Consider the following 50829-nt stretch of genomic DNA (forward strand, 5'->3'; position numbering starts at 1 on the left):
TTGCATTCTTATTCTTACCGGTATCTATATGTATTTTGGCATGGATATACGAACGGTGGGTGATATGGGTACATTACCCACCAGCTTGCCTACGTTTTTACTCCCGAATGTTCCTTTTAACCTTGATACCTTATTGATTATTCTGCCTTACTCTCTTTCATTAGCCATTGTCGGCTTATTAGAATCAATGATGACTGCAACCATTGTAGATGATATTACCGATACGCCGAGTGATAAAAATCGAGAGTGCAAGGGACAAGGTATTGCTAATATCGTGACAGGTTTTTTTGGCGGTATGGCGGGGTGTGCAATGATTGGGCAATCAATTATCAATATGAAGTCAGGCGGACGAACGCGTCTATCCTCATTTATCGCTGGGACGGTACTTTTATTATTAGTTGTTTTTTTACAAGACTGGGTAAGCCAAATTCCAATGGCTGCGTTAGTAGCAGTGATGATCATGGTTTCCATTGGTACCTTTAGCTGGGATTCGATTAAAAACCTGAAATCATACCCACTTTCAACCAATATTGTGATGCTCGCAACTGTAGTTGTCGTTGTATTTACCCATAATCTTGCTTATGGCGTATTTATTGGGGTATTACTGGCATCACTATTTTATGCCAATAAAGTTGCTCATTACCTACAAATTAAAACTGAGCAACCTAGCAAGGAACAACGTATTTATACCGTATATGGACAAGTATTTTTTGCTTCCTCTGCAAAATTTATTAGTTCATTTGATTTAAAAGAGGTTATACAAAAGGTAACAATCGATCTTACCCATGCACATTTTTGGGATATAACCGCTGTAGCGGCTTTAGATAAAGTGGTGATTAAATTCCGTAAAGAAGGTGCACAAGTGGAAGTGTTAGGGCTAAATAAAGCCAGTAGTACAATTGTAGACCATTTTGGGGTTTATGATAAACGAGATGCAAAACAAAAGCTAAATAATCACTAAGCCAATAGGGTAATGAAAAAATAATGCGCTACATTGATAGTTTTAAATCATGATTTATTGTTTGTGATTATATGGAATAGGGCAATAAAAACGCAGCTTTTAAAACGAAAATTCACTGCCAATAGGCAGTGAATAGAAATTACGCATAAATGGACTTCAATTGCCAACTTTCCAATTTTTTAACTTTCGCTTTTCCATTTTCAGCAAATAGGTTGATGACTCGCTCGGCCGGTAATTGTGGATAAATACGACTAGTGAGACTATACAAATCATCATTAACAAAAACCTCGACAGATGAGGCATCAATAAAAATATGCAAAGTTAGCTTATCTGTTTTTGGTAGCGGTACGCTACGATAACCGCTTAATTCAAGACCGGATAAACTGCGATCAAGTATAATTCGATCGGATTGTAAATCAACATATAGTAACGTTGCTTGTTTACCATCTCCAGTGGCTGCAAGTTGCAAACCAAAACGTTCAGCATCGCTTTTATTTAAATCAAATTCAACATTAACTTCACAACTAATGGATTGAATATTGGTGTGTTTAAGTTCATTACTCAGCATTATTTCACCAAATAATTCCGGTTTTTCTCGCAATGTTTCAAGTTCTTTAATCGGGCGGTTTCGGACTTTATTATCTTGATCTAAAATGAGTTCACGCGGCAGTGTAAATGCACCAGCCCATTTATCTTTTTTGCTTGGCATCGCTGACTCCCACATATCCATCCAAGCAAACCCAATACGACGCCCATCAGCAGCAAGAAATGATTGCGGTGCATAAAAATCATGCCCAAAATCCATCTCTTGAAAAGGTTTAACCATTGAAAATTGTTGCCCTGGTTGCCAATCACCCACAATATAACCTGATTGAAATCGATTGCGGTACTGATAGCCTGTTGCTTTCATACCCTGTGGCGAGAACATCAAAACCCATTTATCACCCAGCGGAAAAAAGTCAGGACATTCAAGCATATAAACATCAGGATCGATACCACTTACCACGACATGATCAAATATCCAATTTTTTAAGTCATCTGAACTATAAAGTAAAACTTGCCCCACATCATTTGGCGTTCGTTGACCGACCACCATCCACCATTTGCCATCTTGTGGCCACACTTTAGGATCGCGAAAGTGCATAATACCATTTTTTGGCGTAAGTACTGTGCCTTGCTTTTCAAAATGAATGCCATCTTTGCTACTCGCCAGACATTGGACTTGCCGAATCTGCTCATCATTACCTTGACCTGCTAACCAAAGATGACCTGTATAAATTAAGCATAATTCACCATGGTTATCGACCGCTGAGCCAGAAAAACAACCGCTTTTATCAAATTCTTGATCAGGAGCAATCGCGATTGGCAATCTACGCCATGTAACCAAATCATCACTAACAGCATGTCCCCAATGCATTGGACCCCAATTTTCATCGTAAGGATGATGCTGATAAAAAGCATGATATTGACCGTTAAAGTAAATCAAACCATTAGGATCATTCATCCAACCTGCTGAGGGTGCTAAATGAAAATGTGGGTAGTATTGTTTATTCATCACTTTTTCTAACGCTTTAACAGCTTGATTGGCTTTATCAATAGCAATAGACATAAAAACCCCTTTTTTATCCAATATTAGATACCTTTATCTAATGGTATCTTAATTTGATTGTTAACGTTAACTGTTAATGAAATTAGAGATAAAATATGTGATGATAGTCACACATTTTTAACGTTAACAATGAATTTTTTGCCAAATGATTTAGTCTATGACAAACTTTTAAAATATAACTATCATTAATTCAATAATAAATTAAACATCAAAGACTTTATTAAAAAGCAAGAAGATGGCGTATTTCACAAAATTAAAATAATCTGCCTCTACGCTAGATTAGATTACCTTAGTCACTAACTATAATCGAGTTAAAAAATGAATAATACTAAAGTTTGGTCCCTTGGGGATGCCGTTATTGATTTGTTACCATTTGGTGATATGAATTATCAAGCCTGTGCGGGTGGCGCACCAGCTAATGTCGCAATTGGTATTGCTAAATTGGGGCTACCTTCTGCTTTTATTGGCCGTGTTGGTAATGATCCTTTTGGTCATTTTATGGAAAAAACGTTCCGTGACTATCATGTTGATTGCCAAAGCCTTGAAAAAGATGATCACTATAAAACGAGTACTGTTGTTGTTGATTTAGGTCAAAATGGGGAACGGAGTTTTACTTTTTTGGTTTCACCTTCAGCTGATCAATTTTTGTCTGAGCAAGCGATTCCTGATTTTAACCAAGATATTTTACATTTTTGCTCTTTGGCGCTAGTCGGCCACACTTGTCGACAAACGCTTAAAACTGCCATTGAAAACCTTACCGCTAAAAATGGCTTAATTAGCTTCGATGTTAACTTGCGTGAGCAAATGTGGGCAAATAAAGATGAAATGCACACAACTATTACTCAATTTTGTCATGATGCCGATATCCTTAAGCTATCAGATGAAGAACTATTTTGGCTCACGCAATGCAATGACTGGCATGAAGCATTAAGTAAACTACAACAACACTATGAGGCACCATTAAAGTTAATTACTAAAGGTAAAGATGGCAGTATTGCCTTATGGCAAGGCAAAACATTTTCGTTTGATTCGTACCATGTAAATAGTATTGATACTACCGGTGCGGGCGATGCCTTTGTGGCAGGACTACTTAGCAGTATTGCCTCATCAGGAATGCCTGAAGATAAACTCATGTTAGAAAGCATGATGACGATAGCTAGTGCGTGCGGTGCCTTAGCGACCACCCAAAAAGGTGCGTTAACTGCGCTACCCGATAGCGCATTTTTACAATCATTTATTAGCGATAATCCAACATTAACCGCTAAACAAATCGCTTAGTCAAGAAAAGCATGAATAGGGCAGCAACATTGAACATAATACTGTCAAAATGTCATTGCGATTGACTGCCCTTACGACCTATTTAATCCATTGATTATAAAAATTAAATAGCATTTAACACAGACCACATTGTGATCTTGCCCATTGATCTATCATAAAAACATCGTCAATAGTCGATGGTTCAGGGAAAGCCAATTGATCTAATACTTTTGCTACATTTTTGGCAATATCCATAAAACCTATTTTATGTTGCAAAAAGGCTTCTACCGCAATTTCATTCGCTGCGTTAAGTGCCGTTGTGGCAGCTTGTCCTTGATTAGACGCTTCTATTGCCAATTTTAAACAAGGATAACGATTAAAATCAGGCTGTGTAAACGTTAAAGTCGAAATTTGACAAAAATCCAAAGGCGGTACACTTGATGGAACCCGATCGGGGTAAGACATGGCATAAGCAATCGGCGTGCACATATCAGGCACACCCAGTTCTGCCACCACACTACCATCTTGATAACGTACCATGGAGTGAATAATCGATTGCGGATGAATAATAATTTCCATTTCGTCAGTATTTGCATTAAATAACCAACGTGCTTCGATATACTCAAGTCCTTTATTCATCATGGTTGCCGAATCCACAGAAATCTTTTTACCCATCGACCAGTTAGGATGTGCAACCGCTTGTGCTGGCGTAACCGATGCAAGCTTATCGAATTCCCAATCGCGAAACGGCCCACCAGAACCTGTTAAAACTATTTTAGTAATACCCTGTTCAGCCAAATTCGCAAAACCTAAATTATGCTGTACTGCCATTGGCAAACTCTGAAAAATAGCGTTATGTTCACTATCCACCGGCAACAGTTCAGCGCCATACTCTTTAACCGCTTGCATAAACAGATGCCCACAGGTCACGAGTGATTCTTTATTAGCAAGCAAAATACGTTTACCTTTTTTAATTGCCGCAAGGGTTGGTTTTAGCCCAGCAGCACCCACAATAGCGGCCATCACTTGATCGACTTCGGGCAACTGCGATAAATCACAAATGGCTTGTTCACCGCTTAACACTTCAATATCCAATTTTAGATTGGCAAGATTTGCTCTTAGCTCCTTAGCCGCTTGCGCTGTTGCCATGGCAACGTATTTAGGCTTAAAGATCAAACATTGCTCAGTCATTTTGGCAACATTATTACCACCCACTAAGGCATACGCCTTAAACAGATGTGGATTTTGAGCAATAACGGTTAGCGTACTGCAACCAATTGAACCTGTCGACCCTAAAATTGTGATATTTTTCATATTAATACATCAGTTTTATATTATGGTTATTAAAAAAAGAGATAAATTCCTTAGTCGGGGCTTTATCGGTAATAATTTGATTAAAAAGCGTTAATTCACTAATCAAAGCCGGCTTGACTTGACTAAATTTAGTATGATCGGCAATCAAAATACGCTGATCAGATTGTTTCATGGCTTGCAACTTCATATCAAGTTCATCAAAATGATAACAAGTAACCCCTCGTGATATATCAACCCCAGCAGCAGAAATAAACGCTTTATTTGGGCAAATCGAATTTAATTGGCAATGCTGTCCAATAGCGGTAAAAATAGCATTATTAACCCGATAATAACCACCACATAAAATTGTCTTACAATTAGGTTTATTTTGTAATGCTAAAAATGCGTTTAATGAATAGCAGATAGCGGTAAAAGTTATTTCATCATCAATAGCATCAATGATAAAAGGGATTGTGGTACCGCAATCAAAAAAGACGGTATCGTTTGCAAAAACAAATTTGCTGGCTAATTTAGCAATATGTAGTTTTTCGTTAACTTGTTTATCTTGCTGATCGGAAACAAAATATTGCGTTGCTTGATGACGAAATTCACTAACAATATAACCGCCTAAAACAGTTAACGATGTAGGAATGTTATTTAAATCTCGGCGAATGGTCATTTCGGAAACCGCTAACAACTTAGCGGCTTCTTTTAAATGAATCTTATCTGTTTTTTTTAAAAGTTGAATAAGATCATTCACTCTTTTTTGTGATTGTGTTTCCATGCTGATCCCATAAATCAACAGTAACAAGCTACATAAGTAGCTTATTAATTGATATCATTGATTAATAATCACTGGTCAAAATTGCATCACCAGAAACAATCGCAATACCAGCACTAGCCCCTAAACGCGAAGCCCCCGCTTGAACCATTTTTTCAGCCGTTTGACGATCACGAATACCACCCGATGCCTTAACACCCATCTCATTGCCAACGGTATCACGCATCAACTTAACATCCTCAACCGTTGCGCCAGATACACTAAACCCTGTTGAGGTTTTAACAAAAGCAACGCCGATTTGCTTACAGATTTCACAGACTTTAACAATTTCGTCTTTAGATAATAAGCAAGTTTCTAAAATCACTTTTAATGGCACAGCGCCACAAGCATTAAAGACCGCCTCTATATCTTGTTTAACCGCATCGAAATCATTGCTTTTTAACCAACCTACATTGATAACCATATCGATTTCTTGCGCGCCAGCTTTAACCGCCATTTCAGTTTCAAAGGCTTTAGCGCTAGTCAGCATGGCACCAAGTGGAAAGCCAACCACCGCACACACTTTTACATCACTGCCGTTAAGTAAACTTGCCGCTAAAGGCACATAGCCTGAATTTACACAAACCGAATAAAAATGATATTGTTTAGCTTCTTCACAAAGCTTACGAATTTGATCTTCCGTCGCATTCATTGCGAGTAAAGTATGATCAATATACTTTGCATAACTCATAACGAGATCCTTAAAATGTCTTTGTAATAATGTTTAATTAAATATTGTTAGTATGTAAATAAATAGGGATGTTATAAAAATAACAATTATAGCCAAGTACTGTTATTTTTATAACATTATGGCGTAATTGATTGAAATAGTACAGATAAAAATAGTGTTTAAAAAGTCGCATGTGATTTTGAGGCTTGTGGAAGAGATCATTGGAAAACGGTTGAATTTTAGATGTTTTAGACTTTTTGTGAAAGAAATGACATTCATGTCAACGCCTCGTCAAACATTCCTGTTTGGCATGCTGACCTCACTTAGTTATCGGCGCACTCTGATGCAGGAATAAGACAAACAAAATAACCTTGGAACGTTCATTCTTATTGGCTAAAGGAATAAACAGCTTCAACCAGGCTTTCTTTAGCACTTTATAAATGGTCGGATGACTGACCATAAATATTTAGCTAAATCAATAACGGTTATCTGCTCTTTATGATATAAGCGCCATATCGCTTGTCTGTGATACGATGTTAGAATACGAAAACGAACATTACCACATTGAGCCATCCACAGCCGTGGAAGCAATTAAATTTAGAATGAAACAACAAGACCGGTAAAAGACCTTTCCCAAGCAATTGGACGACCAAATCGAGTTTATGAAATATTAAACGACAAACGTAAATTAACGCGACCAATGATTAAAAGATTTAATCATCTGCTTAATATTTCACTTGATAGCTTAATCCATTAACCAAAATCCCTCGCTTGAGGAATTTTTAAAAGAGCCCTGTGCTTATTTTTGTGAACGTTGTTGTTAATATAGGGCATTATATTGCTTTTAGCCGCAACAAGCGCAAGCCAATGGGAAGCCCAAACTGAGCAGGGCTTATTTCTTTGTTATATTACCCTCTATTTGTTCCATAAGCCCCCCCCCCACGTCCTAACTAAGGAGTAGTGCAAACACCAACACTTGTGACAGAGCCGCGGTATCTGTAGACATAACCACTATTCGAGTTGACATCAAAATAAGTATCATATACCGAATCACTCGTCCAGTAGCCAGAGAAATAGCGGAAGCCCGCATCGGCGTACTGGCCTATGGTACCCCACTCCGAGAAAAACCCTGCACCTATATGACGCCGGTAATCAGGAGTACCTGACGACGGCGTGGCACCATCTATCCCTTCTACACATGGGAATCCATTATTATCCTGTACACCACATTTCGCATTGGTTAAATCCCTTATCCTAGGTAGACGATAGCCCAAACTACTACACCATTTTGCTAGACCTGAAGGCGTATCCTTTTTATCAGCCCGATTGACAAACCACTGCCTCAACTCAAATCCATACTTGACAACCACATTATCACGACTATCCTTACCCTCTAACTCAAAGATCTGCGGTAAACTAGGTATACTAAGTGGACTAGGATTAGCTGACTGTATCCGAGCGCTATCCGCCCTAGGACCTCTTAACGTTACCCGTGTTACATACTGGGATTTATCAGAAATCCAATAATCATTATCGTTTGGTTTTCCCCATGTGACAGTAGCAGTTATCCCACCATGAGAAACCGAAGACCACGTCAACTGACTTGCATCAACCCCAGCTATATCTAAATCAAAAAATAATCCATCAGCACCCGTAGTAGGGAAATTAAGTCCATAAGATGGCAAACTTGTTGACTGAACTAAAAAACCCTTATAACCATTCCACATGTTAGCTGAACCATCCATCTGAAAACGATTCGGCCTTGCGTAACAAACTTTAGGCGGTGAATTTGGATTGATATAATACGTCACTGTTTGATTACTAAAATAGTTTGTATTAGGTACCCCGTACAGTGTTTCCAAACGCGCCCCCCCATAACTTCTTAATATCACTTTATAAGGCGCCTTACATAGATCTAATGAATCACGACGACTTACTGTATCGCCTTTATTATCAGTAAAACTTACCGATATACTCCCTATTGCCGTAACACCATTAGTACCCTGACCATCACCATCATCATCCCCCCAATTACCTTGAGTAATTAAGTCGCTTAAACTCACTGTATTTACCCCCAGTGGTAGCGCCATGTGTATATCATCAAAAGTACTTCCATTTGTTATCAGTATCGGATTGGTTGCACTTGAAGTATTGGATGAAGGGGTGATCTTTGTACCATCCGGCAACTTGATAGCTAATAAATCATCATTTGAAGTCACCTTAGTTCGACCTCCATCAAACGTTAAATAAGGCGCACTGCCCTCAATTGCCCTTGTGGTTTTTGCCGATAGCGCCTGTGTATAAAACGAACACGGCAATAACAACAACGGCGTAAAGATCAATGAATACCTTGATAAGAACAATAAAAACTTACACCTAGACCTCGACGACAGCCCTACCGATAAACACGGCAAGTTCGCTACGCGAAATGACTTCGGTAATAAAGATAAGAATTGAGTCAGTTTCTGACTATGGTGAAATTGAAAAAGATTTAGGGAGGAGGTTTGGCAGGTAAGATGCCATGCATGGTGACGCATTTTGATTGTCCTGTTAATTAATTATTTGTTTTTTTTGTAATTAACCACTCAACTAATGAGCTTTCCTTGCTTTAAAAGGATTCAAATTATAACAAGTTGATTAATAATTCGCTAGTTTTTTTGTTAAATTTTTGTAAATCTTTGTTAATTGAGTAAAGTTGAGCTTTTGGTGGCGTATTTTGGATAATGGTTTTGGTGGTATTTTTTGAATAAAAAAACCAATAAAAAATTTAATAAAATCAATATTTTTCTTGGCCACTTTTTGGATGTGATTTCATTGCTTTTTAACACAAAAACAACTCACAAAAAAACACCAAAGGCTATGCTGTTTGTCTTGTTCCGGCGTCAGAATGTGCCGACAACAGAGCGAGTTTGTGCTGCGTCGGACAAATTTGTCTGGAACAAATTTGAACATCAGAGCATAGCGAAGATGACCTCGTAGAGGCGAGTATCAGGATGATACGAATCTCACAAACGGTGCGTTAAGACCGAGCAACGGCGGCGAGTAGCCGTAGGCAACATTCTGCAGCCAAAGCGTGGGATTGCAAAGGGAATTCGCTCTAATTCCCTTTGCTCGGACGTGGTCACTGTAGCTATTTTATTCACCAAAGGTCAAAACGTCCGAAACCTTTCCGTACTATATATACCAATTAACTCGGCAATACTGAGTGGTAACAAAGAGTAACCTATCCAACTTAGGTGATTTGTGATAAAACATCTGATGATATTTAAAAGATTATGTTAATAATGAAAAGTAAACACACGTCATTTTCTGACATACATATTTTAAACATAAAAATCAAATAATTGTTAAACAAGAATGATGGGAAAAGGAAATGATAGATATAAAAATTTTACGTTATTTTCTTGCTCTTGCTAAAGAAGAAAGTATTACCGCTGCTGCTAACCATTTGCATCTAACTCAACCTACCTTATCTCGTCAGTTGATGCAGCTTGAACAAACACTTGGCACCCCCCTATTTATTCGTGGCAGTAGGCGAATTACCTTGACCGATGAAGGAATACGATTACGTAAACGAGCCGAGGAGATACTGGAACTTGTGCATAAAACAGAAGAAGAGTTTCAAGCACCAAACGAAAGTATTTGTGGTGATATTTATATTGGTTGTGGTGAAACTGATGCAATGAAGTGGGTGGTGAATGTGATTAAATCAATGCAAGAGGTTTACCCACACATCCGCATCCATATTTATAGTGGTAATGCAAATGATGTCACCGAACGTATTGATAAGGGATTACTTGATTTTGGTGTGTTAATTGAACCGACTCATCTAACAAAATATGAATCATTGAGCCTTCCTCAACAAGATACATGGGGAGTATTAATGAGAAAAGATTGTGCGTTGGCAAACCTTGAGGTCATTTCTCCATCTGATTTATGGTCATTACCACTGATTGTTTCCCAACAAAAATATGTTAGTGATAGCATTGAACAATGGTTTAAACGAAACTATGAAAAATTAAATATTATTGCAACATATAACTTAATATTTAATGCAGCTTTAATGGTTGAACAACATATCGGATATGCCTTGTGTTTAGATAAACTCATTAATACAGCGGGCGATAACCCGCTTTGTTTTAGACCTTTATATCCAAAATTAAAAGTAGATGTGAATATTGTCTGGAAAAAATATCATATATTTTCTAAAGCTGCTGAACTGTTTTTAAAACAGCTAAAAGAACATTTTTGATATTCTTCTGCCATTTTATAATGATGAGTAAAAAAGGGAGCACCGTAATTCTGACTCCCTTTGCTGTGGAACAACATTGCATTAAAAATTAATCGCTATTTTAAATGCGTTTTAAAAAAGGTTGTTAATTTATCAAAAGGGATTAAATCGATGCGATCATAAAGATCAACATGCCCAGCTCCTTTTACATAATAGAGTTCTTTTGGTTCTATTGCACGGTTATAAGCATCTTCACTGAACTCTTTAGAATGAGCCTGATCACCTGTGATAAATAACATTGGTCGTGGTGAAATGGTTTCAATATCGTTAAATGGATAAAAGTTCATAAATTTTACATTACTGGTTAATGTTGGGTGAGTCGTTAGTTCTGGCGTTGAACTGGCTGGGGTATATTCACCACGAGGCGTACGATAAAAATCGTAAAATTCATGAGCAATTGGACCATCTTCGGGTTTGAGTTGCCCTTTATTGACCGTACCACTTGTATATAATGTCTGCCCCCCAGTAAATTCAACATAACGTTGTTCTGCCGCTTGTTTAATGATCTGTTTACGCTGTTCAAGTGTTAACGAATGGTGAAGAGCATTGCGATTGGCCGAACCCATATCGTACATACTTACCGTCGCAATGGCTTTTAAACGTGGATCAATTTTAGCGGCACTAATAACAAAACTGCCGCTACCACAAACACCAATTACGCCAATATTATGACTATCCACAAAAGTTTGAGTACCTAAATAATCAACTGCTGCACTGAAATCTTCTGCATACATATCGGGCAATACAACATTACGTGGCTGTCCCTCACTTTCGCCCCAAAAGGATAAGTCAATAGCTAATGTAATAAAGCCTTGTTCAGCCATTTTTGTCGCATATAAATTGGCACTTTGTTCTTTAACCGCACCCATTGGATGTCCAACAATAATGGCTGGATATTTGTTTTTGGCATCAAGCGTTTTAGGCATAAATAGGTTTCCAACCACACTCATTTTATATTGATTGAGAAAACTAACTTTTTGCATAGTGACATTATCGCTTTGATAAAAATTATTCGCATTGTTAGACATATCGGCTCCCATTACTGATGGTGATAAAAATAACCCAAAAAGACTTAAAAAGACAATTAAAGCAGTACTATCTTTGAAATAAAATAACCCCTTTTTCATTAATGTGATCCTTTTAATAAGTGAATATTAATTTAATATTTTCAATCAATTGTAAAAAAATTACTATGCAATAGGACGTCCTGTTACACGAATAAATAACCAAAAGCTGAGTTTAATTAATATCAAGGCACATAAAAAAATTAGTGCAGAACTAAAAAATATACCTTGCATCCCCTTATGATCAAAAATGAAGCCTCCCATTGCCGCTGCCAATCCGATAGAAAACTGAATCGCCGCAACAGATAATCCGCCCATCATTTCGGCTTTATCAGCAAGTGTACGTACAATCCAAGTAGACCAACCTACCGGAATAAAACCAAACATCAATCCCCAAGCAACAATAAGTAACATATTGAATGTTATATTGTTATTTATGAACATTAAAATAATAGCAAGCATTAATAAAATAAAATGAACGACTATCATCGTTTTTTTAAATTGTTTGCCCATCACAAAACCGGCAATAAGGGTACCAATACAGTTAGCAATACCAAATAGAAGCAAAAGCGTAGAGAGGGTATTTGTTTGTAAGGCAAGATTATGTTCTAAAAATGGTCTTAAATATGTAAAAAATATGTGATATCCCCCATAACTAAATATTGTGGCTACTATTCCTATCGTTATCCAGCTTTGTTTTAAGAGAAAAAACATATTTTTAAAACTATTACCTTGCTGTGCAGGTAAAGTAGGTAATGCAATAAATTGCCAAATAAAGGCAATAGCGCCCAGTAATGCCGATAGCAAAAAAATATTTCGCCAACCAATCAGATTGCCTAAATAGCTTGCTAATGGTAGTGAAATAATTGTTGCCACTGAGACACCGGCATAGATAATACTTAATGCACGAGATAGATCTTTTGTCGGTACAAGTTGTAGCGTTACCGCTGAGGCCATAGACCAAAAGCCACCAACACATATCCCCAATATGCTGCGCCCCATCAATAGCATGATATAATTAGGTGTAAATGCGACTAATATATTGGCGCTCACCAATAAAATAGAAAGCGTTAATAACACTAATCGTCTATTTATTTTGTTTGTTAGTGGCGCCAGTGTCAAACTTGCAATAACAGCAAAAATACCCACAGCGGTAACCGTTTGACCTGCCATTCCTTCAGTAATATGTAATGTTTGAGCAATAGGCGTTAACAAACTGATAGGAATAAACTCAGCCGAAATAAGACTGGTTACCCCCATAAATAATGAAAAAACAGCAGACCAATGGGATGCTTTTTCTGGTTCTGCCTGACACGATAATAGTGTTTTCATGACATAAAGTACCTTTTATTCAACTAGCTCCATAGCGGCATTAACGTTGGATTCTTGGCTAGTAAGTGCCTTTAAACCAAAGCGCCAACTTATCTATATAGATAAGATAAGAGCGGATAACACAAGCAGAAATAGTTTAAATAGCTAACTTCAAAAAAGTATAGGCACTTTATCAATCCATGTAAAATACTTATATTTTATAGTTACATATGCCTTAAAAGCATGGAGTATATGCTAGTTTTGTTGAGGATAATTAGATTGTTTTTTTGTTGAATAATAGTAAAAAAGTAAATATCACATCTGTCTATCTTACATTTTTAAATGCTTTTTTACCGTTATCATTGGGGGAGGACTTTCTAGATTTTTTAAATGGGCTATTTTTAAAGGTAGTAATAGTTAAGAGTTTGGCGCTGAATCATTTGATAAAGGTATAAATTCTTCTATATCTTGTATAAATTTTCTAGCTTTAGCTATACTAAGTTCGGCTTCTTTTTTGTCTAATGTTTCTTGTAAATGGTAATCACATTTAATTCTAAGTGCTTTTTGCTCTAACAATCTTGCCCTTAAAGAAATTAATTTCATTCTTGGAATGGCTTCATCTTTACCCGGAGCTGCTAAATAATCGGTCACACTTTTATGAGATGGTTCATCTTTAGGTAATCTAAAATTGATTGAAGATAAGATAGCATGGTAACAACTATAATACGCTCTAGCAATTGCATTACGATAACCGATTTCATCATTTCGTTTTAATGAATCTTCAGCAAAAGAGAGAAAGTCTTTGCAGTTTACTGACACTTACTTTCGCCTCCTAAGTAATAACTTGATATTCAGATTTTAGATAACGAATAGAGACGCCGAAAGCCTTATCATAAAGGTGTTCATTTTCAGCAATTTTATCAGCCAACTCACCATCTATTTTAGCCAAACGTACAAAATCAGTGTCGTTGGTTGTTAGTATCATAATATTAATATCATCGTCTGGATAATACTCACAACAAATTTGAGAATGTGATAACCGATAAGTATCTGCTATATCAAGAAAAGTTTTAAGTAAAAATTGCATATTTTCATCACTCAATTTTAAATTACTTTGAAATTGACGCAATGAATTAAGGCGTTGAGATAACCCAGAAATAACATCTTTTTTATTTAATTTATCAATTTCTTGATATACTTTATTAATTCCCTCAAAATTACCATTCCATAAATATGCATCAAACAAATGTATTAAAAAATTAGAGTTATTTGAAATTTGATTATTTGCCCTAATGATTTCTGCAATATGTTTTTTAATGAATCCTATATCAAATAAATAGGTTATATAATTCATCATAAAATAAGGTTCATTATAAGAAAAAGATTTTTCAAATAGCGATAATGCTGCTGAAACATCTCCCTTACAAGCATAAAAAAATGCCCACAATTGATCCCCAATTAAGTCTCCTTGAGGAAAAGGCTTCAAATCTTTACGGAACTCAAATTCTTCACAACCTTCGAAATTTCGTTCAGAAAAAAGAATCTGTATTAGCTTATCTAATATCATTGTGCCTTTTGTTGCAGGTACATTAGATTTTGCCATCGTTGATAATCCTTATACAGAATTGAATTGAATTGAATAATACATAAAATCACTAAGCGATAGTAATATCGGACGTCCAGTAATTAATCATTATAAATTATTGCTTATGATTAACAAGAAAAAGATTTTTCCTATCAACCAATAAAAATTTAGATTACTTATATTGGTATTTTCCATCCTAAAATAGGTTTCAGTATAAAAATTAGTTTTTCAAGGAAAAAACGCTCTGCTTTATAAAACAGAGCATTTAGAAGAAAAGGAAAAAAGTAAAAGGATTAGAATTCCATTAACTCTTTTTCTTTATCGGCAAGCACAGCATCTAATTTTTTAATTGCCGCATCTGTCGCTTTTTGGATTAAATCTTGAGCTTTACGCTCATCATCTTCTGAAATTTCTTTATCTTTTAGTAACGCTTTGATTTGATCGTTGGCATCACGGCGGATATTACGGATAGATACACGACCTTGTTCCGCTTCGTTACGAACAATTTTAGTTAAATCACGACGGCGTTCTTCTGTTAGAGGTGGCAATGGTACACGAATAACGGTACCTGCTGATGCTGGGTTTAACCCTAAATCAGACGTTAAAATTGCTTTTTCAATAGCGGGGGTTAATGATTTATCAAATACGGTGATAGCTAGCGTTCTTGCATCTTCAGCAACGATGTTAGCTAGTTGACGCAGTGGCGTTGGACTACCGTAATATTCAACCATAATGCCATCTAATAAACTTGGTGATGCACGACCGGTTCTCACTTTAGAAATATGATTTTGAAACGCATCAATGCTTTTTTCCATGCGCGTTTGCGCTTCTTTTTGAATCTCGTTTAACATAATAAAAGCCTTATTTAAAATAAAGATAATTAACTGGTTACTGTTGCTTTGTTATTAATTAATGTCCCTTCTTGTTCACCTAAAATAACGCGACGCAAAGCACCAGGTTTATTCATATTAAAGACACAAATGGGTAGATTATGATCTCTTGCTAATGTGAATGCAGCTAAATCCATCACTTTAAGTTCATCATCAAGGACTTTTTCATAACTTAAAGTTTTATAAAGTGTTGCTGTTGGATCTTTAACAGGATCGGCTGAATAAACACCATCAACTTTGGTGGCTTTTAAAACAACATCAGCTTCAATTTCAATACCACGTAAACATGCTGCTGAATCGGTGGTAAAAAATGGATTGCCTGTTCCAGCAGACAAAATAACCACTCTACCATGACGAAGCAAGCTAATTGCTTCGGTCCAGCGATAATCATCACATACACCATTTAATGGAATGGCTGACATTAAACGGGCATTAACTTCAATTCGGTGTAACGCATCTCGCATCGCAAGACCATTCATTACAGTTGCTAGCATTCCCATATGATCGCCAACAACGCGGTTCATTCCCGCTTTAGCAAGCCCTGCCCCCCGAAATAGATTACCGCCCCCAATAACAACAGCGACTTGAACATTCATTTCAATTAGCTCTTTAATTTCTTGCGCCATGCGATCTAGAACGGTTGCATCAATACCAAAACCTTCGTCGCCTTGTAGTGCTTCGCCACTGAGTTTAAGAAGAATACGTTTATAGAAAGGGGTCACCATACTGAAGTCTCACTATTTCGTTGTTTTATTACTCAATAAGCTAAAAAATTAGCTTGTCGTAATTTTAAAATATTTTGTAGATAAACAAAACCGCCTTAACGGCGGTTTTTTTGAAACGATTAAGATTGTTTCGATATTGCAGCAACTTCTGCAGCAAAGTCAACTTCAACTTTTTCAATACCTTCACCCACTTCAAAACGGATGAATGAAGCAACTGCAGCTTTTTTCTCTTTTAATAAATCGCCAACTGTTTTTGAAGGATCCATAACAAATGGTTGTCCAGTTAGTGATACTTCACCAGTGAACTTACGCATACGGCCTTCAACCATTTTTTCAGCGATTTCACGTGGTTTACCTGATTGCATTGCGATATCGATTTGAATGTTACGTTCATGTTCAACAACATCAGCTGGAACATTGCTTGGATCAACATATTCTGGTTTGCTTGCAGCAATGTGCATTGCAATATGTTTCACTAATTCATCATCAGCACCATTAGCAGCGACTAATACACCAATACGCGCACCGTGTTGGTAACTACCCACAACATCACCAGTGATTTGTGCAACACGACGAATACCGATGTTTTCACCAATTTTAGCAACTAAAGCTGTGCGTTCTTCTTCAAATTTAGCTTGCAGTGCAGCAATATCGCTAGTGCGTTCAGTTAATGCTGCTTCAGCAACTTTATCACTAAATGCTAAAAATCCAGCATCTTTCGCAACAAAGTCTGTTTCACAGTTAACTTCTAAGATAATACCAAATTTTTTGTCCGCAGAGATTTTAGAAATAATAACACCTTCAGCCGCAACACGACCTGCTTTTTTAGCGGCTTTTGCTTGACCTGATTTACGCATGTTGTCAATTGCAAGCTCGATATCACCATTAGCTTCAACTAATGCTTTTTTACATTCCATCATACCTGCGCCAGTTCTTTCGCGCAGTTCTTTTACCATAGAAGCGGTAACTTCAGCCATTTTTTAATCCTCTATTTAACCATTGTGATAACTTTCATTAGAATAGGTCGATAGCATTAAGTATCGACCTTGAAAATATTCGAGTTTATTACTCTGCTGCTGGCGCTTCTTCTACGAAGCTTTCTTCAGATACTGGAGATTGGTTTTGCTCGCGACCAGAACGTACTGCTTCAGCAACTGCATTAGCATATAATTGAATTGCACGGATTGCATCATCATTACCTGGTACGATGTAATCAATTCCATCAGGATCTGAGTTAGTATCAACAATAGCAATGACTGGAATACCTAAATTGTTAGCTTCTTTAATAGCGATATGTTCGTGGTCTGCACCAATCACAAAGATCACATCAGGTAAGCCACCCATATTTTTAATTCCGCCCAAGCTATTTTCTAATTTAGCCATTTCACGAGCACGCATAAGTGCTTCTTTTTTGGTTAATTTATCAAATGTGCCATCACTAGCTTGTGTTTCTAAATCTTTTAAACGTTTGATTGATTGACGTACTGTTTTCCAGTTAGTCAACATACCACCTAACCAACGGTGATTAACATAGTATTGTCCACAACTTTCAGCTGCTTGTTTAATTGCTTCGCTAGCTGCACGCTTTGTACCAACAAATAAAATTTTACCTTTACGAGCGGCAACCTTGTTTAATTCAGCTAATGCTTCGTTGAATAATGGTACTGTTTTTTCAAGATTGATAATATGAACTTTGTTGCGTGCACCAAAAATAAATGGTTTCATTTTTGGGTTCCAATAACGAGTTTGGTGTCCAAAGTGTACACCCGCTTGTAACATATCGCGCATTGATACTGTAGTCATGATTTCCTCATTTTGACGTTGGGGTTATGCCTCCACATATCCGCTTTAACCGACCTAATTACACAAGATAAAAGGCACCCCGGAAAAGTGTAATGATATGTGTGTGTTATAACGTTAATTAATCATTAAATTTAATGCTTTTATTCATCATTACTTTTACAAAAAAATAATATGAAATGTAGCGCGCGTTTTATACCATAAATAGTATAAGATTACCAGCTTTATTTCTATTTATTAGCTGTTAGCGAAGCTAATTATCGTTATTTAGATGTAGGTGAGTTTTATTAAGCTTGCATTATTTATTTAATAAGCAAATATTAAAATAAAAAGTAATGATAAAAAATTAAATAAAATCAATATTTATCTGACAGTTTTTGAGCAGTTATTTTTTATATTAGACTATATTATTTTTGAGGGGATAGGTTGTTCTGTAAGCAGAAGCTTACAGAACAATGATAATAAAAACTAGCTGAATAACTTATGGCATTGTAGGCAGATCCAATCCCATATACCACCAAAAAATCCTGTTTCTTCGACGTTTTGTAAAGCAACCAGAGGTTGTTCGCTAATCACTTTGCCATCTAATAGAAACTGCATTTTACCCACTGTAGTGCCTTTAGTGATCGGGGCATAAATATAATCATCAATTTTATATTTAACTTGCACATCTGCAGAGCGGCCTTTTGGTACAGTGATATAAGATCCATTAATCGCACCTAATTGAACTTTATTTTCATCACCATACCAAATCGTTTCGGTCGCTAATGGCGTACCTGCTTTTATAGGGTTTGCGGTTTCAAAAAAGCGGAATCCCCAGACTAATAACTTTTTACTTTCTTCTTCACGGCCTTTAAAGGTACGACCACCCAGTACCGCTGAAATTAAACGAGTATTACCATCAACCGCTGAAGCAACTAAATTGTAGCCTGCGGCATTGGTGTGACCCGTTTTGATGCCATCTACATTTAATGTAGTATCCCAAAGTAACCCATTTCGATTAAGTTGCGGTTTTGATAGATTATAGGTAAATTCTTTTTGTTTATAAATGGAATATTCTTCAGGTAAATCTCGAATTAATGCTTGTCCTAAAAAGACCATATCTTTAGCTGTTGTGTATTGCCCCGGTGCATCAAGTCCATGTACAGTTTCAAAATGGGTATGATTTAGTCCAATTTTTTTAGCGTAATCATTCATTAAATTAACAAAAGCACCTTGGCTGCCAGCAACATGCTCAGCCATGGCAATACACGCATCGTTACCAGATTGGATAATGATGCCTTTGTTAAGATCAGAAACTGATACCGTTTTACCGACCTCTAAAAACATTAATGATGACCCTTTTAACATAGGGTTACCCGTCGCCCATGCGTCTTTGCTGACCACAACCATATCATCATTTTTTATGCGTCCTGTCTTTAACGCTTGCCCCACCACATAGCTGGTCATCATTTTTGTTAGACTTGCCGGATCGCGCTGCTGTTCAGCATTATATTGCGCTAAAATTTCACCTGATTTTGCATCGATTAAAATATAAGATTCAGCATCTAACTGTGGAATAGCTGGAATAGGAAAAGCCATTTCGGCCGATGCTGATGAACAAACTGTAAGCACGAAAAAAGCAAAAGATAATTTAAATTTCTTTGTCATTTATTTAAATTCCGTTAAATATTTTTAGATAACATATATCGATGTGTGTGAATAGACATCATAATGCCAAAACTTGCCATTAATACGACTAAAGAAGAGCCACCATAACTTATTAGCGGTAATGGTACACCAACTACTGGTAAGATTCCACTGACCATACCTATATTAATAAACACATAAACAAAAAACACTAAAATTAGCCCACCCGATAAGATTCGCCCAAATGTGGTTTGGGCTTGCGTAGCAATAATAAGCCCACGAATAATTAAGCATAAAAATAGAATCAATAAAACAATGGATCCAACAAAACCAAACTCTTCAGCAATAACTGAAAAGATAAAATCGGTATGTCTCTCTGGTAAAAATTCAAGTTGCGATTGTGTGCCTTCAAGCCAACCTTTACCCCATATACCGCCCGATCCAATTGCTATTTTCGATTGAATAATATGATAGCCAGCCCCACTTGGATCAAGCTCGGGGTTGATCAGCATTAATACGCGTTTTTGCTGATAATCATGCATTAAAAAGAACCACATAATCGGTAAAAATATTGCTATAAAAATGAGTGCAACAAGAATATAGCGCCAGTTCATGCCTGCTAAAAAGATAATAAAAATGCCTGACATGACAATCAAAATTGCGGTACCTAAATCGGGCTGCATCGCAACAAGTAACGTCGGTACACCAATAATAGCGAGTGTTTGTAAGGTGGTGTTTAATGGTGGCGGACATCCATCACGATGAATGAATTTAGCAACCATTAATGGCACCGCTATTTTGGCGATTTCAGAAGGTTGAAACCGCAAAATACCTAAATCTAACCAACGCTGTGCGCCTTTACTGGTATAACCAAAAATATCCACTAACAATAGAATCAAAATACAAATAACATATAGATATGGAGCCCACTTTTCATAGGTTCTGGGTGAAAACTGAGCCAGTACAATCATTACAATAAATCCAAGCAATATTTGTATTACTCGTTTTTGTATCATATCAATACTTTGCCCAGTTGCACTCCAAAGAATATAAAGGCTATAAGCAAGCAATAATGTAATAAATAAAAAGAATAGGGGATCAATATGTATTTTTTGCCAAAAACTCTTTTTGATATTATTCATCATTAGTCCTCTGTTCCTGTATTGGGTGATAGTTCATCTAGCTCTGTTGAATTATTACCAACAAGGTAAAAATCTAAGATTTTACGCGCTACCGCACCACCGTTTGAGCTTCCACCCCCACCATTTTCTAAAACAATGGCTAATGCAATTTTTGGCTTATCGTAAGGAGCATAAGCAATAAATAATGCGTGATCACGTAAATGCTCAGGGATCTTATGGGCATTATAAATTTCATCTTGTTTCAAACCGTAAACTTGCGCGGTACCTGATTTACCTGCTGCCTGATATTTTGCATCAGCATAAATCTTACGTGCCGTTCCTCGTGCCCCAAACATAACACGGTGCATACCTTCTTTAGCAAGTGACCAATAAGTTGGGTTGACATCAACTAGGCTATTTGTTTCGATATAATTTTCAGGATTAACTATTGGTTGATGTTCATTTAAATTTAAAATATCACTCTTTTTATATAATAAAAAATGTGGTGTGTAAGTTTTACCATTATTGATCAAGGTCGTTAATGCTTTTGCCATTTGGATTGGGGTTGCCGTCCAATAACCTTGACCGATACCAACTGGAATGGTATCGCCTTGTAACCAAGACTTTTTATGGCGCTTCATTTTCCATTCACGACTCGGCATAACCGCACGAGTTTCTTCGTTTGGTGATATATCAATACCAGTTCGCTCACCATAACCAAATTTAGTCATCCATAAATTTAAGCGATCAATCCCCATATCATAGGCAACTTGATAGAAGTAGGTATCAACTGATTCTTCAATCGCTCTTAATACATCAACGCGACCATGCCCCCATTTAAGCCAGTCTCGGTAACGTCGTTCAGTGCCAGGTAATTGCCACCAACCGGGATCGTTAACCACGCTTTTTGGTGAAATAACACCTTCACTTAAAGCCGCAATAGAAATAAAAGGTTTCACTGTCGAAGCGGGCGGATAAGCACCCAGTAAAGCCCGATTAAAAAGAGGCTTATTTGGATCTTTAAGCAATTCGCTATATTTACTACTTGATATCCCGCCTACAAATGGATTGGAATCATAGCTTGGGCTAGAAACCAAAGCTAAAATCTCACCATTATTCGGATCAATAGCAACTACAGCTGCTTTACGTCCAGCGAGTAATTGCTCAATATAAAGCTGCAATTTAAGGTTAATAGATAAATAGATATCCTCGCCTGCTTTCGGTGGGTGCTGATTAAGTTGTCGGACAATACGCCCTCGGCTGTTGACTTCAACCTTTTCATAACCCGGTGTTCCGTGTAATACGTCTTCGTAATACCTTTCTATCCCCATTTTACCAATATTAAAAGTTGCCACGTAATCGCTGGTTTTATTTTCATCATCTAAACGCTGTTTATCTTGACTGTTAATTTTAGAAATATAGCCAAGAATATGAGTAAGAGATGCACCATAAGGGTAGTAACGATGCTGTATATCGGCAATTGAAACATATGGAAACCGATGCTGATCAACAACAAAACGAGCAATTTGTTGTTTGGTTAAATTATCTTTTAATGGAACGGGCCTGTGCGCTTTATAATTACGACGTTCTTTTTGGAAATTTTCAATATCTTCATCAGTTAAATCGACAATACTTTTTAACTGTTCAAATTGTTCATTGAGATTTTTTATCTTATCGGGAATGATATTTAATTGATATGTAATATTATTAATGGCTAATGGGGTACCATTACGGTCATAAATCATGCCGCGATTAGGTGGAATAGGAATAATTTCAATGCGATTATCATTGGATTTTGTGCTGTAATAACTGTAATTCAAAATCTGTAACCCCGAAAGGTTAACCAGCAAAATAATAATTAAAATAATAATAACAACAAATGAAAATAACGCTCTGCGAAAAAACAACGTTGCTTCTGCTGAATGATCTCGAATGTTCGTTCGCTTTTTTTTGCTTGATATAGAGATAATAGAACTCCTCTAAATACTTTTTTCTGTTTGTGGCTTATGTTGCTGTTCTTCCCATTTTTCATAAGCGTTAACAATTCTAGCAACCACTGGATGACGCACCACATCTTCACTATTGAAAAAATTAAAGCTAATTTCTTCAACTTGGCTGAGTACTTCAATAGCATGACGTAAACCCGATTTTTGATGATGAGGTAAATCAATTTGGGTGATATCGCCAGTGATGACCGCTTTTGAATTAAAGCCAATACGGGTTAAAAACATTTTCATCTGTTCAATAGTCGTATTTTGGCTTTCATCAAGAATAATAAACGCATCATTTAGCGTTCGTCCACGCATATAGGCGAGTGGTGCCACTTCAATCACGCTTTTTTCAATTAATTTTTCGACTTTTTCAAAACCGAGCATTTCAAATAAAGCATCATAAAGTGGACGTAGATAAGGATCGACTTTTTGGCTTAAATCACCGGGTAAAAAGCCCAATTTTTCACCAGCTTCAACAGCAGGTCGAGTTAACACAATGCGACGAATTTGTTGCTTTTCAAGCGCATCAACCGCAGCAGCTACTGCTAAATAGGTTTTACCTGTTCCAGCAGGCCCTATCCCAAACGAAATATCATAATCTAAAACATGCGCAATATATTGTGCTTGATTCGCGGTTCGGGGTTTTATCAAACCTCGTTTAGTTTTAATCGCCACTAATTTTCCGCCTTGATGATCAATATAAGCAGGTAAGTGTTCACTGACCTTTTCAAGCACACCGGTTTCTTTTATTGCTAAATGAATTTGTTCGGGTTCAATGTCAACAGTTTTACCTTTTATTTTGGTTTGTTTATAAAGAGACTGCAAAATATCGACAGTCGCTTGCACACAAATTCTATCGCCAGTTATTGCAAATAAATTCCCACGGTGATTAATTTCAATACCTAATCGACGCTCAAGTTGTTTAATATTGTCATTGTAAGGACCACAAAGACTATTGAGCCGCTGATTATCAGCTGGTTCAAGCATAATTTCATGTGTCGTAATATTCAAAGATAAAACCTCTAATAAATTAGTTTTAATTACTAAAACGCTGTTCACATAGAGAACAATTTTCAACGTCTTTAAAAAAATCCATTTTACATTGATGACAAGAAACAATGTTTCCATTAACAACATTATCTACTGCATTTGTTGATTGTTTTTCATCGTTAGTAATATTTTGTTGTGAGCAACAATTTGGACAATTAAATTGTCCAAATTGTTCGTTAACTTCTCTATCTACGAGTTCCAAAAATAATAAACATATTTTCCTTTCTATCCTTTATTTAATTATTTTCTAAGTTTTATTATAAAAACTAGCTAAATATTTTACGTTTCACTTTTACGGTTGATAGATCCCAACGCCTAAATCATTTTCCTTTCGGGTTCGTGATATCACTGACATTGGTGATTCGCTTACACGTAGATCCATTTCATCTTCGGTTCTAATCACTTTTCCTCGTAATGAATTTGGATAAACATCAGTAATTTCAACGTCAACAAACTTGCCAATCATCTCAGGGCGACCTGCAAAATTAACAATTCGATTATTTTCTGTTCTACCGGTTAATTCCATAAGGTCTTTTTTGGATGGACCTTCAACTAAAATACGCTGAACAGTATTTAACATACGACGGCTAAATTGCATAGCTTGCTGATTGATTCGTTCTTGAAGAATGTAAAGGCGTTGCTTCTTCTCTTCTTCTGATACATTATCTTCCATTTCAGCAGCGGGTGTACCTGGACGTGATGAATAAACAAAACTATAACTTAAATCAAAATTGACATCAGCAATTAGTTGCATGGTTTGTTCAAAATCTTCTTGTGTTTCGCCTGGGAAACCAACAATAAAATCCGAACTAATTTGAATATCAGGGCGCACTTTACGTAATTTTCGAATAATGGATTTATATTCAAGCGCGGTATGTGTACGTTTCATTAAGTTTAATACACGATCTGAACCACTTTGTACTGGCAAATGTAAAAAATTAACTAGCTCTGGTGTATCACGATAAACGTCGATAATATCATCTGTAAATTCAATTGGATGACTGGTTGTAAAACGAATGCGATCGATACCATCAATGGCTGCAACTAAACGTAATAATTCAGCAAAGGAACAAATATCACCATCAAATGTTGGTCCACGATAAGCATTAACATTTTGACCTAATAAATTAACTTCACGCACACCTTGTTCGGCCAGTTGTGCAATTTCATAGATGACATCATCACAAGGTCTGCTAACTTCTTCTCCTCGAGTATAAGGAACCACGCAATAAGTACAATATTTATTGCATCCTTCCATTATAGAAACAAATGCGGTTGGTCCTTCGCTACGAGGCTCTGGCAGGCGATCAAATTTTTCAATTTCAGGAAAACTAACATCGACAACATGATGATTGTCACCACTGCGAATCTGTTCAATCATTTCAGGTAAGCGATGAAAAGTTTGCGGTCCAAAAATAATATCTACAAATGGTGCACGTTTACGAATTTGCGCACCTTCTTGCGAAGCAACACAACCACCAACACCAATGATGATATTTGGATTATGTTGTTTAAGGTTTTTCCAACGACCTAATTGATGAAAGACCTTTTCTTGGGCCTTTTCTCGAATAGAGCAAGTATTTAGTAATAAAATATCCGCTTCTTCGGCATTGTCTGTTAATGTTAAACCATGGGTGGATTCAAGGAGATCTGCCATTTTTGTTGAGTCATACTCATTCATTTGGCAGCCCCAAGTTTTGATATGTAATTTTTTGCTCATCAATAACTCAGCTATATTTAATTGTTAAAATGAAAACGGGTTTAAATCCGCGATTTTAGCGAGCCATATTGTAATCCTTTGTAGTTATAGGGTCTATAATAAAATAAAAAATGGCAACGCAAAACGTTAGATAGGCCTTTTAGAATTCCTAAAAATACTGTCAAGAAGTTTTAGGTAGATATGTGTTTTAGTATAAAACACTTTTTCAGGTCTTTTTTAGATGTTTTGTGATTTGTGCTATTATGAAATATACATATCTAATGTTAGGACAAATAAAATCAAAGTCATAATGTCATATAATTATTTATTAAATGCTAATTGAGCTATAACATTAAAAATTGATGCGTTATTGATTAAAAAAGTGGGTGAAGATAAGAATCATTCTTTTTAATATCTTTATAATTTATGTTATTATTCGCGATTAACTCATATAGAAAATAAAGTGTTTAGATTAAATATGTCAAAAACATTTAGTCCTACAAAGCGCCTATTAGTTAAAGGTATTATTGCGACTTGTTTGTTATCTGTCACTCGTATAGGCTTTGCTGCAAAAATGGCACAAGTTATTGCTGTGCGTGTTTGGCCATCATCAACCTATACAAGAATCACTTTAGAATCAAATATCAGATTAAAATATAAACACTTTCTATTGAGTAATCCAAACCGAATCGCAATTGATATTAACAATATTAATTTAAATCCAACCTTAAAAAATATTTCTTCAAAAGTATTAAAGCACGATCCCTATATTAAATCGATACGCGTTGTTCAACGCGATCCTAAAACAGTGAGAATATTGATCGAATTAAAACAGGGCGTTAAACCTAATACTTTTACTTTAGCACCGATAGCGAAATTTAAGCATCGTTTAGTGATGGATCTTTATCCATCTAAACCAGCTTCCACCACAGATGATGATCCTTTACTTGCACTTTTAGAAGAGTATAAAAAAGGTGATCTCAATAAAAAACAATCTGAGATCAAAACACAAACGAATAAAAATAAAAATGCCCCGATTATCGTGGTACTCGATCCTGGACATGGTGGTGAAGATCCTGGCGCTATTGGCTACAATAAAACACGTGAAAAAGACATTGTTTTACAAATTGCACGTCGTACTTATAATTTACTTAAGAAAGAGCCAAATATAAAAGTCTACATGACACGTAATGAAGATGTGTTTATTCCTTTAAAAGTACGAGTTGCTAAGGCACGATCTTTACATGCCGATCTATTTATTTCTATTCATGCTGATGCGTTTGCTAATCGTTCTGTCGGTGGTTCCTCTGTTTTTGCATTATCAACACGTGGGGCAAGTAGTTCCGCCGCAAGTTATTTAGCTCAAACTCAAAACGAAGCAGATCAGATAGGTGGCGTGAGTCGCAGTGGCGATAAATATTTAGATGATACTATATTAGATTTGGTCCAAAAAACAACGTTAAGTAATGGTGTGTTACTTGGTAATGCTATTTTAAATCGAATGAAAAAAGTTAATAAGTTACATAAACCATCACTTGAAAAAGCAGGCTTTGCAGTGTTAAAAGCGCCCGATATTCCATCTGTTTTAGTCGAAACAGCCTTTATTAGTAATGTTACTGAAGAAAAAAAATTAAAGACTGCTTCATTCCAAAATCAAGTATCTAAATCAATTGTTGATGGTATTAAAGATTATTTGAAAAAACGTAAACATTAATATTGTACAAAAGTTTCAGAAAAACCTGTGTTTTAGTATAAAATTATTGAATAATAATCAAACATCTTTCAGCATCTAACCCTGGTATAGTTAATTTGATATTTTGTTTAAGCGTAAAACCTTCAGGAATAGGATCGATATCACTTCCTTTTAACGCATAAAAAGATCCTTGTTGATCAGGAAGGTGCTTGCACCAATTAAGCATATCTTGCAAAGAAGCAAAAGCCCGGCTAATAATCCCATCAAATTTTTTATCGTTATATGCTTCGATTCGGCTTTGTATTGGGCTAATATTTGTTAGCTTTAATTCAAACTGTACTTGCTTTAAAAAGCGAATACGCTTACCTAAACTATCAACCAAATCGAATTGTTTATCGGGGTTAATAATCGCTAATGGAACGCCTGGTAAACCAGGACCTGTTCCTACATCAATAAAGGTTTTGCCAGTTAAATAAGGCGATACAACTAAGCTATCCATAATATGCTTAACTAACATCTCGCTCGGATCGCGCACAGCTGTTAAGTTGTAAGTTTTGTTCCATTTGCTTAGCATCTCAACATAATGGATCAATTGATCTATTTGCGATTCAGAGATCGAAAGATCCGTTTGATCAATTAGATTAGTGAGTTTCTTTTTTAACATAATTTTTCTTTTTTAAATAAACTAATAACATTGAAATAGCGGCTGGTGTAATACCAGAAATACGCGAAGCTTGTCCTATAGAAACCGGTTTATGTTGCTTTAATTTCGCCACCACTTCATTCGATAATCCAGATATTTCGGCATAATCAATATGCTCAGGAATAATCGTTTCTTCATTGCGCTTTTGACGTTCAATTTCTTCTATTTGCAGTTTAATATAACCATCATATTTTACTTGAATTTCAACCTGTTCGGCAGCTTGTGGGTCAGATAATCCAGGTGCAAATAATGAAAGTGATTTCAATGTGCTATAACTCATTTCAGGTCGTTTAAGTAACTCTTCACCATTGGCTTCTTTAGTCAAATTAGCACTTAAAACAGCATTGACTTCATCGATACTTTCAATATGAGGATGTACCCAGATATCGCGTAACCGCGATCTTTCTTGCTCAATAGCATCAAATTTTTCATTAAAATGACGCCAACGGTAATCGTCGACCATGCCTAAATTACGACCAATTTCAGTTAAGCGAATGTCGGCATTATCTTCACGTAACATTAAACGGTATTCAGCACGCGAGGTAAACATGCGATAAGGTTCGTTAGTACCAAGTGTACAAAGATCATCAACTAGCACCCCTAAATAAGCCTGATCGCGACTTGGATACCATTGATCTTGATCATATGCAAAGCGTGCTGCATTTAAACCTGCAAGCATTCCTTGTGCTGCCGCTTCTTCATAGCCTGTTGTACCATTGATCTGTCCTGCTAAAAAGAGACCTTTAATCACTTTACTTTCAAGTGTTGGTTTAAGATCCCTTGGATCAAAATAATCATATTCGATCGCATAACCAGGTCTTATAATGTTAGCGTTTTCTAATCCTTTCATGCTGCGCACAAATGCAAGTTGCGTATCAAATGGTAAACTTGTTGAGATCCCATTTGGATAGATCTCATTACTATCTAATCCTTCTGGTTCTAAATAGATCTGATGAGAATTACGATCGGCAAACCGCATGATCTTATCTTCAATTGATGGACAATATCTTGGTCCTACACCTTCTATAATACCGGTGTACATAGGGCTGCGATCTAAATTAGATCTAATAATATCGTGTGTTGTTTCATTAGTGCTGGTGATATAGCAAGGGATCTGCTTAGGATGTTCATTTGCATTACCTAAAAATGAAAATACTGGAACAGGATCATCGCCATATTGCGTGCCCAATTTTGAAAAGTCAATGGTTCTAGCATCAATTCGCGGTGGGGTACCAGTTTTTAATCGCCCCATCCTAAATGAATATTGATGTAGTGATTTTGATAAACCGATCGAGGCTGGATCGCCAGTGCGACCACCACTATAATTATCAAGCCCTATGTGGATCTTTCCATCTAAAAAAGTACCGGTTGTTAACACAACCGCTTTGGCTTTAAAAGAAACACCCATTTGAGTTTTTACACCAATGATCTGATCGTTTTCAATGATCACATCTTCAACGGATTGTTGAAACAACATTAAATTTTCTTGGTTTTCAAGTGCTGTTCTTATTACTTTTCGATAGAGAGATCGATCCGCTTGTGCACGTGTAGCCCTAACCGCTGGACCTTTGCTACTATTTAAGATCCTAAATTGGATCCCCGATAGATCGATAGCATGAGCCATTAATCCACCCATTGCATCAATCTCTTTAACTAAGTGTCCTTTTCCTATACCACCAATGGCTGGATTACAGGACATTTGTCCTAATGTATTGATATTATGGGTTAAAAGTAGTGTTTTTCGTCCCATTCTTGCTGATGCCATTGCGGCTTCTGTTCCTGCATGACCGCCACCAACGATGATGACATCAAAAAGATCTGGATAAAACATAAAAAAGCCTCGTATTTATTTTTTGTAAAGATGATCGCTAATTTAGATCGGGAGATTTGGTTTATTTAGCGTAGGGAATTTTACTCATCTTTTTGATTACGTCAAATGATCTATTATGATCATCATTTAAATTAAATAAGATCTTTTAGATGATCTTTTTATTTTTATTATTATTACAGTGGATCCTTTTTGTTGATAACTATTTTTTATAATTATTTTATAGGATCTTATCGATCATCTAATTCTGTTAATTGATCGGATCTTTTTACATTTAAACTTGTTAATAACTATTCTCTTTATCCACAGTTGATTTATTGATTAAGGTTATTAATGTTATGATAACAGCTTGTGACCCTAATTGATCACAGAGTTATCCACAAAAAATAAATCTGTTTGCTTGATTTTTTATCTTTTATTGGTTTTATTTTATACTTGGATGAAAGATCTGTTATTAAATAATTTAATCATGTTTCTATCTTTGTAATGTTATTTTTTAATTTATTTTATATTTTTACTTGGAATGTTTTTTGAATTTATGTCTAGCTTTAAGTCAAAAGCAGCATAGTTATTAGATTTAACCGAATAAAAATTATTTTTCAGATGAAAATAATTTATTTTTTATAAAAAACGACAGTATGATAAGTTATTACATAAAGATGAGTATAAAATAATGCTATAAAAGTCAGGAAAAGGTTCAATAAGTTACGAGCAAATTAGTCGATAGATTCAGTTTTGCCTTATTATGTGATGAGTTTTATTTGTACAACTAAAGTACACATTAAATAATTTAAAGGGTAGGATATTTCACTTTTCTATAAAAGTGATTGATTTTTATAAAAGCAAATTTATACTTAACATGATTATGTTTTTATTGTGAGGTTCGTTTATTACTCTTTCGCAGCTACCTTTACCTTTTTCATTACCCAATAATGAAACTTTTGATAGTTTTTATGTCGGTGATAATCGATTATTGTTTGATTCATTGCAAATCTTATTAGGTAAAGAAGGGTTTAATATCTTTTATATATGGTCGGCTAGCGCTGCGGGTCGGACTCACCTTTTACATGCATCAAGTCAAAATAAATTAGCTAGTTATATTCCGCTAAAACAGTATTATCATCTTGTACCTGAAATTTTGCAGGGATTAGATCATTATGATTTAGTCTGTTTAGATGATATCGATGCAATAGCAGGTCATAGGGATTGGGAAGAAGCTATTTTTGATTTATTTAATCGTTTAACTGAAAAAAACGTGAGTAAATTATTGATAACAGCAAGCGCACCACCTAAACAAATTTCTTTTATATTACCTGATTTGGTTTCTAGGCTATCTTGGGGGCAGGTTTATCAATTAAAAGAGCTTAGCGATGATGACAAGCTTAAAGCCTTACAATTAAGAGCACAATTAAGTGGGTTTGAATTATCAACAGAAGTTGGGTTATTTTTATTAAAACGTGTTAACCGTGATATGCGTACACTGTTTTCTTTATTAGAAAAGTTTGAAGTAGCAACGCTTGCACAACAACGTAAATTAACCATTCCTTTTATCAAACATATTTTGGATTTGTAATATGAGTCAAAAACCTGAAGCTATTGTTTTTTTTGATCTAGATGGGACATTATTTAATAGCCAAATTGATGTATTACCCAGCTCTTTTGAAGCTATAAAAAAATTAAAACAAAATAATATTACACCAATGATTGCAACGGGTCGAACACCCTGTGAAGTGGTTGATTTAATGGAAAAGACTCAAATTGAGTCGATAATTGGTATGAACGGGCAAGTTGTTTTATATCAAGGCGAAAAGGTCTTTACTAATGATATTGATAAGGGCGTTATCGATCGTTTGTATCAATACTCTAAACAGCAAACAGGTATTCCGTTGTCTTTTTATAATCACGAAATTATGCGAGTGTCGCAAAATAGTCAACCCACTAAAAAATTTTATCATTTCTTAAAAGAACAAGTTCCGCCTGTTGATGATCAGATTTATTTAAAATCACCTATTCAGATGCTTTTATTACTTTGTGAATCAGGTGAGGCGCTTTATCGAGATATCTTCCCTGAATTAACCTTTATTCGTAATACACCTTACTGTGTTGATGTTTTCAATCACGGTGGTTCTAAAGGTTATGGTATTACTCAATTGTTAAAAAATAAAGGATTCACTGATGTGCCAACCTATGCCTTTGGTGATGGCATGAATGATTTTGAAATGTTCTTAACCGTTGATCATCCTATTGCTATGGGTAATGCGGTTGATGAATTAAAAGCGCAAGCTGAGTTTGTTACAGAGACTAATGATAACGATGGAATAGCTAAAGGGTTACAACATTTTGGATTGATTTAATCAAAATTTGTCTGTATTTTTAGTTTATTGATAATAAACTCCTAAACAAACAGCTTGACTTGCGCCTGTTACCTCTGGAATGTTTGATGGAATATTATTAATTCGACAATAAGCAAGCCAAGCAAAGGCTATTGCCTCCATATCGTCTCCACTTATACCTTTTGTATCGGTCGTTAATACGGCCCATGAGGGTAATAAAGCCGATAATCTTTGCATAATTAGTGGATTTTTAGCACCTCCACCACAAACTAAAAGCTCACAAGGTAATGTGCTTACTATAGGTAATTTATTCATTTCATTGGCAATGGATAAAGCGGTAAATTCAACGAGTGTTGCTTGAATATCTTGTGCTTTTAAATGTGTTCCAGCTAATTTTTTATAGAGCCAGGATAAGTTAAATAGTTCTCGTCCTGTACTTTTGGGAGCGGGTATTTGAAAATAGTCTTCTTGATATAAAAGATTTAATAAGTCTTGGTTTATTTTACCTGTTTTTGCCCATAATCCGCCCTTATCATAGTTTTTACCTAAGTGCTCTTTTATCCAACCATCCAGTAATACATTACCTGGACCAGTATCATAACCTAGGATGGTTTGATTGGGTATTAATACCGAAATGTTACTCATACCGCCGATATTTAGTACCACGCGATTTATTTGTGGATCTTGTAGCACTGCTTTGTGAAAAGCTGGAACAAGAGGCGCACCTTGTCCACCATAAGCCATATCTTTACGACGAAAATCAGCAATAGTGGTTATACCTGTTTTTGCGGCAATGATATTGGCATCACCAATTTGTAAGGTAAAAGGATTATCACCATTTGGTGAATGGTAAATTGTTTGTCCGTGACAGCCAATAGCTTTAATTTTTTGTTTATCAATATTATTTTCTTTTAAAAACTGATTTATGCTATCAGCAAACAGTTTGCCAATTAGGTGATCTATCTCACCTAAATTCTGTAATGTAGTTTGTTGGGTTTCACATAATTTTAGTAAATGCTGTTTTAAATCGGCGGGCATTGGATAGCAGTTGCTAGCTATTGATGTGACATTTTTTGCGGTAATATTCACCAAAGCAATATCAACTCCATCCATGCTAGTACCTGACATCACACCAATATATAAATTTTGCATAAAGTTACCCTTGCCGAATTATTTGGCCAGTTTTGATGTCTTTTATTTCCGATGGTTGTGATCGATGACCTGTTACACCATCTAAAATAGGAAATTCTTGGCCAAACTGTTTGGCGACTTCGATGGCTGTTTTGCAAGGATTATGAGCAGAAAGATTAGCACTGGTTGACACTATCGGTTTGCCATAAAGATCACAAAGCTTACAAACTAAAGGATGATTGGTGACGCGTACTGCAATGGAATCAAATTTTCCAGTCAAAAAATAAGGCGTATTTTTATTTTTAGGAAAAATCCAAGTAACCGGTCCAGGCCAGTTAGTAAGCGCTAACTGTTTTTGCTCATTAGTGATGGCTAATTCATCTATATAGGGAATTAGTTGTAGGTAATGGCTGGCAATTAAAATCAAGCCTTTATCTATTGATCGTTGTTTTAGTTGTAATAACTTTAATACGGCTGATTCGCAATCTGGATCACACCCTAGACCAAAAATGGCTTCAGTTGGGTAAGCGATCACTTCACCATTTTTTAAGCAATTATTAATTTCGGATAGTGTTAATAAATTAGCCATTAAATTTGAATATTAACTGAGTACAAGTGATATTTATATTAAACCTAGGTTTTAGGTTTTGCAAATTAGCATGATTTAGCTTTTAAATGGTGGTAATAATGAATGTCTTAGTCTATAGTCATTCCCAGTTCATTTGTGGAAAATGGTTAGCTGTAAGTTCAACAACTTGTTGCATATTAATAATTTTAAGCCTTGAATCGATAATATTACTTAGTCCACGAGCTTCAATATCACTGTTGATGATATAACAATGTTCGGTTTTATGGATAATATCATTTAATAATGGATTATTTTGTATCGCCAGAACAACGCCATTTTGCCAGAACAATACGGCATCTTGATCTGATATTAATTGTGGGTTTATGGTTGAATGATTTGCTGTCGAGATTGTATGTAGCATTTTTTTCACTTTTTATACTAAAACGTAGGGTTTCCTGAAAGTTTTTTACAAAATTAAGGGTACCTTGTTTGGTACATCTTTAATGGTTATTAGTATATAATAAGAACTATTTATTGAACAAAGAATTCATCATGAATCCGATTATTTTAACCAATGAGCAACAAACAATTTTGTTTGGTAGTAAAATTGCCAAACTGTGTTTAAACTATTTGTCCAAGCATGATGATACTATTGTTATCCATTTAATTGGCGATCTTGGTGCAGGTAAAACGACTTTTAGTCGTGGTTTTTTACAACAATTAGGTCATAAAGGTAACGTAAAAAGTCCAACTTATACATTAGTTGAACCCTATCATTTTGAAAAATTTTTTGTTTATCATTTTGATTTGTATCGACTTTGCGATCCTGAAGAGCTGGAGTTTATGGGGATTCGTGAATATTTTGCTTTGAGATCAATTTGTTTAATTGAGTGGCCAGAGCAAGCAAAAGGTATTTTGCCTAGTGCTGATCTTGAAATTCATTTGGCTTATTTAGCACTTGAGCGCACCGCTTTTGTGCAAGCAACAAGCGAAAAAGGTCAAACAATTATTAATTTATCACAATAGAAGTAAACAATAAAAAGACGAATGAAAAAATTAATTACTATTTTTATGTTATTGCTGCTTTGTAGCTCTGTTTATGCAGCCAATATTGTGGTTGCCGTCGATGCGGGCCATGGCGGTAAAGATTCCGGTGCAATAGGAAAAAATAACTTATATGAAAAAACAGTGACGCTTTCAATCGCCAAAAAGCTCACTACTTTGCTAAATAAAGATCCCAGTTTTAAGGGAGTATTAACACGTAGTCGCGATAATTTTATCTCTGTTTTGCAGCGTTCGGAAATCGCCCGTAAAAATAGAGCTAATTTATTAGTTTCAGTACATGCTGATGCTGCGCCAAATAGGGAGGCTACAGGTGCTTCGATCTGGGTCTTGTCGACTAAGCGAGCTGATACAGAATTGGGCAGATGGCTTGAACAGGGCGAAAAACAATCAGAATTATTAGGTGGAGCTGGTGATGCATTAAGCGACGATCATAATCCTCACTTAAGCCAAGCGGTATTAGATCTACAGTTTTCTTATTCTCAACAAGTGGGTTATGAGTTAGCAACACAAGTATTAAAAGAAATGAAAAAGACAGTAAAACTACATAAATCTGCCCCAGAATATGCAAGTTTAGGCGTATTACGTTCGCCAGATATCCCGTCAATTTTAGTTGAAGTTGGTTTCATTTCTAATCAAGGTGAAGAACGCTTGCTAAGTAGTAATGTTCATCAAGATAAGATAGCGAAAGCTATCTATCAAGGTATAAAAAATTACGTTAAACAAAATCCAAAATTTGGGGAACAACATTAATGGCAATTCATATCCTTTCTCCCCAATTAGCCAATCAAATTGCTGCTGGTGAGGTGGTAGAACGCCCTGCGTCTGTTATCAAAGAGTTAGTTGAAAATAGCCTTGATGCGGGTAGTACTCAAATAGATATTGACCTTGAGCAAGGTGGTTGTAAATTAATTCGTATTCGTGATAATGGTTGTGGTATTGCTAAAGATGAATTAGCGTTGGCACTTGCTCGTCATGCGACAAGCAAAATCAGTACGCTAGATGATTTAGACGCAATTATTAGTCTTGGGTTTCGTGGTGAGGCACTAGCGAGTATAAGTTCGGTTGCTAGATTGACATTAACTTCACGTACTGCTGAACAATCCGAAGCATGGCAAGTTTATGCTGAAGGACGGGAGATGAAGCCGATGATTAAACCTGCAGCTCATCCAGTAGGATCGACTGTCGAAGTACTTGATCTGTTTTATAATACACCGGCAAGACGTCGTTTTTTAAAAACAGAAAAAACTGAGTTTATGCATATCGAAGAGTTTGTTCGGCGTATTGCACTTGTACGACCTGATGTTACCTTTAATTTACAACATAATGGTAAATTGGTTAAGCAGTATCGTTCATCCACCCTTGAAAAAAGAGTCGAATTGGTGTGCGGGCGTGCATTTATGCAAAAAGCTGTCAAATTAGATTGGCAGCATGATGATTTACTCATTCAAGGTTGGGTCACCAGTAGTGAAAGTAGTGATTTGCAGTATTTTTATGTTAATGGGCGAGTGATCAAAGATAAATTACTTAATCATGCACTGCGTCAGGCTTACATCAGTCGTACTAATGAACAACAAAGTTATGTGGTATTTTTACAAATTGATCCAAAACAAGTTGATGTTAATGTTCACCCAGCCAAACATGAAGTCCGTTTTCATGAAGCAAGACTGGTTCATGATTTTGTCTATCAAGCGATTGTGATGGCCCTTGAATCAGATTTATCTGTAACAGAAGAAAAAGTCACCATAACACCTAATCGACAAGCAGCGGGTGAGAATATTTTTAATCAAAAAACGGCTGCTAATTCTTATCAAACCTGTAGTCAATTATCGAAAAAACCAAGCAATTATGCTAAAGAAAATGCGTTGTATGGCAAGTTAGTCAATGTTGCACCTTTCCAAGAGACAGTGCAATTTGAGCAAAAACAGTCATTCTTATCGGCAGAAGAAAATGAAATAACTGAACCACAAAAAGCAGTTATTGAAGCATTATTTCCTAAAAGAAGTACGCCACTACAAGCATTACAACAGCAACTTGATAGCTCATCATTAGTACAATTTGGTCGAGTATTAACGGTTATTCAGCCTGATATTGCATTACTTGAAAAGTATGAAGATAACCAGCAAAAATTGATGTTGATGAAATTACCTATTGCTAAGCAAAAAGTGACTGCTATTAAATTATTATCACAAGATTCTGAAAAATTGCTTATTCCATTAACCATTTTAATCAATCATCAAGAGCAGCAAGTGCTTTCCAGTTATCAACCTCAGTTGAATTTTTTGGGTTTTGATTTTTATATTGATAAAGCAAAATTGTATTTGCAAAATGTTCCTAAAATGTTGCGCACTATGAATTGGCAGCAATTATTACCTGCTTTAATTGCTTTTATATCAGATTCAAAAAATGGAGAGTTAGATCCTACACAAATAGCGGCTTGGTTAGCTAATCAGTATGATGATAATCGCACTATGATATGGAGTGTAGCTAAAGTCATTCCGTTACTTGCTCAATTAGAAGAGATGGATATTAATCTATTACAACAAGAATCATTTTTATATCCGATTGATATACAATCTTTAACTCAATCAATTTTATCATGAATAAACCAAAAATTATTTCGTTAATGGGACCAACGGCATCTGGTAAAACGGCATTTGCTATGGCGCTTTACGATCGTTATCCTATTGATATTATTAGTGTCGATTCCGCTCTGATTTATCGCGGTATGGATATCGGTACCGCAAAGCCAACTAAAAAAGAACAACAAAATTATCCACATAAATTGATTGATATTTGTGATCCCTCAGAGAGTTATTCAGCCGCTAATTTTAGGCAAGATGCGATTGTAGAAATTGAAAAATCACTAAAAACAGGACGAATTCCATTGTTAGTTGGTGGGACAATGCTTTATTTTAAAGCTTTAATTGAAGGGCTTTCACCGCTTCCTGCTGCCAATTATGAAATTCGTGAACAAATAGAAGAAAAAGCCAATAAATTAGGTTGGCAAGCGATCCACGAAGAACTTAAGAAAATCGATCCAATTTCAGCTGAAAGAATTCATCCTAACGATCCACAGCGCCTTAATCGTGCTTTAGAAGTCTATTTAATCTCGGGTAAGAGTCTAACGGAACTGACAAAAGAAAGCGGTGAAGCATTACCTTATGATATTATGCAGTTTGCTATTATGCCGCAAGATCGGGCACAGTTACATAAACGAATTGAACAACGTTTTTTACAGATGCTAGATCAAGGCTTTGAAGATGAAGTAAAACTGCTTATGCAGCGATCTGATTTGCATTTAAATTTGCCTTCTATTCGTTGTGTGGGGTATCGCCAAATGTGGGAATATTTAAATGGTGATATCAATTATGATGAAATGGTTTTTAAAGGTATCTGCGCTACTCGTCAATTAGCCAAACGACAAATCACGTGGCTGCGTGGTTGGAAGCAACCTATCACATGGTTAAATAATGATAATATGGACTCAATTTTCCAAAAAATATTATAAGTATTAATTTTTATAGTGGGAATAATAGTATACAATTATAAATTGTATTGTTGGTAAAATTATGTACATTATTGTCAATAATTTAGTATTTTTTTATTTTTTTAGTTTAAATTTATTAAAAATTTAGTTATTTGTGCATAAATTTTAGTTGATCGGTTCAAGAGAAGCTCTTTTTATGTTATTTTGGTAGATACTAAAGATATATTTCAAATAGTATGTAAAATACATTGATTATATTATAAATGTATTTATTTTATCTTCATATAATTATTTTTTAAAGGATAAACTTATGTCAAAAGGGCAGTCATTACAAGATCCTTATTTAAACTTGCTTCGTCGAGAGCATATTCCGGTATCAATCTATTTAGTTAATGGTATCAAGTTACAAGGACAAATTGAATCATTCGATCAGTTTGTTATTTTGTTAAAAAATACTGTAAGCCAAATGGTATATAAACATGCTATCTCGACAGTCGTACCATCTAGACCTATTTCTGGATTGGTATCTCAGCCTGAAGAGGGAGCTGAAAGCTGATATTTCAGTGGAGAATCTGATTGTTTGAACGATATAAAGGCGGTGAAACTGCCTTATTAGTCCATGTATTCTTCCCTCAAGAAAGTGATATCGAGGATCTTAAAGAGTTTGAAGTATTAGTTTCTTCAGCTCAAATAGATATTCTCGATATCGTAACAACTTCAAGAAAATCGCCTCAAACCAAATATTTTGTTGGTGAAGGTAAAGCGCAGGAAATCGCTGAAAAAGTTGATCAACTTGATGCTTCCGTTATTTTAGTAAATCATACTTTAACACCCTCCCAAGAACGCAACCTAGAACAGTTGTGTAAATGTCGTGTTGTTGATAGAACAGGATTAATTCTTGATATTTTTGCACAACGAGCCAGAACACATGAAGGTAAATTGCAAGTCGAGCTAGCGCAGTTACAACACCTTTCAACTCGATTAGTCCGAGGTTGGACGCATTTAGAACGACAAAAAGGGGGAATTGGTTTACGAGGCCCTGGTGAAACTCAACTAGAAACAGATAGACGATTGATTCGTCATCGTATTCAGTTGATTTTATCAAGGCTTGCAAAAGTCGAAAAGCAGCGAAATCAAAATCGTCAATCAAGAAATAAAGCTGATCTATCAACAGTATCTTTGGTTGGTTATACTAATGCGGGTAAATCAACACTATTTAATGCATTAACAAATGCGGAGGTGTACGCTGCTGATCAGTTATTTGCTACGCTCGATCCAACGCTACGGCGGATTATGGTTGATGATGTTGGCGAAGTTGTTTTAGCTGATACAGTTGGTTTTATTCGTCATTTACCCCACGATTTAATTGCCGCTTTTAAAGCGACACTACTTGAAACGCAAGAAGCCACTTTATTATTACATGTTATTGATGCTGCTGATCCAAATATATTGGATAATATGCATGCTGTTGATGAAGTGTTACTTGAAATTGACGCCAATGAAATTCCAACATTACTCGTTATGAATAAAATTGATTTAATTGAAGGGAAACAGCCAGGTATTGATCGGGATGAAAATGGCATACCAATTCGAGTTTGGATTTCAGCGCAAAATAGTTTAGGATTGGATCAATTATTTATTGCTTTAAAAGAAAGGTTAGCCAAGCAAATTCAAGTTTGCCATTTAAGTTTACCTGCTCATTTAGCAAGACTTAGAAGCCGTTTATATCAGTTAAACGCGGTAGAAAATGAATTTATTAATGAGGATGGTCGTTTTCATCTAGATGTGAGAATTCCCTCAATTGAATGGAATCGCCTCTGTAAACAAGAGCCAGATCTGTTATACTTGATCAATAAGCAAAATAACAACTAATTGTTAAATGGAGCATATAAAATATGGCGTGGAATCAGCCCGGAAATAACGGACAAGATAACGACCCATGGGGAAATAATAACAAAAAACCAACAAATAATTCATCTGGTGGTTTATTTGATAAAATTAAAGACCTCTTAAAAAAAGGTAATTTAGGCAATAATAGAGGGAGCTCGGGGATTAAATTACCAATGAATACTACTAAAATGATTATATCTATAATCACTTTACTTGTTCTTGTTTGGAGTGTGAGCGGTTTTTATACCATCAACCAAAGTCAACGCGGTGTGATTACTCGCTTGGGGCAAGTCCAACCAGAAATTATTCAACCTGGTTTAAATTGGCATCCACCATTGATTGATAAAGTGTATAAAGTTGATACGCAAGGTACGCATAATTTTAATGTCAATGGTTTTATGATAACAACTGGTGAGGATCTAGTCTTTGTTGAGATGAATGTTCAATATCGCATCAGTAATCCTATAAAATATTTATTTAATGTCACTAATGTTAAAGATAGTCTACAACAAGCTGCTGATAGTGCTTTACGTACTGAAGTGGGTAGCTCAAGTATGGATGATATTTTAACTGATGGACGTTCAGCATTGGAAATCCGTACAAAAGATGAGTTAGTCAATGTTATCAATAATTATGATATGGGAATTAGTATAGTGGATCTTAATTTCCAATCAGCTCGTCCGCCTGAAGCAGTACAAGAAGCCTTTAATGATGCAATGAATGCTCGAGAAGACAAAAAACGTGAAATAAATAAAGCTGCTGCAGAAAAAGTTCAACAAGTACAACAGGCAGAAGGGCGCTCTGCAAGAATTTTAGCTGATGCTAATGCTTATAAGATTAAAGTGGAACTCGAGGCAGCAGGAGATGTGGCTCGTTTTGAAAAAATCTTACCACAATATAAGGCCGCACCAGAAATTACTAAAGAACGCCTGTATATTGAAACCATGGAAAGAGTATTATCTAAAACCAATAAAATTATAGTTAATGATAAAAGTGGAAATTTAATGGTATTGCCTCTAGAACAATTATTAAAAAATAAAAATGACAAAAAATCTGAAACAATGACTTTATCAAACTCAAATAGTGAATCTAATTTTAATATGCCGATCTCTTCTGAAACGATAAAAGATCAACCTCAGGCAACGCAAGCATCCCAAAAAGAGGTTAACAGCAGCACCAATAACACTATTAACGCGGGCAATACTACACGGACTCCGCGGTTTATGGGAAGATAAGGAGAAAAATATGCGCAAATTATTGATTCCTACAATATTGATTTTAATCGGTGTATTTTTTTCTAGTGCTTATGTTGTTGAAGAAGGGACTTGTGGCATCGTTTTACGTTTTAATAAAATTATAGAATTATCTGGTCCTGGATTACATTTTAAAATACCAGGAATGGATAATGTAAAAGTTGTTGATGCTAAAATCCAAACGACAAATAGTTCTGATAGTGTAGGTCGAGAGCAAAAGTTCATAACACGTGAAAATAAAGATTTAGTTGTTGATTATTTTGTACAATGGAAAATTGTTGATTTTAATCGATATTATGAAACTATTGTTGGTGGTAATAGTGTTGAAAGCCTACTACTTGCACGTTTAAATGGTCGTTTAAGGGCAGAAATTGGAAAATTAAATATCATCGATATTATTAATGACACAAATAATAACTCTCGTAATTCTATAATGACACGAGTAAAAGAAGCATTAAATGGTACAGCTCAGGAAGAGTTGGTAAAAAGTGAATCGGTTGAAAAGTTTATTAGTGAGATTGAAAAAGATTCTGAAAGTAATAAAACAAGTATGAGATCTTTTGGTGTTGAAGTCATTGATGTTCGTATAAAGAAAGTAAACTTTCCTCAAGAAATATCTAATTCAATTTATGAACAAATGAAAGCAGCTCGAAAAGTTGTTGCACAAAATCAACGTTTTCAGGGTGTCAAAAAAGCGGATGAAATACGAGCAGAGACCACGCTAGAAGTAACAAAGATATTATCCGAAGCTGAACGCCAATCTCGAACTATCCGCGGTGAAGGTGATGCAAATGCGGCTAAGCTTTATGCAGATACTTTTGGTAAAGATATGGAGTTTTTTAGCTTTATTCGTAGTTTAAAAGCTTATGAACAAAGCTTTACAGGTAATGATATTATGGTCATTAGCCCTGATAGTGAATTTTTTCAATATATGAAATTAAAATCTAATAACTAATTGAATGAGATAAATAATCTATGAGTAATAATGTTGTTGTGCTAGGTACACAATGGGGTGATGAAGGCAAAGGTAAAGTTGTTGATTTACTCACAGAAAAAGCAAAATATGTTGTTCGTTATCAAGGTGGACATAATGCTGGTCATACATTAGTGATTAATGGTGAAAAAACCGTATTACATTTAATTCCATCAGGAATCTTACGTAATGATGTGATAAGTATTATTGCTAATGGTGTTGTACTATGTCCTGATGCCTTAATGAAAGAAATGAACGAGTTAGAAAAAAGTGGTATTCCTGTTAAGGAAAGACTCCTTATTTCTGAATCATGCCCTTTAATTTTACCCTACCATATTGCATTAGACCAAGCGCGAGAAAAAGCGCGTGGCAGTAAAGCTATTGGAACAACAGGTCGCGGTATTGGTCCTGCTTATGAAGATAAAGTGGCACGGCGCGGACTTCGAGTTGGTGATTTATGTGATCGCCAAGCTTTTGCCGAAAAATTAAAAGAAGTAATGGAATATCACAATTTCCAATTAGTTCATTATTACAAAGCAGAAGCCGTAGACTATCAAAAAGTTCTCAATGATACATTAGCGATAGCTGATATTTTAGTTGCTATGATTGCCGATATTCCTGCTCTTTTAGAAGAAGCACGCAAAAAAGGTGAGAGAATTATGTTTGAAGGGGCACAAGGTACATTACTTGATATTGACCATGGGACTTATCCTTTTGTTACTTCTTCTAATACTACCGCTGGCGGTGTTGCAACAGGTTCTGGTTTTGGTCCACGTTATGTTGGTTATGTACTAGGTATTGTCAAAGCTTATTCTACACGTGTTGGTGCAGGCCCGTTTCCTACTGAATTATTTGATGAGACTGGTGAATACCTATGTAAGCAAGGTAATGAATTTGGCGCAACAACTGGTCGTCGTCGTCGTACTGGATGGCTTGATGTGGTTGCTGTTCGCAAGGCGGTACAACTTAATTCTGTTTCTGGATTTTGTTTAACTAAACTCGATGTGCTAGATGGACTTAAAGAAGTGAGGCTCTGTGTTGGTTATCAATTACCAAATGGTGAAGTCATCAAAAATGCTCCAGCCGCTGCTGAAGAATGGAGCTTAGTCAAACCTGTTTATGAATCAATGCCTGGCTGGAGTGAATCAACCTTTGGTATAAAAAGTTATGATGCTCTTCCACAAGCAGCTAAAGCTTATATTAAACGGATTGAAGAGTTAACCGAAACACCAATTGATATTATTTCAACAGGACCAGATCGAAGTGAAACAATGATTTTACGCGATCCATACCAAAATTAACTTAGCTTCAATCAAATCGGGATAATTGTCCCGATTTTTTGTTTTTAGGATGTTGTTTTCCAGAAAATTCACTGTGTAAGAGGAATTTATGACTAAACTAGGGACGCCATTATCACCCACTTCAACTAAAGTATTACTTTGTGGTGCGGGCGAACTTGCTAAAGAAGTTGTCATTGAGTTACAACGATTGGGTTGTGAAGTTATTGCCGTTGATCGTTATGCAAATGCACCTGCGATGCAAGTTGCTCATCGGTACCATATTGTTAATATGCTTGATGGGGATGCTTTAAGAAAAGTCATTGAAGCAGAAAATCCAGATTATATTGTTCCAGAAATTGAAGCTATTGCAACATCTACACTAATTGAGTTGGAAGAAAAAGGATTTACAGTTATTCCAACAGCAAAAGCAACACAACTTACCATGAATCGTGAGGGAATTCGTCGACTTGCAGCGGAGGAATTAAAATTACCAACGTCACCTTATCGATTTGCTACAAATGCAACTGAATTTAGAAAAGCAGTCAAAGAAATTGGTTTTCCTTGCTTAGTTAAACCTGTTATGAGCTCTTCTGGTAAAGGGCAATCATTATTAAGAGGCGAAGCCGATATTGAATCATCATGGAAATATGCACAAGAAGGTGGAAGAGCTGGCGGTGGAAAAGTTATCATTGAAGGCTTTATTGATTTTGATTACGAAATTACTTTACTTACAGTTAGACATATTAAGGGGGTGTCATATTGTGAACCAATAGGGCATCGTCAAGAACAAGGTGATTACCGAGAATCTTGGCAACCTCAGCAGATGTCTGATGAGGCATTAAAACAGGCAAAAGATATTGCAACTAAAATAACAGATGCATTAGGTGGGCGAGGGTTATTTGGCGTTGAATTGTTTGTTAAAGGTAATCAGGTATGGTTTAGTGAGGTATCACCTCGTCCGCATGATACTGGCATGGTGACATTAATTTCACAAAATCTATCTGAGTTTGCACTACATGCTAGGGCAATATTAGGCCTGCCCATTCCTATTATAGAACAATATGGACCATGTGCATCAGCTGTTTTATTAATTGAAGGTGATTCAAAACAAGTCACTTTTACTAATCTTGATAAAGCATTAAGTGAATTGCAAACTGATTTACGTTTATTTGGTAAACCAGAAGTGAAAGGTACTCGCAGAATGGGGGTTGCGCTAGCGAAGGCTTTAACGATTAACGATGCGATTACTAAAGCCATTAATGTAGTAAAACAACTAAAAATAACCCTATAATGAATTTTATTGTATAAAAAGTAATCGCTTAATTCAAAAAAAGAAAAATTTATAAAATAGGGGTTGACGTATGCAAGTGAAGTGAGTAATATACGCAACCCTTGAGGCAGCAAGCTAAATCAACAAAAAGTTGTTTGGGAATTGAAACTGTCAGCTCTTTAAAAAGAAGAAACAGACAATCTGTGTGGGCACTTGCGAGACGAAGAATGAAAAGTCTACGGACTTAAAAATTAAGTCTTGATAAGTGACACTGAAGATTCATTTGAATATGTCAGAGACAGTTATTGAGCGTCAAACTTTAAATTGAAGAGTTTGATCATGGCTCAGATTGAACGCTGGCGGCAGGCTTAACACATGCAAGTCGAACGGTAACATGAGTGCTTGCACTTGATGACGAGTGGCGGACGGGTGAGTAAGGTATGGGGATCTGCCGAATGGAAGGGGACAACAGTTGGAAACGACTGCTAATACCGTATAAAGTTGAGAGACCAAAGCATGGGACTTTCGGGCCATGCGCCATTTGATGAACCCATATGGGATTAGCTAGTAGGTGAGGTAATGGCTCACCTAGGCGACGATCTCTAGCTGGTCTGAGAGGATGACCAGCCACACTGGAACTGAGACACGGTCCAGACTCCTACGGGAGGCAGCAGTGGGGAATATTGCACAATGGGGGGAACCCTGATGCAGCCATGCCGCGTGTATGAAGAAGGCCTTCGGGTTGTAAAGTACTTTCGGTGATGAGGAAGGTAGTGTATCTAATAGGTGCACTAATTGACGTTAATTACAGAAGAAGCACCGGCTAACTCCGTGCCAGCAGCCGCGGTAATACGGAGGGTGCGAGCGTTAATCGGAATGACTGGGCGTAAAGGGCATGTAGGCGGATAATTAAGTTAGGTGTGAAAGCCCTGGGCTCAACCTAGGAATTGCACTTAAAACTGGTTATCTGGAGTATTGTAGAGGAAGGTAGAATTCCACGTGTAGCGGTGAAATGCGTAGAGATGTGGAGGAATACCGGTGGCGAAGGCGGCCTTCTGGACAGATACTGACGCTGAGATGCGAAAGCGTGGGGAGCAAACAGGATTAGATACCCTGGTAGTCCACGCTGTAAACGATGTCGATTTGGAGTTTGTTGCCTAGAGTGATGGGCTCCGAAGCTAACGCGATAAATCGACCGCCTGGGGAGTACGGCCGCAAGGTTAAAACTCAAATGAATTGACGGGGGCCCGCACAAGCGGTGGAGCATGTGGTTTAATTCGATGCAACGCGAAGAACCTTACCTGGTCTTGACATCCACAGAATCTTGTAGAGATATGAGAGTGCCTTCGGGAACTGTGAGACAGGTGCTGCATGGCTGTCGTCAGCTCGTGTTGTGAAATGTTGGGTTAAGTCCCGCAACGAGCGCAACCCTTATCCTTTGTTGCCATCGGTTAGGCCGGGAACTCAAAGGAGACTGCCGTTGATAAAGCGGAGGAAGGTGGGGACGACGTCAAGTCATCATGGCCCTTACGACCAGGGCTACACACGTGCTACAATGGCGTATACAAAGGGAGGCGACCTCGCGAGAGTAAGCGGACCTCATAAAGTACGTCTAAGTCCGGATTGGAGTCTGCAACTCGACTCCATGAAGTCGGAATCGCTAGTAATCGTGAATCAGAATGTCACGGTGAATACGTTCCCGGGCCTTGTACACACCGCCCGTCACACCATGGGAGTGGGTTGCACCAGAAGTAGATAGCTTAACCTTCGGGAGGGCGTTTACCACGGTGTGGTTCATGACTGGGGTGAAGTCGTAACAAGGTAACCGTAGGGGAACCTGCGGTTGGATCACCTCCTTACGAAGAGCTCGTAAGTGTTCACACAGATTGTTTGTTTAGAAGAAAGAGTCACTTTATTGGGTCTGTAGCTCAGGTGGTTAGAGCGCACCCCTGATAAGGGTGAGGTCGGTGGTTCAAGTCCACTCAGACCCACCAATTCTACTTAACTTTGCGAGTTTTAGGCTTGCGTTAATGATGTGAATAGTATAAGTTAGCAGATGCAAGTACGTTAAGCGAGTTGGGAAAATATAGATGAAGTGAATTATTGGGGCTATAGCTCAGCTGGGAGAGCGCCTGCCTTGCACGCAGGAGGCCAGCGGTTCGATCCCGCTTAGCTCCACCATTAAAGATATCTCTTTCGTTAGGTAGTAAAAATTATCTTTGTATTTGCTTAGGTATAATAGTGAGTGAATAGAAAGATAAAGCTCTTTAACAATTAGGAACAAGCTGAAAGAAACGAGTTCTCGTTCTTATGAAAAGCTTTTATTGAGACGTGTAATTAAAAGTTAGCGATAATTTTTAGTTGAGGCGAATTGGTAGAGGTGAGTCATTAAGAAAGAGAAAAAAGCGTAATTAAAACCAAGACAACTGTGAGTTGTAAGGTTAAGAAATTAAGCGTACACGGTGGATGCCTAGGCAATCAGAGGCGAAGAAGGACGTGTTAATCTGCGAAAAGCGACGGTGAGCTGATAAAAAGCGCTATAGCCGTCGATGTCCGAATGGGGAAACCCAGTGTAGGAGACTACACTATCATATGATGAATCCATAGTCATATGAGGCGAACCGGGAGAACTGAAACATCTAAGTACCCCGAGGAAAAGAAATCAACCGAGATTCCCTGAGTAGCGGCGAGCGAAAGGGGAGTAGCCCAAGCGGGTAGCATATAGTATTAGTGGAAGCGTCTGGAAAGTCGCACGATAGAGGGTGAAAGTCCCGTACACGAAGGTGCGATATGTGGAAGCTTATAGAGTAGGGCGGGACACGTGATATCCTGTCTGAAGAAGGGGGGACCATCCTCCAAGGCTAAATACTCCTGATTGACCGATAGTGAACCAGTACCGTGAGGGAAAGGCGAAAAGAACCCCGGGAGGGGAGTGAAATAGACCCTGAAACCGTGTACGTACAATCAGTGGGAGCTGTTACCGTTGGGTAGTAGTGACTGCGTACCTTTTGTATAATGGGTCAGCGACTTATATTCTGTAGCAAGGTTAACCGAATAGGGGAGCCGAAGGGAAACCGAGTATTAACTGTGCGTTAAGTTGCAGGGTATAGACCCGAAACCCGGTGATCTAGCCATGGGCAGGTTGAAGGTTGGTTAACACTAACTGGAGGACCGAACCGACTAATGTTGAAAAATTAGCGGATGACCTGTGGCTGGGGGTGAAAGGCCAATCAAACCGGGAGATAGCTGGTTCTCCCCGAAAGCTATTTAGGTAGCGCCTCATGAGTAACTGTTGGGGGTAGAGCACTGTTTCGGCTAGGGGGCCATCCCGGCTTACCAACCCGATGCAAACTCCGAATACTGACAAGTTTAATCATGGGAGACACACGGCGGGTGCTAACGTTCGTCGTGAAGAGGGAAACAACCCAGACCGCCAGCTAAGGTCCCAAAGTCATAGTTAAGTGGGAAACGAAGTGGGAAGGCTTAGACAGCTAGGATGTTGGCTTAGAAGCAGCCATCATTTAAAGAAAGCGTAATAGCTCACTAGTCGAGTCGGCCTGCGCGGAAGATGTAACGGGGCTAAAACTATGCACCGAAGCTGCGGCAGTGCACGTAAGTGTGTTGGGTAGGGGAGCGTTCTGTAAGCCGTAGAAGGTGTGTTGTGAGGCATGCTGGAGGTATCAGAAGTGCGAATGCTGACATAAGTAACGATAAAGCGGGTGAAAAGCCCGCTCGCCGGAAGACCAAGGGTTCCTGTCCAACGTTAATCGGGGCAGGGTGAGTCGACCCCTAAGGAGAGGCCGAAGGGCGTATCTGATGGGAAACGGGTTAATATTCCCGTACTGGCTATAACTGCGATGGGGTGACGAAGAAGGCTAGGTTTACCACCTATTGGATGGTGGGTTAAGCATGTAGGCGTGTGATTAGGCAAATCCGGTCACTGAAACGCTGAGGTGTGATGACGAGCTGCTAAGGCAGTGAAGTAATTGATGCCCTGCTTCCAGGAAAAACCTCTAAGCTTCAGGTTATAGTTAATCGTACCCGAAACCGACACAGGTGGTCAGGTAGAGAATACTCAGGCGCTTGAGAGAACTCGGGTGAAGGAACTAGGCAAAATGGTGCCGTAACTTCGGGAGAAGGCACGCTGATGGTAATTGAAGTCCCAAGCGGATGTAGGTGAAGTCAGTCGAAGATACCAGCTGGCTGCAACTGTTTAATAAAAACACAGCACTGTGCAAACACGAAAGTGGACGTATACGGTGTGACGCCTGCCCGGTGCTGGAAGGTTAATTGATGGGGTTATGCGTAAGCAGAAGCTCTTGATCGAAGCCCCAGTAAACGGCGGCCGTAACTATAACGGTCCTAAGGTAGCGAAATTCCTTGTCGGGTAAGTTCCGACCTGCACGAATGGCGTAATGATGGCCAGGCTGTCTCCACCCGAGACTCAGTGAAATTGAAATTGCCGTGAAGATGCGGTGTACCCGTGGCAAGACGGAAAGACCCCGTGAACCTTTACTATAGCTTGACAGTGAACATTGAGCCTTAATGTGTAGGATAGGTGGGAGACAAAGAAGCATGCACGCCAGTGTGTGTGGAGTCGACCTTGAAATACCACCCTTTAATGTTTGATGTTCTAACCTATACTTCTGAATCGAGGTAAGGGACACTGTCTGGTGGGTAGTTTGACTGGGGCGGTCTCCTCCCAAAGAGTAACGGAGGAGCACGAAGGTTAGCTAATCCTGGTCGGACATCAGGAGGTTAGTGCAATGGCAAAAGCTAGCTTGACTGCGAGAGTGACGGCTCGAGCAGGTACGAAAGTAGGTCATAGTGATCCGGTGGTTCTGAATGGAAGGGCCATCGCTCAACGGATAAAAGGTACTCCGGGGATAACAGGCTGATACCGCCCAAGAGTTCATATCGACGGCGGTGTTTGGCACCTCGATGTCGGCTCATCACATCCTGGGGCTGAAGTAGGTCCCAAGGGTACGGCTGTTCGCCGTTTAAAGTGGTACGCGAGCTGGGTTTAGAACGTCGTGAGACAGTTCGGTCCCTATCTGCCATGGGCGTAGGAAAATTGAGAGGGTTTGCTTCTAGTACGAGAGGACCGAAGTGAACGCACCGCTGGTGTTCGGGTTGTGATGCCAATTGCATTGCCCGGTAGCTACGTGCGGAATAGATAAGTGCTGAAAGCATCTAAGTACGAAACTAGCCTCGAGATGAGTTTTCCCTGAAGAGATTCAGTAAGGTCCGTTTGAGACTAAGACGTAGATAGGTCAGGTGTGTAAGTGTAGTGATACATTGAGCTAACTGATACTAATGAACCGAGAGTCTTAACCTTACAACTCGGAGTTGTTTTGGGATTATGCGATTGATAGTATAAAAGTTGAAATAACAGTTTGTTCCGGATTGAGAGATTAGTGCAGATATGAGATAATGTAGCTAATTGAAAAGAGTACAGGATATGTCTGGCGGTAATAGCGCGGTGGTCCCACCTGACCCCATGCCGAACTCAGAAGTGAAACGCCGTAGTGCCGATGGTAGTGTGGGTATTACCCATGTGAGAGTAGGGTGCCGCCAGACTTTTAAATT

At 37.2% G+C, this 50829-nt stretch carries 38 protein-coding genes, 2 tRNA genes, 3 rRNA genes and 1 pseudogene (1 of these 44 running past the window's edge); 21 read left to right on the top strand and 23 right to left on the bottom strand.

Annotated elements, in window-relative coordinates:
- On the top strand, positions 1-961 hold the 3' portion of the coding sequence (locus A9G24_RS04720; RefSeq protein WP_065637992.1) for a SulP family inorganic anion transporter. Its footprint begins 521 nt before the window's first position; 961 of the gene's 1482 nt are visible here — the last part of the coding sequence; the start codon falls outside the window, past its left edge; its stop codon occupies positions 959-961.
- A 139-nt stretch (positions 962-1100) separates the two neighbouring features.
- Here the strand turns inward: A9G24_RS04720 and A9G24_RS04725 are convergent, their stop codons facing one another.
- Positions 1101-2570, bottom strand: coding sequence for a glycoside hydrolase family 32 protein (locus A9G24_RS04725; RefSeq protein ID WP_065637993.1), 1470 nt, complete (start codon positions 2568-2570; stop codon positions 1101-1103).
- Between the two features lie 318 nt (positions 2571-2888).
- Between A9G24_RS04725 and A9G24_RS04730 the strand changes: the two genes are divergently transcribed.
- On the top strand, positions 2889-3848 hold the full coding sequence (locus tag A9G24_RS04730) for an aminoimidazole riboside kinase (protein ID WP_065637994.1): 960 nt from the start codon (positions 2889-2891) through the stop codon (positions 3846-3848).
- Between the two features lie 114 nt (positions 3849-3962).
- On the opposite strand, the gene ispC is transcribed toward A9G24_RS04730, so the two are convergent.
- The 4 genes from ispC to A9G24_RS04750 form a co-directional block, all read right to left on the bottom strand.
- Entirely contained in the window at positions 3963-5141 is a 1179-nt protein-coding gene (gene ispC, locus A9G24_RS04735; protein WP_065637995.1) for a 1-deoxy-D-xylulose-5-phosphate reductoisomerase, read from the bottom strand.
- Between the two features lies 1 nt (position 5142).
- A complete protein-coding gene (gene deoR / locus A9G24_RS04740; protein WP_065637996.1) occupies positions 5143-5904 on the bottom strand; it encodes a DNA-binding transcriptional repressor DeoR in 762 nt (253 codons plus the stop codon).
- Between the two features lie 61 nt (positions 5905-5965).
- Positions 5966-6631 carry a deoxyribose-phosphate aldolase gene (gene deoC, locus A9G24_RS04745; protein ID WP_065637997.1) on the bottom strand — a complete coding sequence of 222 codons (666 nt, stop codon included), beginning with the start codon at positions 6629-6631 and terminating at the stop codon, positions 5966-5968.
- Positions 6632-7560: 929 nt separating this feature from the next.
- Positions 7561-8928 (bottom strand): hypothetical protein, encoded by a 1368-nt coding sequence (locus tag A9G24_RS04750; protein WP_141673066.1) that lies wholly within the window; start codon positions 8926-8928, stop codon positions 7561-7563.
- A 1058-nt stretch (positions 8929-9986) separates the two neighbouring features.
- Between A9G24_RS04750 and A9G24_RS04760 the strand changes: the two genes are divergently transcribed.
- Entirely contained in the window at positions 9987-10862 is an 876-nt protein-coding gene (locus tag A9G24_RS04760) for a LysR family transcriptional regulator (RefSeq protein ID WP_065638037.1), read from the top strand.
- 95 nt (positions 10863-10957) lie between these two features.
- Here the strand turns inward: A9G24_RS04760 and A9G24_RS04765 are convergent, their stop codons facing one another.
- The 13 genes from A9G24_RS04765 to miaB form a co-directional block, all read right to left on the bottom strand.
- Positions 10958-12028: an alpha/beta hydrolase gene (locus tag A9G24_RS04765; protein WP_065638000.1), complete on the bottom strand. Its 1071-nt coding sequence runs from the start codon at positions 12026-12028 to the stop codon at positions 10958-10960.
- A gap of 63 nt (positions 12029-12091) precedes the next feature.
- A complete protein-coding gene (locus tag A9G24_RS04770; RefSeq protein ID WP_065638001.1) occupies positions 12092-13297 on the bottom strand; it encodes an MFS transporter in 1206 nt (401 codons plus the stop codon).
- A 396-nt stretch (positions 13298-13693) separates the two neighbouring features.
- On the bottom strand, positions 13694-14095 hold the full coding sequence (locus A9G24_RS04775) for a HEPN domain-containing protein (protein ID WP_065638002.1): 402 nt from the start codon (positions 14093-14095) through the stop codon (positions 13694-13696).
- Between the two features lie 13 nt (positions 14096-14108).
- Entirely contained in the window at positions 14109-14879 is a 771-nt protein-coding gene (locus tag A9G24_RS04780) for a hypothetical protein (RefSeq protein ID WP_065638003.1), read from the bottom strand.
- Positions 14880-15154: 275 nt separating this feature from the next.
- Positions 15155-15712 carry a ribosome recycling factor gene (gene frr / locus A9G24_RS04785; RefSeq protein ID WP_065587087.1) on the bottom strand — a complete coding sequence of 186 codons (558 nt, stop codon included), beginning with the start codon at positions 15710-15712 and terminating at the stop codon, positions 15155-15157.
- 29 nt (positions 15713-15741) lie between these two features.
- Positions 15742-16476, bottom strand: coding sequence for a UMP kinase (pyrH, locus tag A9G24_RS04790; protein ID WP_065638004.1), 735 nt, complete (start codon positions 16474-16476; stop codon positions 15742-15744).
- A 119-nt stretch (positions 16477-16595) separates the two neighbouring features.
- Positions 16596-17453, bottom strand: coding sequence for a translation elongation factor Ts (gene tsf / locus A9G24_RS04795; RefSeq protein WP_065638005.1), 858 nt, complete (start codon positions 17451-17453; stop codon positions 16596-16598).
- Positions 17454-17541: 88 nt separating this feature from the next.
- Entirely contained in the window at positions 17542-18279 is a 738-nt protein-coding gene (rpsB, locus tag A9G24_RS04800; RefSeq protein ID WP_065638006.1) for a 30S ribosomal protein S2, read from the bottom strand.
- Between the two features lie 465 nt (positions 18280-18744).
- Complete coding sequence (locus A9G24_RS04805) at positions 18745-19926, bottom strand: serine hydrolase (RefSeq protein WP_065638007.1); 1182 nt, start codon at positions 19924-19926, stop codon at positions 18745-18747.
- Positions 19927-19940: 14 nt separating this feature from the next.
- A complete protein-coding gene (gene mrdB, locus A9G24_RS04810; protein ID WP_218056218.1) occupies positions 19941-21050 on the bottom strand; it encodes a peptidoglycan glycosyltransferase MrdB in 1110 nt (369 codons plus the stop codon).
- Positions 21050-22987, bottom strand: a complete 1938-nt coding sequence (gene mrdA / locus A9G24_RS04815) for a penicillin-binding protein 2 (protein ID WP_065638009.1) — start codon at positions 22985-22987, stop codon at positions 21050-21052. Before mrdA ends, mrdB begins: the two co-directional genes overlap by 1 nt.
- An 18-nt stretch (positions 22988-23005) precedes the next feature.
- On the bottom strand, positions 23006-24028 hold the full coding sequence (locus A9G24_RS04820; RefSeq protein ID WP_065638038.1) for a PhoH family protein: 1023 nt from the start codon (positions 24026-24028) through the stop codon (positions 23006-23008).
- Between the two features lie 331 nt (positions 24029-24359).
- Positions 24360-25787: a tRNA (N6-isopentenyl adenosine(37)-C2)-methylthiotransferase MiaB gene (miaB, locus tag A9G24_RS04830; RefSeq protein WP_065638011.1), complete on the bottom strand. Its 1428-nt coding sequence runs from the start codon at positions 25785-25787 to the stop codon at positions 24360-24362.
- A gap of 457 nt (positions 25788-26244) precedes the next feature.
- On the opposite strand from miaB, the gene A9G24_RS04835 reads away from it, so the two are divergent.
- Positions 26245-27480, top strand: a complete 1236-nt coding sequence (locus A9G24_RS04835; protein WP_065638012.1) for an N-acetylmuramoyl-L-alanine amidase — start codon at positions 26245-26247, stop codon at positions 27478-27480.
- A 43-nt stretch (positions 27481-27523) separates the two neighbouring features.
- Here A9G24_RS04835 and rsmG read toward each other — a convergent pair whose 3' ends face one another.
- Entirely contained in the window at positions 27524-28123 is a 600-nt protein-coding gene (gene rsmG, locus A9G24_RS04840; protein ID WP_065638013.1) for a 16S rRNA (guanine(527)-N(7))-methyltransferase RsmG, read from the bottom strand.
- Positions 28101-29993 carry a tRNA uridine-5-carboxymethylaminomethyl(34) synthesis enzyme MnmG gene (mnmG, locus tag A9G24_RS04845; RefSeq protein WP_065638014.1) on the bottom strand — a complete coding sequence of 631 codons (1893 nt, stop codon included), beginning with the start codon at positions 29991-29993 and terminating at the stop codon, positions 28101-28103. The genes rsmG and mnmG overlap by 23 nt, the downstream gene beginning before the upstream one ends.
- An 886-nt stretch (positions 29994-30879) precedes the next feature.
- Here mnmG and hda point away from each other — a divergent pair.
- Both hda and A9G24_RS04855 read left to right on the top strand, forming a co-directional pair.
- Positions 30880-31563, top strand: coding sequence for a DnaA inactivator Hda (hda, locus tag A9G24_RS04850; RefSeq protein WP_065638015.1), 684 nt, complete (start codon positions 30880-30882; stop codon positions 31561-31563).
- 1 nt (position 31564) lies between these two features.
- Positions 31565-32344, top strand: coding sequence for a Cof-type HAD-IIB family hydrolase (locus A9G24_RS04855; protein ID WP_065638016.1), 780 nt, complete (start codon positions 31565-31567; stop codon positions 32342-32344).
- A gap of 24 nt (positions 32345-32368) precedes the next feature.
- Here the strand turns inward: A9G24_RS04855 and A9G24_RS04860 are convergent, their stop codons facing one another.
- The 3 genes from A9G24_RS04860 to tusB form a co-directional block, all read right to left on the bottom strand.
- Positions 32369-33475, bottom strand: a complete 1107-nt coding sequence (locus A9G24_RS04860) for an anhydro-N-acetylmuramic acid kinase (RefSeq protein ID WP_065638017.1) — start codon at positions 33473-33475, stop codon at positions 32369-32371.
- A gap of 4 nt (positions 33476-33479) precedes the next feature.
- A complete protein-coding gene (locus A9G24_RS04865) occupies positions 33480-34043 on the bottom strand; it encodes a Sua5/YciO/YrdC/YwlC family protein (protein ID WP_065638018.1) in 564 nt (187 codons plus the stop codon).
- A gap of 118 nt (positions 34044-34161) precedes the next feature.
- The gene (tusB, locus tag A9G24_RS04870; protein WP_065638019.1) at positions 34162-34443 is read right to left on the bottom strand and encodes a sulfurtransferase complex subunit TusB; all 282 of its coding nucleotides are present in this window, start codon (positions 34441-34443) and stop codon (positions 34162-34164) included.
- Between the two features lie 128 nt (positions 34444-34571).
- Here tusB and tsaE point away from each other — a divergent pair, with 128 nt between their 5' ends.
- From tsaE to rrf, 15 genes and pseudogenes are all read left to right on the top strand, one after another.
- Entirely contained in the window at positions 34572-35048 is a 477-nt protein-coding gene (gene tsaE / locus A9G24_RS04875; protein ID WP_065638039.1) for a tRNA (adenosine(37)-N6)-threonylcarbamoyltransferase complex ATPase subunit type 1 TsaE, read from the top strand.
- A gap of 63 nt (positions 35049-35111) precedes the next feature.
- Positions 35112-35816, top strand: a pseudogene (locus tag A9G24_RS04880) (N-acetylmuramoyl-L-alanine amidase); the annotation flags it as partial.
- Positions 35817-35836: 20 nt separating this feature from the next.
- On the top strand, positions 35837-37687 hold the full coding sequence (gene mutL / locus A9G24_RS04885) for a DNA mismatch repair endonuclease MutL (RefSeq protein ID WP_065638021.1): 1851 nt from the start codon (positions 35837-35839) through the stop codon (positions 37685-37687).
- Positions 37684-38595: a tRNA (adenosine(37)-N6)-dimethylallyltransferase MiaA gene (miaA, locus tag A9G24_RS04890; RefSeq protein ID WP_065638022.1), complete on the top strand. Its 912-nt coding sequence runs from the start codon at positions 37684-37686 to the stop codon at positions 38593-38595. Before mutL ends, miaA begins: the two co-directional genes overlap by 4 nt.
- Before the next feature lie 289 nt (positions 38596-38884).
- On the top strand, positions 38885-39130 hold the full coding sequence (gene hfq, locus A9G24_RS04895; RefSeq protein ID WP_065638023.1) for an RNA chaperone Hfq: 246 nt from the start codon (positions 38885-38887) through the stop codon (positions 39128-39130).
- Between the two features lie 20 nt (positions 39131-39150).
- Positions 39151-40446 carry a ribosome rescue GTPase HflX gene (hflX, locus tag A9G24_RS04900; protein ID WP_065638024.1) on the top strand — a complete coding sequence of 432 codons (1296 nt, stop codon included), beginning with the start codon at positions 39151-39153 and terminating at the stop codon, positions 40444-40446.
- A 23-nt stretch (positions 40447-40469) separates the two neighbouring features.
- Positions 40470-41699 carry an FtsH protease activity modulator HflK gene (hflK, locus tag A9G24_RS04905; protein WP_065638025.1) on the top strand — a complete coding sequence of 410 codons (1230 nt, stop codon included), beginning with the start codon at positions 40470-40472 and terminating at the stop codon, positions 41697-41699.
- A gap of 10 nt (positions 41700-41709) precedes the next feature.
- Positions 41710-42672, top strand: a complete 963-nt coding sequence (gene hflC, locus A9G24_RS04910; RefSeq protein WP_065638026.1) for a protease modulator HflC — start codon at positions 41710-41712, stop codon at positions 42670-42672.
- A 20-nt stretch (positions 42673-42692) separates the two neighbouring features.
- The gene (locus A9G24_RS04915; protein ID WP_065638027.1) at positions 42693-43991 is read left to right on the top strand and encodes an adenylosuccinate synthase; all 1299 of its coding nucleotides are present in this window, start codon (positions 42693-42695) and stop codon (positions 43989-43991) included.
- Between the two features lie 88 nt (positions 43992-44079).
- Complete coding sequence (purT, locus tag A9G24_RS04920) at positions 44080-45261, top strand: formate-dependent phosphoribosylglycinamide formyltransferase (RefSeq protein WP_065638028.1); 1182 nt, start codon at positions 44080-44082, stop codon at positions 45259-45261.
- A gap of 300 nt (positions 45262-45561) precedes the next feature.
- Positions 45562-47099 (top strand): 16S ribosomal RNA (locus A9G24_RS04925).
- Positions 47100-47157: 58 nt separating this feature from the next.
- Positions 47158-47234, top strand: a tRNA-Ile gene (locus tag A9G24_RS04930).
- 111 nt (positions 47235-47345) lie between these two features.
- Positions 47346-47421, top strand: a tRNA-Ala gene (locus A9G24_RS04935).
- A gap of 258 nt (positions 47422-47679) precedes the next feature.
- Positions 47680-50578, top strand: a 23S ribosomal RNA gene (locus A9G24_RS04940).
- 126 nt (positions 50579-50704) lie between these two features.
- A 5S ribosomal RNA gene (rrf, locus tag A9G24_RS04945) occupies positions 50705-50820 on the top strand.
- The 16S, 23S and 5S rRNA genes sit together here with 2 tRNA genes alongside, the layout of an rRNA operon.
- Positions 50821-50829: the final 9 nt, after the last annotated feature.

The organism is Gilliamella sp. App6-5 (assembly GCF_001690525.1).
Lineage (GTDB): Bacteria > Pseudomonadota > Gammaproteobacteria > Enterobacterales > Orbaceae > Gilliamella > Gilliamella apicola_H.

What these genes read in the sequence shown, in the direction of transcription:
- mrdB (WP_218056218.1), bottom strand. Translation starts at nt 21,050, where the DNA reads ATGATGAATAATATCAAAAAGAGTTTTTGGCAAAAAATACATATTGAT.
- A9G24_RS04730 (WP_065637994.1), top strand. Translation starts at nt 2,889, where the DNA reads ATGAATAATACTAAAGTTTGGTCCCTTGGGGATGCCGTTATTGATTTG.
- pyrH (WP_065638004.1), bottom strand. Translation starts at nt 16,476, where the DNA reads ATGGTGACCCCTTTCTATAAACGTATTCTTCTTAAACTCAGTGGCGAA.
- tusB (WP_065638019.1), bottom strand. Translation starts at nt 34,443, where the DNA reads ATGCTACATACAATCTCGACAGCAAATCATTCAACCATAAACCCACAA.
- tsf (WP_065638005.1), bottom strand. Translation starts at nt 17,453, where the DNA reads ATGGCTGAAGTTACCGCTTCTATGGTAAAAGAACTGCGCGAAAGAACT.
- A9G24_RS04855 (WP_065638016.1), top strand. Translation starts at nt 31,565, where the DNA reads ATGAGTCAAAAACCTGAAGCTATTGTTTTTTTTGATCTAGATGGGACA.
- hfq (WP_065638023.1), top strand. Translation starts at nt 38,885, where the DNA reads ATGTCAAAAGGGCAGTCATTACAAGATCCTTATTTAAACTTGCTTCGT.
- frr (WP_065587087.1), bottom strand. Translation starts at nt 15,712, where the DNA reads ATGTTAAACGAGATTCAAAAAGAAGCGCAAACGCGCATGGAAAAAAGC.
- rsmG (WP_065638013.1), bottom strand. Translation starts at nt 28,123, where the DNA reads ATGTTAAAAAAGAAACTCACTAATCTAATTGATCAAACGGATCTTTCG.
- deoC (WP_065637997.1), bottom strand. Translation starts at nt 6,631, where the DNA reads ATGAGTTATGCAAAGTATATTGATCATACTTTACTCGCAATGAATGCG.
- hflK (WP_065638025.1), top strand. Translation starts at nt 40,470, where the DNA reads ATGGCGTGGAATCAGCCCGGAAATAACGGACAAGATAACGACCCATGG.
- A9G24_RS04805 (WP_065638007.1), bottom strand. Translation starts at nt 19,926, where the DNA reads ATGACAAAGAAATTTAAATTATCTTTTGCTTTTTTCGTGCTTACAGTT.
- A9G24_RS04835 (WP_065638012.1), top strand. Translation starts at nt 26,245, where the DNA reads ATGTCAAAAACATTTAGTCCTACAAAGCGCCTATTAGTTAAAGGTATT.
- hflC (WP_065638026.1), top strand. Translation starts at nt 41,710, where the DNA reads ATGCGCAAATTATTGATTCCTACAATATTGATTTTAATCGGTGTATTT.
- A9G24_RS04860 (WP_065638017.1), bottom strand. Translation starts at nt 33,475, where the DNA reads ATGCAAAATTTATATATTGGTGTGATGTCAGGTACTAGCATGGATGGA.
- A9G24_RS04865 (WP_065638018.1), bottom strand. Translation starts at nt 34,043, where the DNA reads ATGGCTAATTTATTAACACTATCCGAAATTAATAATTGCTTAAAAAAT.
- rpsB (WP_065638006.1), bottom strand. Translation starts at nt 18,279, where the DNA reads ATGACTACAGTATCAATGCGCGATATGTTACAAGCGGGTGTACACTTT.
- A9G24_RS04915 (WP_065638027.1), top strand. Translation starts at nt 42,693, where the DNA reads ATGAGTAATAATGTTGTTGTGCTAGGTACACAATGGGGTGATGAAGGC.
- purT (WP_065638028.1), top strand. Translation starts at nt 44,080, where the DNA reads ATGACTAAACTAGGGACGCCATTATCACCCACTTCAACTAAAGTATTA.
- miaB (WP_065638011.1), bottom strand. Translation starts at nt 25,787, where the DNA reads ATGAGCAAAAAATTACATATCAAAACTTGGGGCTGCCAAATGAATGAG.
- A9G24_RS04725 (WP_065637993.1), bottom strand. Translation starts at nt 2,570, where the DNA reads ATGTCTATTGCTATTGATAAAGCCAATCAAGCTGTTAAAGCGTTAGAA.
- deoR (WP_065637996.1), bottom strand. Translation starts at nt 5,904, where the DNA reads ATGGAAACACAATCACAAAAAAGAGTGAATGATCTTATTCAACTTTTA.
- miaA (WP_065638022.1), top strand. Translation starts at nt 37,684, where the DNA reads ATGAATAAACCAAAAATTATTTCGTTAATGGGACCAACGGCATCTGGT.
- ispC (WP_065637995.1), bottom strand. Translation starts at nt 5,141, where the DNA reads ATGAAAAATATCACAATTTTAGGGTCGACAGGTTCAATTGGTTGCAGT.
- A9G24_RS04770 (WP_065638001.1), bottom strand. Translation starts at nt 13,297, where the DNA reads ATGAAAACACTATTATCGTGTCAGGCAGAACCAGAAAAAGCATCCCAT.
- mnmG (WP_065638014.1), bottom strand. Translation starts at nt 29,993, where the DNA reads ATGTTTTATCCAGATCTTTTTGATGTCATCATCGTTGGTGGCGGTCAT.
- A9G24_RS04780 (WP_065638003.1), bottom strand. Translation starts at nt 14,879, where the DNA reads ATGGCAAAATCTAATGTACCTGCAACAAAAGGCACAATGATATTAGAT.
- A9G24_RS04765 (WP_065638000.1), bottom strand. Translation starts at nt 12,028, where the DNA reads ATGAAAAAGGGGTTATTTTATTTCAAAGATAGTACTGCTTTAATTGTC.
- mutL (WP_065638021.1), top strand. Translation starts at nt 35,837, where the DNA reads ATGGCAATTCATATCCTTTCTCCCCAATTAGCCAATCAAATTGCTGCT.